Below are 56136 nucleotides of genomic sequence, written 5' to 3' on the forward strand. Positions count from 1 at the left end.
CTCTGGGTATGCGACGCACCTGGATGAGGTGGCGAAGATGACCAAGTACCTGAAGTACGGCGGGCATGTGGCGGTGGGGGTGGGGGCGACTTCGTCGTACATGAAGATCTACGAGGCGTGCCGGGCGGGGGAGACCGAAGAGTGCAAACGGATTCGGTTCACTGAGACAGGTAGCTTTGCTGGAGGGTTGGCCGGAGGAACAGCTGGCGCTTTGGCCGGGCAGTCGGCAATCAAGTACGTTTGCTACTTCGGCCCGTGGGGGCGAGCAGTCTGCGGAATAGCAACAGTTGGGGCAGGTTCTTTTGCAGGCAGTTCGTTCTTGGGGCAAGCCGCTGAGTATGTTGGAGAGACAATTTACGAGACATTCTATGATTGATCTGAGTGATTGGCCGGCAGGTGTGAAAATCGCAGTATTGATTACACCCTTTTTAACTGGGCTCACAGGCATAGGAATCAGTGCGCATATCGCTTCCTCGAGGCACTTTGATTTGATGTGTGAAGCGCTTCAGAGAAGTAAATGTTTGCATGATGAGTTGAGGCGAGGAGGGGGGGTTACATTAAAGCTCCGATTGATGACGGTGGGCGCTATTGCGGGAGTGCTAATCTGGCCAGAGTTATCGATTAGGCGGGGTGATCTGGATTCGGAGGACTATCAAAACTTTCCTTCCTATCTCAAGAGGCGTATAAGAGCCGCTATTGTCTGTGTCTATGTTTCTTTGGCTTGGGCAGCCGTCATTGAACTATTTGTTGAGCTGAAACGGACATAATAGTTGCGGGGTCAATCATCTCGGCTATTAATGGAGGTTGTGGTGATGCGGTCACCGTCGAGGACTTGGCCTTTGCGGTAGATCACGATGCGATAGACCATAGCGATCACCTGCGGCAATGACCTTGAAGCGGTTGCTGGTCATGCGGGCTTTCCTTGTGCGCAGAAAACGCCGAACGCTAGCAGCTCGATGGGGGTTATTTATAATGCTGAATATGATTGATGTCAGTGGGGCTCTGTTGTTGTAAAGTTGCTGTTGCTGGTGACTCCATTTCTTTTGTTGATTGTCGGGCTCATCGTTAATTCATATATTGCGGGCTCACGCCACTTTTACGTCATGTGTCGCGGCTTTGGGCGCAGCAGTGGTCTGCAGGATGAGCTTGTTCTTTGGGGGCGACGAGGTTGCGGTCTCGGATGTTGATCGTTAGTGCTATGAGCCTTGCTGCGGTTTGGCCATCACACGGGTTCCGCCGTGGATGGTTGGACGCTAACGACTGGCAAAATTTCCCTGAGTATTTGAAATGCTGCATGAAAGTGAGTAGCTATTGTTTATTTATAGGGCTGGGAATGCTTTTTCTCTTGGTGTCATTTGTGAGGGTTGTACCTTGAGAAAGTGATAATTCAGGTAAGGCTTTGATGCCTTGCAGTAGTCTGTGGTTTGAGCTTGGGGTAGCACGAGGACCTGCGTCGGGGGATCTCTTGGCCGAGTAGCCAGTCGAGGTAGCAGGCATGTTCGAAGTCGCGTTCCTGGCCATGCAGGCTCTGGCCAAGGTGCCAGTCGGAGGTGTGAAACAGACGCATGGAAGATCCGTTGGATGAGCGGCAGGGGGGCATTTGGGTGAGGGCGGTATGGTAACCCATCGGGGGGGGGGGATTGGAGCCAGGGGTGTGGTGCTGAGGTTGGATCGGGGTTTTGGCCGTGATGTGGTCGGCGAAAGAGTTGTGGCGCCTACAAGATCGAGCGCCGCCCGCGCGGCGCTTCGCGGCACAAGGCCGCTCCTACATCTGTTTCGGGCCAATTATGCCTGTGAGGGTACCGCTGTCCGCCTTGGCGCATGCCTTGAGTCATGCGGCGCGGCAGCAATGCACACGCTGAAACCGTGTCGTGCCAACAAGGCGGACCAGGTAATGGCACAGGAGAGACTGGCCCGAAACAGATGTAGGAGCGGCCTTGTGCCGCGAAGCGCCGCGCGGGCGGCGCTCGATCTCAAGGGCGCTGCAAGGCTGTCGCCAGGCACTTGGCCGCCCTCACGCGATAGACCCACGGCTACTTCGGATACAACGGCGGCAAGCTCCCCGCCTCACCCGCCGGCGCCAGCACCTGCTCGGCCCGGGGAATATCGCCGATCGCCCGCCACAGCTCATCCCCATGCCAATACTGGCCACTCTCGCTGTAAAGCGCCCCATTCAAACCATCCAGCGCATCGGACAACGGCACGAACCGCGCCGCCATCTCGGCCAGGGTCTCCGGCTGTTGCCGCGCCCAGGCGTCGAGCGCCTGGCGGGTGGCCTGGGGGTCGTTGGCCTGGCAGGCGCGCTTGAGGTCGTCGAGCAGCGTGCGCGGGCTCGGGCCGGTCTGCGCGGCGCGCAGCACCGCCGGCTGCGAGCGGGCGCGCCACCACAGGGTGAAACCGAGCAGGGTGGTCAGGGCCAGGATCAGCGTGGCCAGCTGCCAGGGCCACAACAGGTGGCTGGTGTTGCTGTCGCCGACCGGGGTGTCGGCGCTTAGCGCCGGGTTGTCCTGCACGCTGAGGGTGCGCGCCGGCAGGCTGGTCTGTTGCAGATGGTCCTCGAGGGTGTTCCACCAGGTCACCTCCAGCGCCGGCAGGGCCAGCTCGCCACTGTGGGTGGGCACCAGCGCCTCGCGCTCTTCGCGGTTGGCGACCATGCCGCGTTCGCTGATCTCGTTGCGCAGCAGCGGTTGGTCCGGGTAGCGGCGCAGGCCGACTGCCTCGGTGGCCGGCAGCGGCGGCAACTGGGTGCTCGACAGCCCGTCGGCGCGCAGGGTGACATTGCGCGTCAGCGAGTCGCCTATCTGGGTTGGTTGGTTGGCCGGGTCGGGGTACCAGTGCTCTTCCAGGGTCAGGTTGCGTGCCGGCAGCCAAGGGCGGTCTTTCGGATAATTGGCGGGGATTGGCTTGACGATCAGGCGCAACGGCAGCGAGCTGACCTGTACCTGGCGGCCGACCCGAGGGCTGCCGGCCGCTTGCGTGCCGTTGTCGGCAGCGGTGGCGGTGAACTGCAGCGGTGGGATTTCGAGCTCGCCACTTTGCTGTGGGTAGAGCGCGTAGCGGGTTTCGATCACCCCGTGGCGCACGCCGTTGATGTCTTTCTCATAGGTACGCGACTCACCCAGCGGGTCGACCTTGGCGTTGTCCAGTTGCAGTGGGCTGAGGCTGCTGTCGTCGTACAGCGCCACCGAATGATAGATGCGCAGGGTGAGCACGGCCTGGGCCTGCACATACACCTCGTTGCTGTCCAGGGTGGTCTCGACGAACACCTGGGAGGCGACGTCCGGGCGCTGGCTGTCGGCCTGCTGCACTTGCAGGTCGATGGCCTGGCTGTGGGACTGCCCCAGTTGCAGTTCGGGGATGCGCAGGCTGCCGCTGCGCCGCGGCAGCAGGGTGATGATCCAGCGGGTGCTGGCGCGGGTTTCGCCGTCGAGGCTGTGCAGGCTGTTGAGCTGGCGCGTGCCGCGCACCTCGAAGTCGGCGTCGAGGGCATGCAGGTCGGGTTTGCCGAACTGGGTCACGTCCTGGCTCTCGAGGGTGAGCTCCAGGGTTTCGCCGGCTTCAAGGCGCGTGCGGTCGACGCTGGCCTTAAGGGTGAGCTCTGCCTGGGCCGCCAAGGTCCACAGCAGGGTAAAAATCAAGACGCCGAGGCGACTCATCGTGAGGTTTCCTGATGCAATTGCTGTTCATACCAGAATTTGCGCCGCAACAGCTCCGCCGGGTTGTCGGGGATCTCGCGCAGCCATTGTTCCAGGGCCTGGCGCTGTTCGGCGTCGAGGCTGGTGGAGACCGGCCGCTGCGGCGGCTGGGTGACACTGTCATCATCACCCCCGGCAGTGCCGGGCGCTGCCTGGCTGGTGTTGCCGTTGGCGTTTTCGGCGGACTGCTCTGGCTGGGCCTGCTCATCGGCACCAGGGGTTCCCTGGGCACTGGATGAACTGCTGTTGCCTTCGTTGTCGGTGCCGGGTGTGTCCTGGGCATCGGCATTGGCCGGCGGTTCCTCGGCCTTGGCCTCGCGCTGTTGCAGCAGTTGCTGGACCAGTGCCTGGTTGTCCAGCGCCGGTTTCAGGTCGGGCTGGCGCTCCAGCGCCTGTTCGTAGGCGTCCAGCGCCGCTTCCAATTCGCCGGCGCGGGCCAGGGCATTGCCTCGATTGTAGTGGGCGGCGGCGTCGCTGCCTTGGGCAAAGGCGGCGGCGGCGCCCGCGAAGTCGCCGGCCTGGTACAGCGCCATGCCGCGCCATTGCGGGTCTTGGAAGTGGCGTGCGGCCGCCGCCGGTTGCTGACGCTCGAGCAACTGCTGGCCCTGTTGGTCTGGCCTCAACCACAGGTCGTTGAACTCCAAGGCCTGGCTCGGTTGCGGCAGCGCCAGCAGCAGCGGCAGGCAGAACAGCCAGCCGCGTCGCCCGGCGCAGGCGGCCAGCAGCAGCAGGGGCAGCAACAGCCAGTAACCCTGGTCGGCCCAGCTGTCCAGTTGCACGGTCTGGCCGTCGTTGCGCAGCAGGCGCGGGTTGTCGAACAGGCCCAGGCCGCGCAGGTCGAGGTCGTCGATACGGGCGTGGCGGTAGCGCCCGCCGGTGCCATTGATGAAACTCTTGAGCGCGGCGCTGTCCAGGCGCGGCAGCAGGATGCCGCCCTGGTCGTCCTTGAGGTACTCGCCGTTGGCCTGGCGCACGGGCGCGCCTTCGTTGCTGCCGATGCCCAGCATCAACAGGCTTGGGCCCTGGCGGCCCAGGGCCTGGGTGATGCCGTCGCGCTCCTGTTCGCTCAGGGCCGAGCCGATCAGCAGCAGGCGGCCCTGGCCAAGGCCGCTCTGGGCCAGCAGCGAGAGGCCTTTTTGCACGGCCAGGTCGGCGCGCTGGCCGGGCTGCGGCATGATCGACGGGTCGATCGATTCGAGCAGGTTGCGCGTGGTGCCCAGGTCGTCGGACAGCGGCACCAGGGTGTGCGCGGAGCCGGCGTAGACCACCAGCGCGGTCTGGCTGTCGCGACGGTGTTCGAGCAGGTCGAGGATCTTGCGCCGGGCCTGCTCCAGGCGGTTGGGCGGGGTGTCTTCGGCGAGCATCTGCGGGGTGAGCTCGAGCAGGATCACCAGCGGGTCGGCGGGGCGCTGGCGGGTTTCCTCAAGGCGCTGCCAGCTTGGCCCGAGCAGGGCCAGCACCACCAGCAGCCAGGCCAGGCCCAGGGCGACCCAGGGCAGTTTGCTGGTGCTGCCGCTGCCGCCGCCGAGCAGCACGGCGTGGAACTGCTGGGGCAGGATCAGCTGCCAGCGCCCGGCACGCTTGCGCCGGTGCCAGAGCTTGAACAGCAGCCAGCCGAGCAGGGGCACTACCAGCAGCCAGAGTGGGCGCAGCCATTGCGGCCAGAGTTCGATCATCGCCGCCTCCTCAGGCGCAGGCGTTTGAGGCGCTGGCGCCATTCGGGGTGCGGCTGCAGAAAGCGTGGTTTGCGCAGCAGGCGTTGCAACAGGTTGTCCGGCCACTGCACGGCCACCACCAGCAGCACGCTGAGCAGCAGCGCCAGGGCCAGCGGCCAGGCGTAAAGCTCGCTGACGGTGCGGGCCTGGGTGGGTTGCTGGGCCACCGGCTCCAGCTGGTCGAGGGTGTCGCCGATGGCGTTGAGTTCTGCGCCGTCATGGGCACGGAAGTAGCTGCCGTGGGTGATGTCGGCAATCTCCTTGAGCGAGGCTTCGTCCAGGTCCAGGCTCGGGTTCAGCCCGAGCAGGCCGGGGGTGCCGCTGGCCTCGGGGTTGGCGCCGATGCCGATGGTATAGATGCGCACGCCTTCCTGGGCCGCCAGGCGGGCGGCGGTCAGCGGGTGGATCTGCCCGCCGTTGTTGGCGCCGTCGGTGATCAGCACCAGCACCCGGCTTTGTGCCGGGCGCTGGCGCAGGCGCTTGACCGCCAGGCCGATGGCGTCGCCGACGGCGGTGTTCTTGCCGGCGATGCCGATCTGCGCTTCGTCGAGGAAGGTGCGCACGGTACGCCGGTCGAAGGTCAGCGGGGCCTGCAGGTAGGCCTGGCTGCCGAACAGGATCAGCCCGACCCGGTCGCCCTGGCGGTCCTGGAGGAAGTCGCCCATCAAGGCCTTGACCAGGTCCAGCCGGCTGATTTCCTCGCCTTGCCACTGCATGTCGGGGAAGTCCATGGAGCCGGACACATCCACCGCCACCAGCAGGTCGCGGCCGCTGGCCGACACCGGCACCGGGTCGCCCAGCCATTGCGGGCGGGCGGCGGCCAGCAGCAACAGCAACCAGATCAGGATGAACGGCGCCTGTTGGCGCCAGGTCGGCAGGTTAAGCCGTGCGCGGCGCCCGGCCAGGCCTTCGAGCTCGTCGAGGAAGCCGACCTTGAGCACCGGCTCGCCACTGTCGGCGGCGGGCAGCAGCAGGCGCGCCAGCCAGGGCAGCGGGAACAGCGCCAGGAGCCACGGCCAGGCCAGTTCAAACATGCTTGCGAATCCAGGTTTCGACCGCCTGGGCGAGCCCGGCGATGGCTTTGTCGTCGAGCTTGCACTCGGGCTTGTAGGCGCCTTCGACCAGCACCATCCAGCGCGTCAGGCCGGCGGCCGGGCAGCGGTTGTCGAGGAAGGCCAGCCATTGCCGGCCGTTGAGGGTATGGCTGTTGGCGCCGGGGTAGTGGTTGCGGCACAGGCGTTTGAGCAGGGCGTTGATCTGTTGCAGCCAGGCACCGGCCGGCACGCCGTCGTAGGGGCGCGGCAGGCGCGCCAGCTCCGCCAGCGCTTCGACGCGCACCGGGTCCAGTGGCAGTTCGGCACGCACCACCTTGCGCTTGCCCGGGCGCCAGCGGCGCAGGCGCCAGGCACCCCAGCCCAGCAACGGCAGCAGGGCCAGCAGCAGCCACCAGCCCGGCGCCGGCGGCCAGAGGCCGATCGGCGCCGGGGCGATCAGTGGCTGCAGCTGATCCAGCGGGCTCATTGGCGGCTCCCGGAGCGCTGGGCATTCAGGTATTCGCGCAGTTGCTCGATCATTTCGCTCTGGGTGCTTAGAGGCATCAGCACCACCCGCAGTTTTTGCGCCAGCAACTCCCAGCGCTCGATGCGTGCTTCGGCCTGCTGGCGATAAGCCTGGCGCAGGTTGGCGTCGAGGGTGTCGAGTTCCAGTTGCGCACCGCGCTGGGCGAAGCGCAACAGGCCGGCGGCGGGCAGGGCGTGGTCCAGCGGGTCGCTGACCGGCAACAGCAGCACATCGCAATGGCGCGAGAGCATCGCCAGGTGTTGCTCGACGCTGGCGCTGAGGGCGCGTTCGTCGCAGATGACGATGGCCAGGCTGCCCGGGCGCAGTACCTCGCGCGCCCGGCGCAGGGCCAGGCCCAGGCTGTCGGCCTGGGGCAGGGCTTCGGTATGCAGGGCCTGGTTGACCTTGGCCAGGCGGTTGAGCAACTGCAGCAGGCTTTGTTTGCTGCGCCGTGGCTTGATCTCCAGGTGCTCGTTGTCACCGAACACCAGCCCGCCGATTCGGTCGTTGTGGCCCAGGGCGGCCCAGCCGAACAGGGCCGCGGCCTGGGCCGCCAGCACCGACTTGAACATCAGCCCCGAGCCGAAAAACAGGCGCTGGCTCTGTTCGACCATGATGAAGATCGGCCGCTCGCGCTCCTCATGGAACAGCTTGGTGTGCGGCTCCTGGGTGCGCGCGGTGACGCGCCAGTCGATGTTGCGCACATCGTCGCCGGCCTGGTAGACCCGCACCTGGTCGAAGTCCACCCCGCGTCCGCGCAGCTTGGAGTGGTGCAGGCCCACCAGCGGGCTGCGTTGCCCGGGCCGCGAGAACAGCTGGATCTCGCGCACGCGGTGGCGCATGTCGATCAGGTCGGCGAGGCCGATGCGGATGCCGGAGTCGGCCAGCGAGCGGGTGGGCATGGGTTCAGGCGACGGCGACGACGTCGAGGATGCGCTGCACCACGCGGTCCTGGTCGACCCCCGCGGCCTCAGCCTCGAACGACAGGATGATGCGGTGGCGCAGCACGTCGAACAGCACCGCCTGGATGTCCTCGGGGCTGACGAAGTCGCGCCCGGCCAGCCAGGCGTGGGCGCGTGCGCAGCGGTCCAGGGCGATCGAGCCGCGCGGGCTCGCGCCATAGGCGATCCAGTCGGCCAGTTCGCTGTCGAACTTGGCCGGGGTGCGCGTGGCCATCACCAGTTGCACCAGGTATTCCTCCACGGCGTCGGCCATGTACAGGCCGAGGATTTCCTTGCGTGCGGCGAAGATGGCCTGCTGGCTGACCCGCCGTTCGGGCTTCACCTCGCCGCCCAGCGCTTCGCCGCGGGCCTGCTGAAGGATGCGCCGTTCGACCGCGGCATCGGGGAAGCCGATCTTCACGTGCATCAGGAAACGGTCGAGCTGGGCTTCGGGTAGCGGGTAGGTGCCTTCCTGCTCGATCGGGTTCTGCGTGGCCATCACCAGGAACAGCGGCGACAGTTCGTAGGTGCTGCGCCCGACGCTGACCTGGCGCTCGGCCATGGCTTCGAGCAGCGCCGACTGGACCTTGGCCGGGGCCCGGTTGATTTCGTCGGCCAGCACCAGGTTGTGGAAGATCGGCCCCTGCTGGAACACGAAGCTGCCGGTTTCCGGGCGGTAGATTTCGGTGCCGGTGATGTCGGCGGGGAGCAGGTCGGGGGTGAACTGGATGCGATGGAACTCGGCTTCGATGCCTTCGGCGAGCTCTTTGATGGCCTTGGTCTTGGCCAGGCCCGGGGCCCCTTCCACCAGCATGTGGCCGTCGGCCAGCAGCACGATCAGCAGGCGCTCGACCAGTTTTTCCTGGCCGAGGATCTGGGAGGAGAGAAAGGTGCGCAGCGCGTTCAGCGCCTCACGGTGTTCCATCGTCGACGGTTCCTGGGAATGGGCCTGGGGTGCGCTGGGGCGCGGTTGCCGGGCGGGGGGATACTTTAATCTATCCGGGGGTGCGGGGCCTAATGGGCGGGGGTAAAAATCTTGAAAAGATGGGGGCTGTGAGGCCTGTCGGGGATTGCGTCGGGGGCAGCGGGTGTTCGCCTTGGTTTTTGGGTTGGGGCACAAATCGAGCGCCGCCCGCGCGGCGCATCGCGGGACAAGCCCGCTCCCACATCTGTTTCGGGCCAATTATTCCTGTGGAAGTACCAGCGCCTGCCTTGGTGCATGCCTTGAGTCATGTGGGGCGGCGGTAACGCCCACCGTAGTGCCGCGTCATACCAACAAGGCGGACCAGGTAATGGCACAGGAGAGACTGGCCCGAAACAGATGTGGGAGCGGGCTTGTCCCGCAATGCGCCGCGCGGGCGGCGCTCGATTTCACAGGCGCAGAACTTGTTAAGGCGAACACCTCGCAGGTTCGCCGGTACCAACTCTGGGAACGACCCTGAAGAGCCTGTGCCATCAAACACTTCTCCATCCTTCCCCCAAAGTTGGAAAGCTTCTTGCAAAGGCAGCGCCAGGCGCCACCCAGGCGTCAAAGTTTTGCTTCAAGAGGACTCGCGGTGGATCGCACTCAGTTAATCAGCAACGCGCGCAACAATCTGGCCGGTCTCGGCCGGGGCAACCTCGGCGTGCCGCTGTTACTGCTGGTGATGTTGGCAATGATGATGTTGCCGATACCGCCGTTCCTGCTCGACGTGTTCTTCACCTTCAACATCGCCCTGTCGATCGTGGTCCTGCTGGTGTGCGTCTATGCCCTGCGCCCGCTCGACTTCGCCGCCTTCCCGACCATCCTGCTGGTGGCCACGCTGTTGCGCCTGGCGCTGAACGTCGCGTCCACCCGGGTGGTCATGCTGCATGGCCAGGAAGGGCATGGTGCCGCGGGCAAGGTGATCCAGGCGTTCGGTGAAGTGGTGATCGGCGGCAACTACGTCGTCGGTGCGGTGGTGTTCGCCATCCTCATGATCATCAACTTCGTGGTGGTGACCAAGGGCGCCGGGCGTATCTCCGAGGTGAGCGCGCGTTTCACCCTTGACGCCATGCCGGGCAAGCAGATGGCCATCGACGCCGACCTCAATGCCGGCCTGATCGACCAGGCCCAGGCCAAGGCGCGCCGTAGCGAAGTGGCCCAGGAGGCCGAGTTCTACGGTTCGATGGACGGTGCCAGCAAGTTCGTCCGTGGCGACGCCATCGCCGGCCTGCTGATCCTGTTCATCAACCTCATCGGCGGCATGCTGATCGGCATGCTGCAGCACGGCATGACCTTCAGCGATGCCGGCAAGGTCTACGCGCTGCTGACCATCGGTGACGGTTTGGTGGCGCAATTGCCATCACTGCTGCTGTCGACCGCTGCTGCGATCATGGTGACCCGTGCTTCGGGCTCCGAGGACATGGGCAAGCTGATCAATCGGCAGATGTTCGACTCGCCCAAGGCCCTGGCGGTTTCCGGCGCGCTGATGATCGTCATGGGCCTGGTGCCGGGCATGCCGCACATGGCCTTCCTCAGCCTGGGCGGGGTGGCCGCTGGCGCTGCCTACCTGGTGTGGAAGAAGCAGCAGAAGGCCAAGGCCCTGGCCCTGGAAGAGATTCAGCGCCAGCAGGACCTGCTGCCATCGCCGCAGCGTGCCATGGACACCAAGGAACTGGGCTGGGATGACGTGACCCCCATCGACATGATCGGCCTGGAGGTGGGTTACCGCCTGATTCCGCTGGTCGATCGCAACCAGGGTGGCCAATTGCTGGCGCGGATCAAGGGCGTGCGCAAGAAGCTGTCCCAGGACCTGGGCTTCCTCATGCCCACCGTGCACATTCGCGACAACCTCGACCTGCAGCCCAGTGCCTATCGCCTGACGCTGATGGGGGTGATCCTGGCGGAGGCCGAGATCTACCCGGACCGTGAACTGGCGATCAACCCCGGCCAGGTGTTCGGCACGCTCAACGGTATCGCCTCGCGCGACCCGGCGTTCGGCCTGGAGGCGGTGTGGATCGATGTGGGCCAGCGCGCTCAGGCGCAGTCGCTGGGTTACACGGTGGTGGATGCCAGTACCGTGGTTGCCACCCACCTCAACCAGATCCTGCAGAAGCACTGCCATGAGCTGATCGGCCATGAAGAAGTCCAGCAGTTGCTGCAGGTGCTGGCCAAAGCGTCGCCGAAACTGGCCGAGGAGCTGGTGCCGGGTGTCATTTCCTTGTCGGGCCTGCTCAAGGTTTTGCAGGCGTTGCTTTCCGAGCAGGTGCCGGTACGCGACATCCGCAGCATTGCCGAGGCCATCGCAAACAACGCAGTGAAGAGTCAAGATACCGCCGCGCTGGTGGCGGTGGTGCGGGTCGGGTTGTCCCGCGCTATCGTTCAAAGCATTGTCGGCGTTGAGTCCGAGCTGCCTGTGATCACCCTGGAGCCAAGATTGGAACAGATCTTGCTCAATAGTTTGCAAAGGGCCGGGCAAGGTCAGGAAGACGGTGTTCTTCTTGAGCCGAGCATGGCCGAAAAGCTTCAGCGCTCGTTGATCGAGGCGGCCCAGCGTCAGGAAATGCAGGGCCAGCCGGCCATCCTCCTGGTGGCGGGCCCGATCCGCGCCATGCTGTCGCGTTTTGGCCGCCTGGCTGTACCGAATTTGCATGTTTTGGCGTATCAGGAAATACCTGACAACAAGCAAGTCACCATTGTTGCCACCGTGGGCCCCAACGGCTGAGGTAGTGGGTTATGCAAGTTAAGCGTTTTTTCGCCGCCGATATGCGTCAGGCCATGAAGCTGGTTCGTGATGAGCTTGGCTCCGATGCCGCCATCATCGGCAACCGGCGCATCGCTGGCGGTGTCGAGTTGACGGCCGCGCTGGACTACAAGCTGTCCGCCCTGGCCCCACGGGTGCCGAATGCCGAACTCGAGGACGAGTTGCGCAAGACCCAGTCGCGCATCGTCACCGCCCAGGCTGAAATCAGCGGGCGCAGCGAAATCGGCGAGGGCAACCGGCAGTTGTTCGCCGGCCAGTCGCTGACCGCCTCCGAACCACTGGTCGAACCGCATGTCGACGCGCCGGCGGCGCCTGCCGCACCGGCTGCCGCGCCGGTCGACCCGCGCCTGTTCGACGCCATGCGCTCGGAACTCACCGGCCTGCGCGAGCTGCTCGAAGTGCAGCTCGGTTCGCTGGCCTGGAGCCAGCTGCAGGGCAACAAGCCACAACAGGCCAACCTCTGGCGCCGTCTGCAGCGCCTGGGCTTGTCGGGTGGGCTGGCCCGGGAACTGCTGGAGTTGACCGCCGAAATCGAAGAGCCGCGCCACGCCTGGCGCATGGTCCTGGCGCACCTGGCGCGGATGATCGACGTGCCCGAGGTCGAGCCGATCGAGGAGGGTGGGGTGATCGCCATGGTCGGCCCGGCCGGCATGGGCAAGACCACTACCCTGGCAAAGCTGGCCGCACGCTATGTGCTCAAGTACGGCGCGAACAATATCGCCCTGGTGAGCATGGACAGCTTCCGCATCGGCGCCCAGGAACAGCTGAAAACCCTGGGGCGCATCCTCAATGTGCCGGTTACCTACGTCGACCCGGGCGAGTCCCTGGCCCAGGCGCTCGAGCCGCTGCTGCGCAAGCGCGTGGTGCTGATCGATACCGCCGGCCTGCAGGCCAGCGACCCGGCGCTGCGCATGCAACTGGAGACGTTGGCCGGGCGCGGCATCGCCTCGAAGAACTATCTGGTCCTGGCCACCACCAGCCAGAAACAGGTGCTCACCGCCGCCTACCACAGCTACAAGCGCTGCGGCCTGGCCGGTTGCATCCTGACCAAGCTCGATGAAACGGCTTGCCTCGGTGAAGTGCTGAGCCTGGCCATCGGTCACGAATTGCCGATTGCCTACCTGACCGACGGGCCACGCATTCCGGATGACCTGCAATTGCCGCGCAAACACCAGTTGGTGAGCCGCGCGGTGAGCGTACAGATGCAGGACGAGCCCAGCGAGGAGGCCATGGCCGACATGTTCGCTGATCTCTACCACAACCCCGGCAAGCGGGCGGGGTGAGGGTGAACACTGTGCAAAGTACCTACATCATGGGGTTGCCCGGCCTGGCCGTGGCGCTGAGCATCAAGCCCCTCATGTGGCCTGGGTCCAAGCAAGACAAGGTAAACAACAGACATGGGTAGCATGCATCCCGTACAGGTGATCGCCGTCACCGGTGGCAAAGGTGGCGTCGGCAAGACCAACGTTTCAGTGAACCTGTCCCTGGCGCTGGCCGAGCTCGGCCGCCGGGTCATGCTGCTCGACGCCGACCTGGGCCTGGCCAATGTCGACGTGCTGCTGGGCCTGACGCCCAAGCGCACCCTGGCCGACGTCATCGAAGGCCGTTGCGAGCTGCGCGACGTGCTGCTGCAGGGCCCGGGTGGGGTACGCATCGTGCCGGCCGCCTCGGGCACCCAGAGCATGGTGCACCTGGCGCCGGCCCAGCACGCCGGCCTGATCCAGGCGTTCAGCGAAATCGGCGACAACCTCGATGTGCTGGTGATCGACACCGCCGCCGGTATCGGCGAGTCGGTGGTCAGCTTCGTGCGCGCGGCGCAAGAGGTGCTGCTGGTGGTCTGCGACGAACCTACCTCGATCACCGATGCCTACGCCTTGATCAAGCTGCTCAATCGCGACTACGGCATGAACCGTTTCCGCGTGCTGGCCAACATGGCGCAGAGCCCGCAGGAAGGGCGCAACCTGTTCGCCAAGTTGACCAAGGTCACGGATCGCTTCCTCGACGTCGCCCTACAATACGTCGGCGCGGTGCCTTACGACGAATGTGTGCGCAAGGCGGTGCAGAAGCAGCGGGCGGTCTATGAGGCCTTCCCACGGTCCAAGTGTGCGCTGGCCTTCAAGGCCATCGCGCAGAAGGTCGACAGCTGGCCGCTGCCAGCCAACCCGCGCGGGCACCTGGAGTTTTTCGTCGAGCGTCTGGTGCAGCCCACCAGCGCGGGGCCAGTGCTATGAGTGCGAGCGGCTTCAAGATGTACAGCAAGGCGTCGAAGGACGCCCAGTACGAACTGGTCGAGCGCTACGCGCCGCTGGTCAAGCGCATCGCCTACCACCTGCTGGCGCGCCTGCCGGCCAACGTGCAGGTCGAGGACCTGATCCAGGCCGGCATGATCGGCCTGCTGGAAGTCGCCAACAAGTACGACGCCAGCAAGGGCGCCAGCTTCGAGACCTACGCCGGCATCCGCATCCGCGGCGCCATGCTCGACGAGGTGCGCAAGGGGGATTGGGCGCCACGTTCGGTGCACCGCAATACGCGCATGGTCAGTGATGCAATGCGCTCGGTTGAAGCAAGAACCGGTCGCGACGCTAAAGATCACGAGGTTGCTGCCGAACTCCAATTGAGTCTCGATGATTACTACGGGATTCTGAACGACACCTTGGGCAGCCGCCTGTTCAGTTTTGACGACCTGTTGCAGGACGGTGAACACGAAGGTTTGCACGAGGACGGGGCCAGCGGCCAGCTGGAGCCATCGCGTGACCTGGAAGACGAGCGCTTCCAGCGCGCCCTGGCCGAGGCGATCGCCAACCTGCCGGAGCGTGAGCGCCTGGTGCTCGCGCTGTACTACGACGAAGAGCTGAACCTCAAGGAAATCGGTGAGGTGCTGGGGGTCAGCGAATCGCGTGTCAGCCAGTTGCATAGCCAGTGCGCGGCGCGTTTGCGCGGCCGCCTGGGGGAATGGCGGGCACGTTGAGCCCGGGTTCGATGCAGTCGTTTTTTGCACTACCGAATTGATTGACTGCGCGCTCGGCGCCGAGCGCGTTTAAGACTGCTTGGAGGTCTACTTGAACAAAGACATGAAAATCCTCATCGTTGACGACTTTTCGACGATGCGGCGGATCATCAAGAACCTGTTGCGTGATCTGGGGTTCACCAATACCTCGGAAGCTGACGACGGCAACACCGCGTTGCCGATGCTGGAAAGCGGCCACTTCGATTTCCTGGTGACCGACTGGAACATGCCGGGCATGTCCGGTATCGAACTGCTGCGCAAAGTCCGCGCTGACGAGCGTCTGAAGCACCTGCCGGTGCTGATGGTGACCGCCGAAGCCAAGCGTGAGCAGATCATCGAAGCGGCCCAGGCCGGGGTAAACGGCTATGTGGTCAAGCCTTTCACCGCCCAGGTGCTCAAAGAAAAGATCGAGAAGATCTTCGAACGCGTCAACGGCTGAGTCACCTCAGGGGGCGCCATGGAATCAACCAACAACTCGCTGGGTGAGTTCGAATCAACCCTGAAAAAACATGCCCAGGAACTGGTCGAGAGCCTCGAGCGCGGCCGGTTCGGCGATGCGGTGCAGCTGATTCATCAGTTGAACCAGACCCGCGACCGGGGCTTGTATCAGGAAGTCGGCAAACTCACCCGTGAACTGCACAGTGCGATCGTCAGTTTCCAGATCGATCCGGCGATGCCGCAGGCCGAGGAGGTCTCGCAGATCACCGATGCCACCGAGCGCCTTTCCTACGTGGTGCGCCTCACCGAAGGCGCGGCCAACCGCACCATGGACCTGGTGGAGGAGAGCACGCCGGTGCTCAACAGCCTGGCCAGCGAAGCCCAGGACCTGTCCGCCGATTGGCAGCGCTTCATGCGCCGCGAAGTGGCGGCGCCGGAATTCCGTGAGCTGGTCAAGCGCGTCGACAGTTTCCTGACGCACAGTGCCGAAGGCAACCGCAAGGTCGCCGGGCACCTCAACGATATCTTGCTGGCTCAGGACTATCAGGACCTGACCGGCCAGGTGATCAAGCGGGTTACCGCGCTGGTCACCGAAGTAGAAAGCAATCTGCTCAAGCTCGTGCTGATGGCCAGCCAGGTCGACCGCTTCGCCGGTATCGAACATGACCACCAGCAGCTGCGCGCTGAAAAAGATGAAGAAAAACATCCGACTCGGGGTGAAGGTCCGCAGATTCATGCCGATAAGCGTGAAGACGTCGTGTCCGGTCAGGACGATGTCGATGATCTGCTGTCCAGCCTGGGTTTTTAAGGAGCACGTTTAATGAGCTTCGGCGCCGATGAAGAAATCCTCCAGGATTTCCTGGTAGAGGCCGGCGAAATCCTCGAGTTGTTGTCCGAGCAACTGGTCGAGCTGGAAAGCCGGCCCGATGACGCGGACCTGCTCAATGCGATTTTCCGCGGTTTCCACACTGTAAAAGGGGGCGCCGGCTTCCTTCAGCTCAACGAACTGGTGGAGTGCTGCCACATCGCCGAAAACGTGTTCGACATCCTGCGCAAAGGTGAGCGCCGGGTCGACGCGGAACTGATGGACGTGGTGCTCGAAGCGCTCGACACGGTCAACAGCATGTTCGGCCAGGTGCGTGAGCGCACCGATGTCACCCCGGCCACCCCGGAGCTGCTGGCGGCGCTGTCGCGCCTGGCCGAACCGGGTACCGCCCAGGCGCCCGCCGCCGTGGTCGAGGCCGAGCCTGTGGTCGAGGCCAGCGCCGAGCCGGACATCACCGACACCGAGTTCGAACAACTGCTCAACTCCCTCGATGCGGTCAAGGCCGAAGCCGAGCTGCATGAGCAGATGCAAGGCGAGGCGCCGGTCACCGGCGGTGACGAGATCACCGACGCCGAGTTCGAAAACCTGCTCGACCAGTTGCACGGCAAAGGCCAGTTCTCGACCGAAGTGGCGGCCAACGAACCGGCCAGCGCCGCTCCCGCTGCAGCCAGCGACGAGATTACCGACGACGAATTCGAGTCGTTGCTTGACCAGTTGCACGGCAAGGGTACCTTCGCCGTCGATGCACTGCAGGGCGCTGCCGCGCCGGCTGCAAGTGCCGCGCCTGCAGCTGCGGGCGATGACATCAGCGAGCATGAATTCGAAGCGCTGCTGGACCAGCTGCATGGCAAGGGCAAGTTCTCCGGCGATGCGGTGGTTGCCGAAGCACCCGCTGCCGCCGTGGCGGCAGCGCCCAAGGCAGAAGCAAAGCCTGTGGCCAAGCCTGCACCTGCGCCAGCTGCCGCGCCGGCTCCGGCTGCGGCCGCCAAGCCGGCCGCTGCGGCTCCCGCCCGTGCCCCGGCCCCGGCCGCCGAGAAGCACGGCGCCAGCGAAGCGGAAACCACGGTGCGGGTCGACACTGCGCGCCTGGACGAGATCATGAACATGGTCGGCGAACTGGTGCTGGTGCGTAACCGCCTGGTGCGCCTGGGTCTGAACAGCGGCGACGAGGCCATGTCCAAGGCCGTGTCCAACCTCGACGTGGTCACAGCCGACCTGCAGACCGCGGTCATGAAGACCCGCATGCAGCCGATCAAGAAGGTCTTCGGCCGCTTCCCGCGCCTGGTCCGTGACCTGGCGCGTCAGCTCAAGAAAGAGATCAACCTGGAACTGGTCGGTGAAGAGACCGACCTCGACAAGAACCTCGTCGAGGCCCTGGCCGACCCGCTGGTGCACTTGGTGCGCAACGCCGTCGACCATGGCGTCGAGATGCCCGACGAGCGCGAAGCTTCGGGCAAGGCCCGTACCGGCCGCGTGGTGCTGTCGGCGGAACAGGAAGGCGACCACATCCTGTTGTCGATCTCCGACGACGGCAAGGGCATGGACCCGAGCGTGCTGCGTGCCAAGGCCGTCGAGAAGGGCCTGATGGACAAGGACGCCGCCGACCGCCTGAGCGAATCGGACTGCTACAACCTGATCTTCGCCCCGGGCTTCTCGACCAAGACCGAGATCTCCGACGTGTCCGGCCGCGGTGTCGGCATGGACGTGGTGAAGACCAAGATTTCCCAGCTCAACGGCTCGATCAACATCTTCTCGGCCAAGGGCCAGGGCTCGAAGATCGTCATCAAGGTGCCGCTGACCCTGGCGATCATGCCGACCTTGATGGTGATGCTGGCCAACCAGGCGTTCGCCTTCCCACTGGTCAACGTCAACGAGATCTTCCACCTCGACCTGTCGCGCACCAACGTGGTCGACGGCCAGGAAGTGGTGATCGTTCGCGACAAGGCGCTGCCGCTGTTCTACCTCAAGCGCTGGCTGGTCCAGGACCAGGCACACGAGGAGCAGCACGAAGGCCACGTGGTGATTCTGTCGGTGGGTACCCAACGCATCGGCTTCGTGGTCGACCAGTTGGTGGGGCAGGAAGAAGTGGTGATCAAGCCGCTGGGCAAGATGCTGCAGGGCACCCCGGGCATGTCCGGCGCCACCATCACCGGTGACGGCCGTATCGCGTTGATCCTCGACGTTCCGAGCATGCTCAAGCGTTACGCCGCCCGGCGTATTTGATTTCGGCGGCGCGCCCTGGTGGGTGCGCCACCTAATGGAGTGTTTATGGCAGTCAAGGTCCTGGTGGTGGATGATTCCGGTTTCTTCCGCCGCCGTGTCTCGGAAATTCTCTCGGCCGACCCGACGATCCAGGTCGTGGGTACCGCGACCAATGGCAAGGAAGCTATCGACCAGGCGCTGTCGCTCAAGCCCGATGTCATCACCATGGACTACGAAATGCCCATGATGGACGGCATCACCGCGGTGCGGCACATCATGCAGCGCTGCCCGACGCCGGTGTTGATGTTCTCCTCGCTGACCCATGAAGGCGCCCGCGTCACGCTGGATGCACTGGATGCCGGTGCAGTGGACTACCTGCCGAAGAATTTCGAGGACATCTCGCGCAACCCGCAGAAGGTCCAGCAAATGCTGTGCGAGAAGGTGCACACCCTTGCGCGCAGCAATCGCCGTTTCGGCGCGTATTCCAGCCCGGCGCCGGCCGCAGCGCCTGCACCGGCCAGCAGCCACGCCCCGGCCACCAGCTTTGCCGGCAGCGCGCCTGCCCGCCCGGCCGCACCGGTGCGCACCGCTGCGCCTGCTGCCCATTCGCCGGCACCCAAGCGCAAGCCTTACAAACTGGTGGCCATCGGCACCTCCACCGGCGGCCCGGTCGCGCTGCAGCGTGTGCTCACCCAGCTGCCCGCCGGCTTCCCGGCGCCGATCGTGCTGATCCAGCACATGCCGGCGGCCTTTACCAAGGCCTTCGCCGAACGCCTGGACAAGCTGTGCAAGATCAGCGTCAAGGAAGCCGAGGACGGCGACGTGCTGCGCCCGGGCCTGGCCCTGTTGGCGCCTGGCGGCAAGCAGATGATGGTCGACGGCCGTGGCACGGTGAAAATCCTGCCGGGCGACGAGCGCCTGAACTACAAGCCGTGTGTCGACATCACCTTTGGCTCCGCCGCCAAGTCCTATGGCGACAAGGTGCTGTCGGTGGTGCTCACCGGCATGGGCGCCGATGGCCGCGAAGGTGCGCGCCTGCTCAAGCAGGGCGGCAGCACCGTGTGGGCGCAGGATGAGGCCAGTTGCGTGATCTATGGCATGCCCATGGCGATCGTCAAGGCCAACCTCGCCGACGCGGTGTACAGCCTGGACGAGATCGGCAAGCACCTGGTCGAGGCGTGCGTCTGATGGATGTCTTGAGCCTGATCGGCCTGATCCTCGCATTCGTCGCCATCGTTGGCGGTAACTTCCTCGAGGGTGGGCATGTCGGTGCGCTGCTCAACGGCCCGGCGGCGCTGATCGTGCTGGGCGGCACCCTGGCGGCGGCGCTGCTGCAGTCGCCGCTGTCGTCATTCAAGCGGGCGCTGCAGATCGTCCGCTGGATCTTCTTCCCGCCACGGGTGGACCTGGCCGGCGGTATCGACCGTGTCGTCAACTGGAGCCTGACCGCCCGCAAGGAAGGCCTGCTGGGCCTGGAAGGCGTGGCGGATGCCGAGCCCGACCCCTATGCGCGCAAGGGCTTGCAACTGCTGGTCGACGGCGCCGAGCCGGAAGCCATACGCAGCGTCCTCGAGGTGGATTTCCTGACCCAGGAGTCCCGCGACATCCAAGCGGCCAAGGTGTTCGAGAGCATGGGCGGCTATGCGCCGACCATCGGTATCATCGGTGCGGTGATGGGCTTGATCCACGTGATGGGCAACCTCGCCGACCCTTCGCAGTTGGGTAACGGCATTGCCGTGGCATTCGTCGCCACCATTTATGGCGTCGCCAGTGCCAACCTGATCCTGCTGCCGATCGCCAACAAGCTCAAGGCCGTCACTCTGCGCCAGTCGCGTTACCGCGAGATGCTGCTCGAAGGCCTGCTGTCGATCGCCGAAGGGGAGAACCCGCGTTCGATCGAGCTCAAACTGCAAGGCTTCATGGAGTAACCCATGGCCCGTCGTCGTCATACCGAGGAACATGAAAACCACGAGCGCTGGCTGGTGTCGTACGCCGACTTCATCACCTTGCTGTTCGCCTTTTTCGTGGTCATGTACTCGATTTCCTCGATCAACGAGGGCAAGTACAAGCAGATCTCGCAGGCACTGATCGGGGTGTTCAACGACCCTGAGCGCAGCATGAAGCCGATCCCCATCGGTGATGAGCGCCCGCTCACGGTCAAGCCCGCCGAACCGCTGGTCAAGGACAGCGAGCAGACCGACGCCGGCCTGGCCCAGGCCAGTGTCGATCCGCTCAAGAGCATTGCCGACGATGTACGCGATGCGTTCGGCGATCTGATCAAGTCCGACCAGATGACCGTGCGGGGCAACGAGCTGTGGATCGAGATCGAGCTCAACTCCTCGCTGCTGTTCGGCAGCGGTGACGCCATGCCCAGCGATGTTGCGTTCTCGATCGTCGAAAAGGTGGCGAAGATCCTCAAGCCGTTCGCCAACCCGGTGCACGTCGAAGGCTTTACCGACAACCTGCCGATCCGCACGGCGCAGTACCCGACCAACTGGGAGCTGTCTTCGGCGCGCGCGGCGAGCATCGTTCGCCTGCTGGCGATGGAAGGCGTCAACCCGGCGCGCATGGCCTCGGTGGGCTATGGCGAGTACCAGCCGGTGGCCGGCAACGACACTGCCGAAGGGCGCGCGCGCAACCGCCGCGTGGTGCTGGTGATTTCACGCAACCTCGAGGTGCGTCGCAGCCTGACCGGTAGCGGCAGTGCCAACGCCACGCCGGATGCGGCCTTGCGCCGGGCTGGCACACAAAGTGCACCAGCCTCGCCAGCATCGGTGGCGGGGCAATAACTCGTCAATTCTCTGTCACCGCAAGCCGGTGATCGCCGGCATCAACGAGTCAAGAGTTGTCCTATGAGAGTCTGGGCAGTAGCCAATCAAAAGGGTGGCGTTGGCAAGACCACCACCACCATCGCCCTGGCCGGCCTGCTGGCCGAGGCGGGTAAGCGCGTGGTCGTTGTCGACCTCGACCCGCACGGCTCGATGACCAGCTATTTCGGGCACAACCCCGACGCGCTCGAGCACAGCTGCTACGACCTGTTCCTGCATAAAGGCACGGTGCCCGAGGGGCTGCCGGGCCAGTTGCTGCTGCCCACCAGTGACGAACGTATCTCGCTGCTGCCGTCGAGCACCGCGCTGGCGGTGCTGGAGCGCCAGTCGCCGGGGCAGAGTGGCCTGGGCCTGGTGATCGCCAAGAGTCTGGCGCAGCTGTGGCAGGACTTCGACTTTGCCCTGATCGACAGCCCGCCGTTGCTCGGCGTGCTGATGGTCAATGCCCTGGCCGCCTGCCAGCAACTGGTGATCCCGGTGCAGACCGAGTTCCTCGCAGTCAAGGGCCTGGAGCGCATGGTCGGGACCCTGGCCATGGTCAACCGTTCGCGCAAGCAGGCACTTCCCTACCAGATCGTCCCAACCCTGTTCGACCGCCGCACCCAGGCATCGCTGGGCACCTTGAAAGTGCTGCGCGACACCTATGGCGAGCAGGTCTGGCAGGGCTACATCCCGGTTGACACGCGCCTGCGCGATGCCAGCCGCAATGGTGTCACGCCCTCGCAGTTCGACGGCAAGAGCCGTGGCGTCATTGCCTACCGGGCGCTGCTCAAGCACCTGCTTACTTACCGCTCCGCGCTGCAGGTGGCCTGATGAACCAAGCCCGGCATATCGCCAGCAAACCGCAAATGGCCCTGCAGTCGTACCTGGATGGCCTGCTGCAGGAAGCCACCGAGTCGTTCGAGCTGCCGGAGCCTGCGCCTGCCGCGCAGCCGGCCAGCCAGGCGCCCAGCGACGAATTCGAAGCGGCTGTTCGCGAAGAACAGGCCGCTGACGCCCGTCGCCAGGCCGAGCCGGCACCGGCAGTGGCGCGGCCTTTTGCCGAGCCGCAGGCCAAGGTGCTGCCGACCGTTCTGCCGCTGGCCCAGCCAGTGGTCAGCGTGGTCGAGCAGCAAGTGCTGGCCGAAGCCAGCATCCCGCTGTTGACCGAAGTCCAGGCCGCCGAGCCGGTCGCACCACTGGTCGAGGTGCACCTGCCAGCACCCGCCGCGCCTGTGCCGCCGGCCACCGCCGATGGCCGCCCGGCCTGGGCGGCCGAGCCGTTCGAATGCCTGCTGTTCGACGTCGCCGGCCTTACCCTGGCGGTGCCGCTGGTATGCCTGGGCTCGATCTACTCGCTGGCCGGTCAGGAGCTGACGCCGCTGTTCGGCCAGCCAGACTGGTTCCTCGGCATCCTCAGCTGCCAGGCGGGCAACCTGAAAGTCCTCGATACCGCACGTTGGGTCATGCCCGACCGCTACCGCGAGGACTTTCGCCAGGGCCTGCAGTACGTGATTTCGGTGCAGGGCTACGAATGGGGGCTGGCGGTGCACCAGGTCAGCCGTTCGCTGCGCCTGGACCCGAGCGAGATCAAGTGGCGCAGCCAGCGCGGCCAACGCCCGTGGCTGGCCGGCACGGTGATCGAACACATGTGCGCGCTGCTCGACGTCGCCGAACTGGCCGAGCTGATCGCCAGTGGCGCGGTCAAGCAGATGAACACCAAACACAAATGAATCAACGCCGCAACTGCCGCGGCTATACAGAGCACACCGCCGAGGGCGGATTGAGAGGGCTAGGGGAATGAAGAAGTCGTCTGCACAAGGTTCCGAAGATCCGATTCTGCAGTGGGTTACTTTCCGTCTGGACAATGAGTCCTACGGCATCAACGTCATGCAGGTTCAGGAAGTGCTGCGCTACACCGAGATCGCTCCGGTGCCGGGCGCACCCAGCTACGTGCTGGGCATCATCAACCTGCGCGGCAACGTGGTGACGGTGATCGACACCCGCCAGCGCTTCGGCCTGATGCCTTCGGACATCACCGACAATACCCGCATCGTCATCATCGAGGCGGACAAGCAGGTAGTCGGCATCCTCGTCGACAGCGTCGCTGAAGTGGTGTACCTGCGTCAGTCGGAAATCGAGACCGCGCCGAACGTCGGTAACGAAGAGTCGGCCAAGTTCATCCAGGGCGTCTGCAACAAAAACGGCGAGCTGCTGATCCTGGTCGAGCTGGACAAGATGATGACCGAGGAAGAGTGGTCCGAGCTGGAGAGCATCTGAGTTGATTTTCGAGGCTGCTGTCATCCTCCTGGCGCTGCTGTGGGCGCTGAGCCTGTGGTTCTTCCTCAATTACAGCAAGCGCCAGCGCGAGCTGGCGGCACAGCAGGCCCAGGGCGATGCGCTGCGTGACCAGCGCATCAAGGATCTGGGCAAGCGCCTGGACGACTACCAGAACGGCACCGTGCGCATGGGCGAGGCCATTCACGAACTGCGCGCGGTGGTCGCGCCGTTGCCGGAGAAGCTCCAGCAACTGGAACAGCGCGACCCCAACAGTGTCACCTTCACACAGGCCGCCAAACTGGTGGGCATGGGGGCCAGTGTCGAGGAGCTCACGCAAACCTGCGGCCTGACCCAGGCCGAGGCCGAGCTGATGCGCAAGTTGCACCACGGCGAGTGATCCGCCCAGGGTCGCTATCGGGGCTGCCTTGCAGCCCATCGCGCGCAGCGTGGCCCCGATTGCCGTGAGCCCTATCAAGTGGTGGCCCAGGAGTGGCTGCCGCCAATCCTGACGATTCTGCCCAGTGGCAGCCATTGCTGCTGCAACTGGCTGAAGCGCAGCGTATCGATGAAATGGCCGGCATTGACCCGGGGCATGCCATACAGGTTGGTAACCTGGCGCAATGTGGCCTGCAGCGGCAGGTGCCGGTCGATCACGCTGGTGAGCATGGCCGGGCCTGTCAGCCTGTTCAGTTTCGCCGCGTACTCATAGGCTGCCTGAGGGTTGAGCCGGGGATCAGGTCGACTGTCATAGAAGCCTGGCTCGGCGGCAAACCGTGCATGCATTTCTTCCGAGATGGCCTTGAGCAGTGGGTTGCCAGGGTGGCTACCGAGCGGTGTGGTGTTGAACTGCAGGTGCATGCCAAGCTTTTCGTTGGACACCGGCGGGTGCAGCACCAGGCCGTCGCCGGGGGCGAGCAGCTCGACCGTATCGATGGCCTCGCCCGGCTCGCCCCTTGGCTGGCCATTGATCATCAGCGGCCTGCCGGGTTCGCGCAGGGTGTCGTCCACGTCCATGTACAGACCACCCTCGTGGTCGAGCAACGGGTAGCGCAGCACATCGCAGGCCGACGAGAAGTTGGTGGCCACGCCGCCATTGCCGTCGATGGCGGCCTGATATTGGGCGAAGTAGGGGCTGCGCTGGAAGCTGGCGTAGAACGGGTGCTCTTCCAGGGGCACGATCCGCAGGGTCGGCGCATGCTCGGCGAGCAGGCGCAGGTTCTCGCGATATGCCTCGGGGGTCGCGTTCGACAGGAACAGCCGGTAGGCATACTGGCTTTCACTCAGTCGTCGGGCGTTGCTGCCCAGGTTCTCCAACAGTGCCCGGCTGATGACCTTGTCACCGACCCAGATGCTCGAAACCTGCCTGGGAATCGGCTGCAGGGCCGTGGAGTCGATGGTGGGGTACTCGACCGGCAGGCGCAGGTCGATACCCAGCGCACGCAGCGAGCCCATGCGCATGGCGTGAGTGACCGGGCGAGTGCGCACATCGACTTCCATCAGGCTATCGGCCTGCGGATCCGGTACATGGAAGGTAGGGACCACATGGTTGAGTTCGTCCTCTCGGATGAACGCATCGAATTCCACGTCGTAGATCATTTCGGTGACATAGCCGTCGATCGTCGCGTACAGGCTGTCGGGCGTGCCGTCGTAGCGCGGCATGCGGCTGACCCTGCTGCTGACCAGCGGATCGGCGTCTGCCAGTGGTGCGATGGGCTCGGGGCTGTGAAAGTACTCGGCTATCGCTTCCGGAAAGTGCGGCGGCGTGACCGGCCCCATGGGATAGCCCAATTGGCCATTGACCTGGCTGGGCATGACGAAGTGTTCGTCCTTGAAGCGCAGTAGCAAGGGCGCCTCCTGGGCGAGCCGATGCAGCAGCGGTACGGCATTGAGCAAGCCGAACATGGCGCCCTGCACGCCTGTGGCCTGCTCTTGCTGGCTCTTGCCATGGATGGCCTGGTCCAGGCCGAGGCCGAATTGCGTGACACCCCCCACGGCAAACAGGGGGGCCAGCTCCGGTACCACCAACGCCAGGGGCGCCAGGTAGTCGAGCGCCGACTTCAGGTAACCGCGCCAGCGCGCCTTGAGCACCTCGCTGCGGTCGGTGGCGATGAAGTCCGCGTCCTGGTAGCTGCGGCGTTTTTGACGCTTGGCCAGGGCGAGGAACAGATCGCCTTCGATGGGAGGGCTGAAGGTCTCGGTCTTGTAGTTCACATAATCGCGCGGTGTCCAATGCCCTTCGGTGGTGAAACCTGGGCGTTGAGGGGGCAGGTCGTTGCTGTGCGGGTAGACCGCCAGGCCATCGAGGGCCGTCGCCAGGCCGCTGTAGCTCAGGCCGTCCGGCGTATCGGCCTGGGCGAAGTGTTCCATCAGCGCCTGGCGTTTTTGCAGGTCCTTGCACTGCTGCGCGAACCAGTCCTTGAGCAGGGGCTCGTTGGAGAACTCATGCAGGGGCGAGGCATTGCCTGGAATGTACAGCAGCGTCAAACCGGTGGCCTTGTCCTCGATGCACAGCAGGTCGGTTGCGCTGTAGCCGTAAACGTTGAGTGGGAAGACCTGGACGCTGGGCGGGCGGGTGGCCACTCCAGCGGCCTGCCAGGCGAGGCGTACGCCAGCACGGCTGAGGCTGCCTTCCTCTGCCTGCTTGTTGCAGGCAGCGAGGAAGTTGATCTGCGCGCTGACGCGGTAGCTGTCCAGATGCGCGAACCAGTAGTTGTTCAGCAAGGCCTTGTAGCGGGTATGGAAATCCAGGTTCCAGATGAATTGCTGCAGGTCCTCGGCCGGCACATCGATATGGGTCTTGTGACTGTATTCCTGGGGCTGCGAGCGTCGGAACAGGCCGTTGTACACCTCGTAGGCGGCGCCGTTGCCGTACCACTCGCGCTCACGCAAGTTTTCGACCAGGCGGATCTTGCCGGGAAAATGCCCGGCCCAGGGTTCGCCGAACAGTCCGCCAACCAGGTTGTTGTTGGATTCGCCTTGCCAGTTCGACAGCATGGCCTGGGTCAGGCTCTGCTTCTGCACGACGATACCGTCCCAGCCAGCATCGCTGCCTGACTGGTAGTGCAGGGTCACCACATCGACCTGGTCGGGGTTCAGCATCAGGTGGCGCTGGGCCGCCCAGGCCTTGAGGGCGTCGGCAACGATGCGGTCGGGGCGAGGAAAGTGGCGCAGATGGTCGCGGACGTACTGCACGCCCGCGTTGTTGACGATGGGAGTATTCAAGGTAGATCACCTTAGCCGTTGATGGGCTGGCGAAGGTGGCAGGCGCCGGGCGTGGGCGGGCCCTACATAGTTATCGTCGCGGTTCGGGCAGGGCGAGTACCGACGGGGTGATGTCCCGTTCACCCGCCGGTGTGTCGTCGAAGCCGGCCGGCACCCTGCCGCGCAGTTGCCAGGCAAAGGCGATGATCTCGGCGATGGTCAGGTACAGCGCTTCGGGGATCTGCTCGCCCAGTTCCAGGCGCGCCAGCAGGCGTACCAGCTCGGCATTCTCGTAGATCGGCACTTCATGCTCGCGGGCAAGGGCAAGGATGGCTTCGGCCAGTTCGTCGTCGCCCTTGGCACTCAAGGTGGGGGCCTGCTGGCCGTCGTAGCTCAGGGCAATGGCCTGGCGCGGTGGTTGCTGTTTCATGCGTTCTCATCCACCCAACGTTGTTCCAGGCGTGTGCGTGGGCCTTGCGGTGGCGTGCCGGGATGGCATTCCAGGTCGCCGACATCCAGGCCGCGGGCCAGCAGGCGTTCGCGCAGGGCGCCGAGCTGGCTGTCGATCAGCCGTGCCGTGCGCTCCTGCTCGGCCCAGAGCTGGCCGGACAGGCGCCCCTGGGACAGTTGCGCCTGGACCTGCAAGGGGCCAAGGGGGGCCAGGTCGAAGGCCAGCTCGATGCGCCACAGTGCGGCCAGCGGATCACGCTGTTCGTGCTGTTCGCGTTCACGGTCGGCTTGCTGCTGCGGGGTTTCCTCGCGTTGCAGCTTGACCTGCAGGGGGATGAATTCCTGGCCGTGGCGGATGGGAATTTCCGTCTGCCAGGTGGTCTGCAGGTTGCCGTTTTCCAGTTGGCCGGATTGCTGCAGGCTGGACAGCGCATGGCTTTGCAGGCGCGATACGGCGCCGGCGGCCAGGCGCAGCAGTTGCTGCAGATCGCCTTCTTGCTCCAGCTTCTGCAGCAGCCGTGCGGGCAGCGGGAAGGGCCCGGACTGTGGACGTGGGCTGACCTGGCCGAGCATGCCCAGTGCGCTGCGGGCAAAACCCGGCAGCGCCTGGGCCAGAGAGGCGCCGGTCAGCATCGGGCTGAGTGTCGAGCTGGCCGCTGGCGGCGGCAACTGGGCGATCAGGCGCACCAGCTGTGCCTTGAGGTCGGGTGCCACGCCGCTGGCGAGCCCGCCGAGCAGCTTGGTTTCCAGGAACGCGCCGCTGTTGTTCAGTGCCTGGGCGAGCTGCTTTGGGTCGCCCAGTTGCCGCGCGTCCGGCAGGCTGGCCAGCAGGCGCTCGGCGCTGGCACGCAGTTCCACACCGGCGTCTGGCGAGCGGGCGATCTGCTGCAGGCCGCTGAGCAGCCCCGGCAGTGACGCCTGCTGCCCTTGCTGGGTAACCAGGTGCTGGGCGATCGCCAGTTGATCCTGGCGGCCGCTAAGGGGCACGAAACGCAGCGACTGGTCGCCTTGCACCAGGGCGCTGAGCAGGCTGCCGACCGGTAGCGGGCGCGGGCTGTCGATGGTCAGGGTGGCCCCGGCCTGGCTGCTGTTGAGCAGGCTCACCAGCGAACGGAAGCTGGCTGCTTCGCCTGGGGGCTGCGGCAGTGCCTGGCTGGTCAGCACTTTGCCTTGCAGCAAGGTGCCGACCGGCATCTGGCGGGTGTCGAGGCGGGTGAGGGTGGCGATGTTGCTGGCGTTGGCCTGCTGCACCAGCACCGCGAGGCGGTTGCTGTCGGTCTGGGTGACATTGATCAGGCTGCCCTGGGGCAGCGGCTGGCTGGTGCTGGCCTGCAGCTGGGTCTGGTTGCCGTTGGTCTGGGTCAGCCGCAGCAGGAGCTGGAACTCCTGGCCGACCTGGCGCAGCGACATGACTTCGGCGCGCGCAGTCTCGCCCGGTGCCAGCAGCCCGGGCTGCGATTGCAGCAGGCGCAGCAGTTCACCGGTCAGGGCGGCCCTGGTCGCCTGGGGGCTTGGCACAGTTTGTGCGCCGAGACTATTGATTTCAGTCATGATTGTATACAACCTGTCGAACCCGCCCTCTTGGCAGCGGGGCAGCGCGTGTAATAATGCCGGCCGCCCGCCTGCCAGTATAACGGCAGGGCAGGGGGCGACTTGAGACACAGGGTTTAAGACCGGTGTCGCCTGCTTCGCGGGTGAACCCGCTCCCACAAGGATTGCGTTGGTCCTTGTGGGAGCGGGTTTACCCGCGAAGAGGCGGCGCAGATCATGTGCCCAATCTGAATAAGGCGAAACCGTGACCCTTCACCTCCAAGCCGCAGGCCTGGCCTGCGAGCGCGACTGGCGACTGCTGTTCGAGCACCTGGACTTCGAACTGCGCCCTGGCGACATGCTGCAGATCGCCGGCCCCAACGGCAGCGGCAAGACCAGCCTGTTGCGCCTGCTGGCCGGGCTGATGCAGCCCACCGCCGGGCAGATCCTGCTCGGCGGCCAGCCATTGGCCGAGCAGCGCCACGCCCTGGCCAGCATCCTCATCTGGATCGGGCACGCCGCCGGCATCAAGGACTTGCTCACCGCCGAAGAGAACCTCGCCTGGCTCTGCGCGCTGCACCAGCCGGCGGGCCGCGAAGCCATCTGGCGCGCGCTGGAGGCCGTCGGCCTGCGCGGTTTCGAGGATGTGCCGTGCCATACCCTGTCAGCCGGCCAGCAACGGCGCGTGGCACTGGCGCGGTTATACCTGGACAGCCCGCCGCTGTGGATTCTCGACGAGCCGTTCACCGCCCTCGACAAGCAGGGCGTCGCCCAGCTCGAGGCGCACCTGGCGGCGCACTGCGAGCAGGGCGGCACGGTGGTACTGACCACCCACCACACCCTGGCGCACACGCCGGCCGGTTACCGTGAACTGAACCTGGGGCAATGGGCGGCATGAGCGTATTCCTTCTGCTGTTGCGCCGCGAAGCGCGCCTGTTGTTCCGCCGCCCGGCGGAGCTGGCCAACCCACTGGTGTTCTTCGCCATAGTGGTCGCGTTGTTCCCCCTGGCGGTGGGCCCCGAGACGCAATTGTTGCAAACCTTGTCGCCGGGGCTGGTCTGGGTCGCGGCATTGTTGGCGGTGTTGCTGTCGCTGGACGGGCTGTTTCGCAGCGACTTCGAGGACGGCTCGCTGGAGCAGTGGGTGCTGTCGCCGCACCCTCTGGCGCTGCTGGTGCTGGCCAAGGTCCTGGCGCACTGGATCTTTTCCGGCCTGGCGCTGGTATTGTTGGCGCCACTGCTGGCGCTGATGCTCGGCTTGCCGGCCAGTTGCCTGCCGGTGCTGCTCGCTTCGCTGTTGCTGGGCACGCCGGTGCTGAGCCTGCTGGGCGCGGTGGGGGCGGCGCTGACAGTCGGTCTCAAGCGCGGCGGTTTGCTGCTGGCGTTGCTGATTCTGCCGTTGTATATCCCTGTATTGATCCTGGGCAGTGGTGCGTTGCAGGCGGCGTTGCAGAATATGCCGGCTACCGGCCACCTGCTCTGGCTTGCCAGCCTGACGGCCCTGGCGGTGACACTGGCACCCTTTGCGATCGCCGCCGGCCTGAAGATCAGCGTCGGCGAATAACGAGTTCCGGGCATTGCAGCCTGGCCAACACCCTGGATGTACCCTGATGAAAATAAGCTGGACGTGGTTCCACAAGCTGGGTTCCCCCAAATGGTTCTATGCCATCAGCGGCCGCATGCTGCCGTGGCTGACCGTTTCCGCCATCCTGCTGCTGCTGGTGGGCATCACCTGGGGCCTGGCCTTCGCCCCCCAGGACTACCAGCAGGGCAACAGTTTCCGCATCATCTATATCCACGTGCCGGCAGCGATGCTGGCGCAGTCCTGCTACGTGCTGCTGGCGGTTGCCGGGGTGGTGGGGCTGGTGTGGAAGATGAAACTGGCCGACGTCGCCCTGCAATGCGCAGCGCCCATCGGCGCCTGGATGACCGCCGTGGCGCTGGTGACCGGCGCCATCTGGGGCAAGCCGACCTGGGGCAGTTGGTGGGTGTGGGACGCGCGCCTGACCTCGATGCTGATTCTGCTGTTCCTGTATTTCGGCATCATCGCCCTGGGCCAGGCCATCAGTAACCGCGACAGCGCGGCCAAGGCCTGCGCGGTGCTGGCCATCGTCGGCGTGATCAACATCCCGATCATCAAGTACTCGGTGGAGTGGTGGAACACCCTGCACCAGGGCGCCACCTTCACCCTCACCGAAAAACCGGCGATGCCGGTGGAGATGTGGCTGCCGTTGCTGCTCACGGCGCTGGGTTTCTACTGCTTCTTCGGCGTGGTGCTGTTGCTGCGCATGCGCCTTGAAGTGCTCAAGCGCGAAGCCCGCGCCAGCTGGGTCAAGGATGAGGTAATGAATAGCCTGGGCCGGGGGGCAGCACGATGAGCTTCGCCTCGTTCAATGATTTCCTCGCCATGGGCCACCATGGCCTGTACGTCTGGTCGGCCTACGGCATCTGCCTGGCGGTGCTGGCGCTGAATGTCGCCGCGCCCCTGCTGGCCCGCCGTCGCTACCTGCAAGAAGAGGCGCGCCGTCTGCGCCGGGAGAGCAAACCGTGAATCCGCAGCGCAAGAAACGCCTGTTCATCATCCTCGGCCTGCTGGCCGGTGTCGGCGTGGCCGTGGGCTTTGCCCTCAGTGCCCTGCAGCAGAACATCAACCTGTTCTATACCCCCACGCAGATCGCCAACGGCGAAGCGCCGCTGGACACCCGCATCCGCGCCGGCGGCATGGTCGAGAAGGGCTCGGTGCAGCGCTCGGCGGACTCGCTGGACGTGCGCTTCGTGGTCACCGACTACGCCAAGTCCGTGCCGATCACCTACCGCGGCATCCTCCCCGACCTGTTCCGCGAAGGGCAGGGCATCGTCGCGCTGGGCAAGCTCAACGCCGACGGCGTGGTGGTGGCTGACGAAGTGCTGGCCAAGCACGACGAGAAATACATGCCGCCGGAAGTCAGCAAGGCCCTGAAAGAAAGCGGCCAGGCGGAGGCCAAGCCATGAACGCGGCCCTGGTGATCCCCGAACTCGGCCAGTTGGCGATGATCCTGGCGATCTGCTTCGCTGTCGTGCAGGCCACGGTGCCCTTGCTTGGCGCCTGGCGCGGCGACAGCCTGTGGATGAGCCTGGCGCGCCCGGCGGCCTGGGGGCAGTTTGCCTTCCTCGCCTTTGCCTTCGCCTGCCTGACCCACGCCTTCATGACCGACAACTTCTCGGTCGCCTATGTGGCCAGCAACTCCAACAGCGCCTTGCCCTGGTACTACAAGTTCAGCGCCGTATGGGGCGCCCACGAGGGCTCGCTGTTGCTGTGGGCGCTGATCCTCGGTGGCTGGACCTTCGCCGTGTCGATCTTCTCGCGCCAACTGCCGCAGGTGATGCTGGCCCGGGTGCTGGCGGTGATGGGCATGATCAGCGTCGGCTTCCTGAGCTTTTTGATCATCACGTCCAACCCGTTCTCGCGCCTGTTGCCGCAGGTGCCAGGCGACGGTCGCGACCTCAACCCGCTGCTGCAGGACTTCGGCCTGATCGTCCACCCGCCGATGCTGTACATGGGCTACGTGGGCTTCTCGGTAGCCTTCGCCTTCGCCATTGCCGCGCTGCTCGGCGGGCGCCTGGACGCTGCCTGGGCGCGCTGGTCGCGGCCCTGGACCATCGTGGCCTGGGCCTTCCTCGGGGTGGGCATCACCCTCGGCTCGTGGTGGGCCTACTACGAACTGGGCTGGGGCGGCTGGTGGTTCTGGGACCCGGTGGAAAACGCCTCGTTCATGCCCTGGTTGGTGGGCACGGCGCTGATCCATTCGCTGGCGGTCACCGAAAAGCGCGGCGTGTTCAAGAGCTGGACCGTGCTGCTGGCCATCGCGGCGTTCTCGCTGAGCCTGCTGGGCACCTTCCTGGTCCGTTCCGGCGTGCTGACGTCGGTGCACGCGTTCGCCTCCGACCCGGCGCGCGGTGTCTTCATCCTGATCTTCCTGCTGTTCGTGGTCGGAGGCTCGCTCACCCTGTTCGCCCTGCGCGCACCGGTGGTCAAGAGCCAGGTCGGCTTCGCCCTGTGGTCGCGGGAAACCCTGCTGCTGGCCAACAACCTGGTACTGGTGGTGGCGGCCTCGATGATCCTGCTCGGCACCCTCTACCCGCTGGTGCTCGATGCCCTGACCGGGGCCAAGCTGTCGGTCGGCCCGCCTTACTTCGACGCCTTGTTCCTGCCGCTGATGGCGCTGCTGATGCTGGTGCTGGGCGTGGGTGTGGTGGTGCGCTGGAAGGACACCCCCGGCAAATGGCTGGCGAGCATGATGACCCCGGTGCTGATCGGCAGCGCCGTGCTGGCGCCGCTCGCAGGGTGGCTCGTCGATGACTTCGACTGGCCGGCCCTGAGCGTATTCGCCTTGGCGGCCTGGGTGGTCCTGAGCGGCGTACGCGACATTCTCGACAAGACCCGCCACAAGGGCCTGTTCAAAGGCCTGGGCGGCCTTGGCCGCAGCTACTGGGGCATGCAGCTGGCCCACCTCGGCCTGGTGGTGTGCGCCCTGGGCGTGGTGCTGTCGAGCAACAACAGCGCCGAGCGCGACCTGCGCATGGCGCCGGGCGAGACGGTCGAGCTGGGCGGCTACCACTTCCTGTTCGAAGGCGCCAAGCACTTCGAGGGCCCGAACTTCATCTCCGACAAAGGCACCGTGCGGGTTTCCCGCGAGGGCCGGGAAGTCTCGGTACTGCACCCGGAAAAACGCCTGTACACCGTGCAGCAGTCGATGATGACCGAGGCCGGCATCGATGCCGGCTTTACCCGCGACCTGTATGTCGCCCTGGGCGAGCCGCTGGAAAACGGTGCCTGGGCGGTGCGGGTGCATATCAAACCCTATGTCCGCTGGATCTGGCTGGGCGGTCTGCTGACCGGCCTGGGCGGCTTGCTGGCGGCCTTCGACCGACGCTACCGCGTCAAGGTCAAGACCCGGGTGCGTGAGGCCCTGGGCGTGTCTGGAGCGACTGCATGAAGCGTTGGATCATGGTGGTGCCACTGGCGGTGTTCCTGCTGGTGGCGGTCTTTCTTTACAAAGGGCTGTTCCTCAAGCCCGACGAGCTGCCCTCGGCGATGATCGGCAAGCCGTTCCCGGCCTTCTCGCTGGGCACTGTGCAGGGCGACCGCACGCTGACCCAGGCCGACCTGCTCGGCCGCCCGGCGCTGGTCAACGTATGGGGCACCTGGTGCCCATCGTGCAAGGTCGAGCACCCGTACCTCAACCAGCTGGCCGAGCAGGGTGTGGTGATCCACGGGGTCAACTACAAGGACGACAATGCCGCCGCGTTGAAATGGCTGGCCGAGTTCCACAACCCCTACCAGCTCAATATCGCCGACCCGCAAGGCTCGCTGGGCCTGGACCTGGGCGTGTACGGCGCGCCGGAAACCTTCCTGGTCGATGCCAAGGGCATCATCCGCTACAAGCACGTCGGTGTGGTCGATGCCACGGTGTGGCGCGAGCAGCTGGCGCCGCTGTACCAGGGCCTGGTCGATGAGGCCAGGCCATGAAGCGCTGGTTAGCCGCCGCCGTGCTGGGCTTGAGCCTGGCCGGCGCCGCCCGGGCGGCCATCGACACCTATCAGTTTCGCGACGAAGCCGAGCGTGAGCGCTATCAGCAGCTGACCAAGGAACTGCGCTGCCCCAAGTGCCAGAACCAGGACATCGCCGACTCCAACGCACCGATCGCCGCCGACCTGCGCCGCGAGATCTTCCGCATGCTTGGCGAGAACAAGAGCAATCAGCAGATCGTCGACTTCATGGTCGATCGCTATGGCGACTTCGTGCGCTACAAACCGGCGCTCAGTGGGCGCACCTTCCTGCTCTGGTTCGGCCCGGGCATCCTGCTGGCCGGTGGTTTCGTGGTGCTGGCGCTGATCGTGCGCCGCCGCCGTGGCCAAGCCGCAGCTGGCCCCGCCGAATTGTCTGCCGACGAACGCGAGCGTCTCGCCAAACTGCTGGAAAAAGACCGTACCCATGACTGAATTCTGGCTTAGCGCGGGCCTGCTGCTGCTCGCCGCCCTGGCATTTCTGCTGCTCCCGATCCTGCGTGGCCGCCGCCGCCAGCAGGCCGAGCAGGACCGTACCGCACTCAACGTGGCGCTGTTCGAAGAACGTGTCGCCGAGCTGGCTGCCCAGCAGCAGGCTGGGGTGCTCGACGCCGAACAACTGGCCAAGGGCCGCGACGAAGCGGCCCGCGAGCTGCTGGCCGACACCGAACGCGACGGCGCCGCCCGCCAGGGCCACCTGGGCAAGGCCATCCCGCTGCTGGCGGCGGTGCTGGTGCCTGCCATGGCGCTGGGGCTGTACCTGCACTTCGGCGCCGCCGACAAGGTCGAGCTGACCCAGGAGTTCGCCAAGGCGCCGCAATCCATGCAGGAAATGACCTCACGCCTGGAGCGGGCGGTGCAGGCCCAGCCGGACTCGGCCGAAGCCCTGTACATCCTGGGCCGCACCTATATGGCCGATCAGCGCCCGGCGGATGCCGCCAAGGCCTTCGAGCGCGCAGTGTCCCTGGCCGGGCGCCAGCCGGAGCTGCTCGGGCAATGGGCCCAGGCGCTGTACTTCGCCGCCGACAAGCAGTGGAGCCCGCAGCTGCAAGCGCTGACCGAGGAGGCCTTGAAGGCCGACCCGCAGGAAGTCACCAGCCTTGGTCTGCGCGGTATTGCCGCGTTCGAAGGGCAGCGTTACCAGGAAGCCATCGGCTTCTGGCAGCGCCTGCTGGCGCAGCTGCCCGAGGGCGATGCCTCGCGTGCCGCGCTGCAGGGCGGCATCGACCGCGCCGCAGACAAGCTCAAGGCTGGCGGCGGCAAGGTCGAGCAAAGCGCACGTCTGAAAGTGCGGGTAGAGCTGGCCGCCGCGCTCAAGGACAAGGTGCGCCCGGACGACACCGTGTTCATCTTCGCCCGCGCCAGCAATGGCCCGCCCATGCCGCTGGCGGCCAAGCGGGTGACCGTGGCGCAGTTGCCGATCGAGGTGGAGCTGTCGGACGCCGACGCGATGATGCCGCAGATGAAACTGTCGGACTACGCTGAAGTCCAACTGGTTGCCCGTGTCTCCCGTGCCGGCCAGCCGACCCAGGGTGAATGGAAGGGCCAGAGTGCCCCGCTGGCCACCGGCACCCAGGCCACCCAGCACCTGACCATCGACAGCCCCGATTCATAAGAGAGCAGCGCCATGAACAGCACCGTCCGCCTGACCCTGATCACCCTGGCACTGGGTCTTTCCGCGTGTACGGTGCATCAGCCGGGCGAACGCGAGCCGCTGCCGCCGATCCAGGGCACGCCACCGCCGCACCAGGGGCCGGCGGTCAAGCCGCTGCCGGGCAGCAAGCCCACACCCGGCAGCCCGGCAGTGTCGCCCAAGCCGATGCCGCGCACCTCCGCCAGTTTTGCCCCGCCACCCGGCGGCGCCAGCCACTGGGACCCGAAGCTGGGTGTCTATGTGCTGGAAAAGCAGCCCAACACCTTCTACCGCCAACGCACCTATTACCGCTGGAACAACGGCTGGAGCTGGTCGCTGAGCCCCAACGGCCCGTGGCAGGACACCGACAGCAGTGGTGTGCCGGGTGGCCTGGGTCGGGCTTTTGCTCAGTGAGTTGCCAACCCGCATCGTGCTGATATGAGTCTGGCCAGTTTCGGTGTGGTGTCACAATTTCCTTCGAAGCACTCGAGAGAACCTGAGCTTTTCACCGTTGCCGCGGTAGATCGAGTAATTGATCAAGACATCACGCCCTGCATTCTGATTGACCCATGCCGCAGGAATGTCGAAGTCTTCTCTGCGGCCAGGTTCTAGCTGCTGGTTTTGCGAATCATGGACTGTCGAGCCTGAACAGCGCACGCGCCCGGTGTGCCCCACCTGCTGATCAGGCGAAAGTAGCGAAACCGAGTAACGTCCACCGCCCAGCGTGTTGAACTGCGGTGGCGGCATGTTCATTCCTTGTCCATCGATGATCAACTGGAACATCGGTGACAGGAAGGTGTTGTTGACGGTGTAGCGCACACTCATGGAACTACCGATGGCATCGACTACCTCAAGCCTGGGGATGTTGAACTGGTAACGCCGCACACTGTCGACCCACTGAACGGGACTTGTCCAAGTGAAATACGGGCCAATCCACTCAACCGTGATGGACTGGCCCTGCGCCATGCCCGAATAGGGCGGAACTTCGACGACAAGAAAGTCATCTTCGTACATGTCGTTATGAACATTCAGTCGCTTGTTCGGCGCTTTTGGGATGAGCAGCTCACCGGGAACGATCGTCGCAGGTTGCACGTGGAACACAACGGGGGGCTCGGAGGTGCCTCTTCCGGAGACTGAGTAGGTAACCGAAACGTTCTTGTTCAGGTTGCCGGCAATGAATGTGCCATCGATTTTCAACGTTTGCGGCCCAGTGACCTGTACCGTGACCGTCCCTTGGGTCGGCAGAGGCGCGGACCAGATTACCGTGATGATGTCACCCACGCTCATGCCTGGGTATTGGGGGATACGGACCGTGGTGAACGTAAGGGCGCCGTCGATGAGCCCGTTGGACACCCCATCCACCGAGGGGGCGGGCAGCGGTTTCGAACTGTTCGACTGCACTTTGAAATTCAGGGGCAAGGAGATGGCGCTGTTGGTTTGCGACTTGCCGAGCATATGCAGTCTCCTGTGGCAGCGGATAACGTGCTATGGCTTGCGATCGTTCAATCAAGCGCAAGGCGCAAGGCCGGATGGGCATCGCCCGGATTCCGGAACCTGGGTTCGCGGCGCAGGGCGCACGGGTGTTGATGTGACCTGCTCGCGCCTGTTGTCAGCGGCGACATAATCGAAGTGCGCATCTGCGGAAGCTGTTTGCGGCAGTGTGACCCGGATCAATGGAAGGTCGATGCCTGTCTTGGCCAGGAATCGCCGTTTGATGTCCTTGGCCTCTGCCAGGCCGGTAGCACTGTTGTTCAAGTAGAAGAAGGCCTGGATCGGCAAACGGCCATCGGTATCGTCCGTCCAGGACTTGATGATTATTTCGTTCTGCTGGACGAACAGTGTGCTTGCCAGGCTGCCGGTACTTTTGGCGAGGAGGCTCTGGTAGAACGAGGGGCCCGCGTGGTCGTTGGCACTGTCACGCACGTTGAAACCGCACAGGCTCTGACTCACTCCACCAACTGCACGATAGTGATTTTGCCAGTCGGCCGCGGTGAGGATATTGCTCAAATGACACAGCTGGCTCACCGGATGTCCAGGGTAGGTACCGCACCCATGATCGGGTCTGCTATTAGTCCAACCATCGATGACGAACGAGCAGAAAACTTCCAGTTTTACCTTGTCGGGCGGCATGTCGAACACGGGATAGAAGATAAAACCATTGGTTTGGTTGAACACCAGTTGGCCAAACTTTGAATCTTGGCGTAGATATGAAAACGACACGCCGTCCCTGGCCTGTGCAGTCGGGCTGGCATCCCAGGGGTCGTAAGCGGTCGAGTATGCGGTGGCGCGAATAACCACGCCGCTGCATAAAAATGCTGGAACGCTCGGGGTGCCGCAGTTTTGCCGAGTATCAGCATATCGCGCATTCAAGGCTTGAGCGGTTGTCGGCCCATCCACAGTAATGTGTGCAGGTGGTACAGGCTGCAACTGGGTGCATGCAACCAACAGAAGCGCAAGGCCAAGTATCGTGAAGATTTTCATGGCAAGTGATCTTCCAGAGAAATTATTGTGTGCTGGCCGGCGCTGCGTGCCTTTTCTTGTCTAGCCAAGTTGGGGTGTTTATAAAACTAAGTTCACGTGGCCCAATCGACAACTGGCAAAATTGCTAGGTGGCCAGGTGACGTGGAGGCTAGGGGCCTGCAGCTGCGCCAGCGGAACTGGCGACCCAGGGCAAGCATTTTCGAGTTGTTATTTGACCGCCTTCCCCGGCAGTTCTGCATAATGGCTGCCGAATTGAACTGGAGGTGGCATGCGAAAGACAGTCCTGGTTCTGGTGGAAACCGTCGATGATTATCTTCCCCTGCTGGAGCGGGCAGGGTACCGGTTGATCCGTGCGCCATCGCAGCAGTTGCGAGCCGAAGCCGTTGCCCGTCATGCGGCAGAGATTGACGTGGTGCTTACCCGTGGCCCGCTTGGTCTGACGGCTGTCGAAATCGATCGACTGGTTAACTTGCGGATCATCTGCGTGATCGGTGCCGGCTACGAGCAGGTCGACCTGGCCGCGGCCGCGGCCCGTGGCATCACTGTCACCAATGGCGCCGGCGCCAATGCCGGGGCGGTGGCCGACCATGCCATGGCCCTGCTGCTGGCTCTGCTGCGGGACATCCCAAGAGCCGATGCCAGCACTCGCAGGGGTAAATGGAACCGGGTGATCAGCCCGTCGGTGAGTGGCAAGCGCCTGGGCATCATCGGCCTTGGCGCAGTCGGCCAGGCCATCGCCCGGCGCGCTGCCCTGGGCTTCGACATGAACGTCAGCTACCACAGCCGCACCCCGCGCACCGATGTGCCCTACACCTGGTACGACAGCCCGCTGCACCTGGCCGACGCGGTGGACATCCTCGTGGTGGCCACTCCGGGCGGCAACGGCACTCGCCACCTGGTGGATGCCCAGGTGCTCGAGGCCTTGGGCGCCGAGGGCTATCTGGTCAACATTGCCCGGGCCAGTGTGGTGGATACCCAGGCATTGGTCGCTGCCCTGCAGCAGGGCGCTATCGCCGGCGCCGCGCTGGATGTGTTCGATGACGAGCCTGCCGTGCCCGATGAGCTCAAGGCGCTGGGCAACACCGTACTTACCCCGCATGTCGCCGGCCAGTCACCGGAAGCTGCCCGTGACACCGTGACCCTGGTGCTGCGCAACCTGGAAGCGTTCTTCGCTGGCCAGCCGGTGCTCACGCCTGTTCGCGGCTGAACCTTTTTCGATGTCTGCCCGGCACCTCGCCGGGCTTCAGGAGTTTTTCCATGCAACTCGAGATCTTCCAGGTCGATGCCTTTTCATCCGCGCCTTTCGGCGGCAATCCTGCTGCGGTAATCCCGCTGGAGCAGTGGTTGCCGGACGACCTGCTGCAACGCATCGCCGAAGAGAACAATCTGTCGGAAACCGCCTATTTTGTTCGCAATGGCGAAGCCTTCGACCTGCGCTGGTTCACTCCGGCAGTGGAGGTCGACCTGTGTGGCCATGCGACGCTGGCGGCGGCCTGGGTGCTGTTCGAGCAACTGGGCGAGCGAGCCGAGGTGCTGCGGTTCAATACCCGTAGCGGCGAGTTGAGGGTCAGCCGTGCTGCCGATGGGCTGCTGGCCATGGATTTCCCGGCCAAGCAGCCGGTCGAGGTGGCGATGCCTGCGGGATTGCTGGAGTCCCTTGGGTTGGCCGAGGCCACTGCGCTGTATCGCACGGACGATTATGTGGTGGTAATCGAGGATGCCGCGCTGATCGACGGGCTTGAGCCTGACTATGCCGCGCTGTCGTCCTTCGACGTGCGAGGGATTGCCGTTACGGCGCCGGGGCGGGGGTTCGATTTCGTCACGCGGTGGTTTGGGCCACGGGTTGGGGTTAATGAAGACCCAGTCACCGGGTCGGCGCATACTTCGCTGGCCCCTTACTGGGCAGATCGGTTGGGCAAGAAGGTCTTGTTGTGCGAGCAGGGTGGCAGGCGGCGAGGGCAATTGCGCTGTGAGGTAGTGGGGAATGGGCGGGTCATCATCAGTGGGCGAGGGGCGCTTTATCTGCGTGGGTTTGTATTTGTTTGAGTCCTGCTGAGTTGTACGGGGTGTTGGTTGCGAAAATGGTGGGTCTATCCGTTCTGGAAGCCAAAGCTATACTCCAGTGCCCCAAAACAACAGCAAGGAGCCCTCTCATGCCCCTGGAAAAACACGGCACCTGTCTGTGCGGTGCGACCCGCTTGAAGGTCACCGTCGACAACACCCATGTCAGCGCCTGCCACTGCAGCATGTGCCGCAAATGGACCGGCGGCCCGCTGCTGGCGGTGCAGTGCGCCGCGCCGCCGCAGATCGAGGGCCCGGCGCCCAGCGTCTACGACTCCTCGCCATGGGCCCAGCGCGGTTTCTGCGGCCAATGCGGCACGCACCTGTTCTACCGCTTGAAAGAAAGCGAGCTGTACGTTGTGCCAGTCGGACTGCTCGATGGTGAAGAAAGCTGGACCTTCACCGAGCAGATCTTCATCGATGAAAAGCCCACCTGGTACTGCTTCAAGAACGAAACCAAGGACCTCACCGGCCAGCAGGTCTTCGAGCAGTTCGCCCCGACCTGAGGCAACCTGCCTTGCCAAACAGGCGCATTCCTGCGAAAAGGGCGGCCACGAAAAACCGCTTCGAGGAACCTGCCATGAGCAGTGAGCTGCAAGTCATCGATCTTGAGGAAGGCAACGGCAAGGCCGTGGTCAAGGGTGCGCTGATCACCACCCAGTATCGCGGCACCTTGGCCGACGGCAGCGAGTTCGATTCGTCCTGGACGCGCGGCAAGCCGTTCCAGTGCGTGATCGGCACCGGCCGGGTGATCAAGGGCTGGGACCAGGGCCTGATGGGCATGCGCGTGGGCGGCAAACGCAAGCTGCTGGTACCGGCACACCTGGGTTATGGCGAGCGCAGCGTGGGCTCGATCCCGCCTAATTCCGACCTGACTTTCGAGATCGAACTGCTCGAAGTGCTGACCCGGGACGATTGAGGCACGGGACATCATTTGGCAACAGTCCTCTACTAACGTGGTCACTGGCCACGGAACGGCAGTTGCACCCAGGGAGGAACCAAACGGGGCGAGGGCACTCTGACCCTCACGCGCGGCCAGGGATGGCATCCACTGCAAGGGCGCCTGCGGCATCGGCGGCAGGCCATGTGGCGAGCCTCGATACCTTCTGCCACAAGAGCCTGCCGTAGATGAAACTGCCCCCCTTCGTTCGCCGTCGTCGTCACCTGCTGTTGAGCCTGATGCTCACCGCTGCGGCCGTGCCCCTGGCAATGGATGTGGTCGAAAGCCGGGCGCAACCGGTGGATGGCACCCTGACTCTGGTGTTCCTGCGCCACGCCGAGAAGCCTGGCGAAGGCTTGGGCCAGTTGAACTGCCAGGGGCTCAACCGTGCCATCGACCTGGCCACCTTGCTGCCGGAGCGTTTCGGCAAGGCCGACTACGTGTTCGCCGCCAACCCCTCGCGGCATGTCGAGGAGGGTAGCCAGGACCAGAGCTACAGCTATATCCGCCCACTGATGACCATCACCCCCAGTGCCATTCGCCTGGGCCTGCCGGTGAACATCGACTACGGCGCCAACGACACCGATGGCCTGGCCAGGGAACTGCTGCGCGACAAGTATCGCAATGCCACGGTCTATACCGCCTGGTCCCATGGTTACCTGCCGGAACTGATCAATGCCGTGGCCGGAAAGGCCCTGGGTGAGGATCGGGTGATCACCCAGGACTGGAGCGGTGACGACTTCGACACCTTGTATGTGCTCACCCTGACCTGGCATGACGGCAAGGCCAGCCTGCTCAGCCGTAATGTGCGCCAGGGCCTCGACAACGGTGCGTCTGGCTGCCCGACCTGAGCTGCTGTTACTGTCTTGCGCTGAACCCATGCACAGGGATGTACGGATGAGCCAGCGGGTAACTGTGATCGGAGGAGGGGTGGTCGGCCTGGCGACCGCCTATGCACTGGTGCGCGAGGGGTACTCGGTCGACCTGGTCGAAGCCCGTGACAGCCTGGCCAGTGCCACCAGTTTTGCCAATGGCGGGCAGCTGTCGTACCGCTATGTGGCGCCGCTGGCCGATGCCGGGGTGCCCTGGCAGGCGCTTGGCTGGCTGTTGCGGGGCGATTCGCCCTTACGCTTGCGCCTGCGCCTGGACCCGGCCCAGTGGCGCTGGCTGGCGGCCTTCGTCATGGCCTGCCGCACAGGGGTCAATCGGCGCAATGCGGCCCAGTTGCTGAGCTTGGCCCTTGAGAGCCAGGCGGCGCTGGCGCGTTGGCGCGAGGAGGACGGCCTGACGGATTTTGCCTGGCGGCGCAACGGCAAACTGGTGGCCTTTCGCACCCGGCAGGCTTTCGCCCTTGGGCGCGAACAGTTGCTCGACCCACTCAATCAGCAGGTACTGGATGCCGGGCAATTGCGTCTGCTCGACCCGGCGTTGGCCGAGGCGCCTTTTATCGGCGGTGTGTTCACCCCGGACGAGGAAGTCGCCGATTGTCACCGCTTCTGCCTGCGTCTGGCCGAGCGGCTGCAAGCGTCGGGGCATTGCCGGCTGCACCTGGGCCAGGCGGTGACTCGGCTGATACGGCGCAAGGACGAAGTGGTGGCGCTGGCGCTTGCTGATCGTCAGTTGGACGTACAGCGCCTGGTGCTGTGCGCCGGGCACCGCAGCGTCAGCCTGGCATTGCCCGGCCTGAACCTGCCGGTTTATCCACTCAAGGGTTACAGCCTGACCGCACCTGTCACCGAGGCGCATCGGGCGCCTGACGTGAGCCTGACCGACTACGAGCGCAAGATCGTCTATGCGCGGCTGGGCCAGCAGCTTCGGGTGGCGGCGATGGTGGACATCGTCGGCTACGACGAAACGGTGGACGCTGGCAGGCTGCGCAGCATGCGCCGTCTGGCGGGGGAGACGCTGCCCGGGGCGGCCGATTATGGCCAGGCGGTGGAGTGGGCGGGGATGCGGCCGGCGACGCCGACCGGGGTGCCGATCATCGGGGCGACGGCGTACCGCAACCTGTGGTTGAACCTGGGGCATGGGGCGTTGGGGTTCACCTTGGCCTGTGGCAGTGCAGAGCGGTTGGTCAGGAAGATGGGGTGACCAACCGCACCGTCGTTGGACGCGCTCCAATAGGGGCGGTTTAGCACTTGGAGAGCAAGCGGGGCAGGCCTATTGATCAGCCTCCAGATAAGCGAACGTGGCGGTTTCCGAGGGCGTTGTTGGCAATCGGAGTTGAATCAGAGGGACGATGATTCCGGTCTTGGTCCGGTATTTCTCTTTGTCCTTTTTGGCAAGGGTCAAGCTTACGCTGTCCATGTAGAAGAACGCCTGGATAGGTACTTGGGCATCGGCATCGTCTGACCAGGCTTGCACCACCAACTCATTCCATACAGTGAAGTAACCTGTATCGAGTCGTTTCGAGCGCATCCCTTCATTGAAATTCTGCACAGCGTACTGGTTCAGTTCGTCGCGTACGTCCCATCCGCATGTCCTTCCCCAGCCGGTAGTCGGTGGATATTTGGCAACGTATTGTTCCGCAGTGTAGATACCCAGGCGATCGCACTTGTCTGACTCGGGAATGCCTGGGTAGGCGCCGCAGCGGTGTTCTGCGCGATTGTCGCTTCCGCCATCGATGGGAAAGAAGCACAGGATTGGCAGTTTAAGCTTCCCGGCTGGGGTTTCGAAGATCGGATAGAAAACCAAGCCATTTTTTGCACTCCAGAATCGATCGAAATTGTTGTCCCTGCGCAGATAGGAAAACGAGACGCTCCCTTGCCTGTGCGACCCGGGGCTGGGGTCCCATGAGTCGTAGGCATCTGAATACACCGTTGAACGCAGGATGACGCCGGAGCAGAGAAATGCGGGTGCGCTGCCACTGCCACAATTGCTGACCGTACTCAGGTAGCGCGCATTGAGTGCTGCGGCGACTTCTGGGCCGCTTTGGGTTTTGGTGGATATCGTGGGGTGTTCTGCACATCCCCACATCGTCAATGCGAAGAACATCAGCAAGGTAATGAGCCGTTTCATGGTTCAAGCCTCTAACAGGCACATGAGTGCATCATGGTCGAGCGCTAGCAGCACGCACTTGGCCCAGGGACATGGCACAAACTTCCCTGATGCAGTCTCATTAAACGGGCGGCTCGTTCAACGGCACAACTGACAGAATTGACAGGTGGGACTTGCGATTGCGAGTAGTGATAATGCTGAAGTTGCGTTTTGCAGGCAGTTCAGCGTAATGCCAAGGTTGCAGATTCATGCCACAACGAGTCTGGGCAGAGCGTTGCGTTGACGGATGCCAGAATCTGGTGCGTCATCTGGCGCCCTGGCAGGAGCCGCAGTAAGCGGCTCGCCAGACTGCTGTCTGTAAGTTGGGGCCGAGTCAACGCCCGAAGCGCATCGGCCAGCCCACCACTTTCTTCGCCCGCGGCGTGGCATAGGTGCGCACCTTGGAGGTGCTCAGGCCCAGGCGCACCAGTGACTCGGCAATGGTCACCGCCGCACTCACGCCATCCACAACCGGCACCCCGGTGCGCTGGCGAATTTCTTCGTCAAGCCCGGCCATGCCGCCACAACCCAGGCAGATCACCTCGGCCTTGTCCTCCTGTACGGCGCGTTCGGCCTGCTCGACGATGGCTTCAACGGCCCGCCTTGGGTCGGCCTCCAGCTCCAGTACCGCCAGCCCGCTGGCACGCACCGAGGCGCAGCGGTCGTACAGGCCCGACAGTTTCAGACGGTCCTCGATCAGCGGCACGGTGCGGTCCAGGGTCGTCACCACGGAGTAGGCGTGGCCCAGGTACATCGCTGTGCTGGCGGCGGCGTCGGTGATGTCCACCACCGGTACGTTGAGCAACTCCTGCAGGCCTTCGCGGCCATGTTCGCCGTAGCCGGCCTGGATGACGGCGTCGTAGGGCTGGTCATAGGCCAGCACCCGGTCCATCACGGCGATGGCGGCCAGGTAACTCTCGAAATTGCCTTCCACCGATTCGGCACCGAACCAGGGCGTCAGGCCGACGATCTCGGTGCCCGGCGCGGCGACGCTGCGCGCCTGCTCGGCGATGGCCTCGGTGATGGCGGCGGTGGTGTTGACGTTGGCGATCAGAATACGCATGACGGATCTCCCTGAATTCAGTGGCTGCTGTGGTCGACGGCGATGCACTCGCCGCTGACGTCGTGGTACTGGACGTGGCGCGGAGCGATCAGCAGGTACAGGGCGGCGGCGATGCCGGCCCCGATCAGCCAGGAGAACGGCGCGACACTGTGGAAGTTAGGCACCAGGGCCAGGACGATGGCCAAGAGCGCGGCGGGGATGAACGCGGCGAGGGCGCGCAGGTTGATGCCCTTGGTGTAGTGGTAGGCGCCGGCGGGGTTCTCGCTGTACAGCTCGGGCACGTTGATGCGGCCCTTACGCAGCAGCCAGTAGTCGGCCATGATCACGCCGTACAGCGGGCCGAGCAGGGCGCCCAGCCCCGACAGGAAGTACACGATCACCAGTGGGCTGTTGTACAGGTTCCACGGCAGGATCAGCACCGCCAGGGTGGCGCTGATCAGGCCGGCACGGCGGAAGTTCAGGTGGCGTGGCGCCAGGTTGCTGAGCACGAAGGCCGGGGCGACGAAGTTGGCCATGATGTTCACTGCCACGGTGACGATCAGGAAGGCCATGCAGCCCAGCACCAGGAACAGGGTGTTGGGGATGCTGGCGACGATCTGCGTCGGGCTGTCGATGATCTGGCCGTTGATCTGGAACTGCGCGCCGCACAACACCACGGTGATGGCGGCGAACACCAGGATGTTCACCGGCAAGCCCCAGAAGTTGCCGACGCGGATGGTCTTGCGGCACGGCGAGCTGCGGGCGAAGTCGCAGAAGTTCAGCACCAGGGTGCCGTAGATCGCCAGCCACAGAGCGCCGCCGGCAAAGATGTTGCGCCACATCTCGTAACCGCTCAGCGGTTCGGCAACCGACCAGGCGATGCGCGCGTCGGCCTTGAAGTACATGAACACCGCCAGGCAGGCCACGGTGAGCAGGATCACCGGGCCGGCGAAGGCTTCGTAGCGGCGCACCATTTCCATGCCGTAGGCGAGGATCACCAGCTGCACCAGCCAGATCGACACGAAGCACACCCAGCCCAGGCTCGACAGGCCGAGGATGCTGTCGTGGTCATAGGCGGCCACTTGCGGCCAGACGGCCGTGAGCAGCACCCGCAGCACCACCGAAGCGAGATAGGTCTGGATACCGAACCAGGCGATGGCGATCACCGCGCGGATCAGCGCCGGGATCTGCGCGCCATGGATGCCGAAGGCGATGCGGCTGATCACCGGGAACGGCACACCGGTTTTCTGCCCCATGTAGCCGGACAGGTTCATGAAGAAGTACACCAGCGCCGCGCCGATCGCCAGCGACAGGAGGATCTGCCAGCCGCCCAGGCCAAGGGCGAACAGCCCCATGGCGAAGGAGTAGTTGGCGATGTTGTGCACGTCGTTGGTCCACAGCGCGAAGATGCTGTAGCCGCCCCAGCGCCGGCCTTCGGCTTTGGTCGGGGCGAGATCGCGGTTATGCAGGCGCGGGCTCAGTTCGAGGTCGGCCGGGTGGCCTTCGAGGGTGGTTGAGGCGGGGCTGGTGCTGGCAACGGAAAGTTCAGGGGCAAGGGGGAGGCTGCTACTCATTCCGGCGGCTCCTGATGCGTGTGACTGCGATGAGCGGGCGCTGGCGCACGGGCTCGCCATCTCGTCGGTGCAGGCGTTGGCATCACTGGGTTCTGGGCGCGGCGGTCGCGGTTCGGGGCGACGCTGCGGGTTCTTGTGTATTTATGTTTTGTTTAACTTGTATACAAAACACGAACACACAAAAGCCAGTTCTATGCCAGGGTGAATCCAAGTTTCAGGTGGCCATCATTTTGAATTTGGCTAGTCGAAGTATAAGTAGCTGAAAGTAAGGATTTATAAGTTGACCGAATGAACAGTTTAAATTTTTCGAGATGCGAATTAGTTGATCAATTGGTCAAAATTAGTTGGCCCTAGTGTGTAACCTAATGGGGCGCTGCTTCGCAAAAGTGCACACAAAAATGGCACTTAAGGTGACATTTGTGTGTACAAAAAATCGCCAGGGCGTGTGTGCAGGACTTTCGCCGGCAAGCTAGCTCATTCGGCGCGCACAGCGATGCCGCGTCGTACCAACAAGGCAGACCAGGTGATGGCACAGGAAAGACTGGCCCGAAACAAATGTGGGAGCGGGTTTACCCGCGAAGCGCCGCGCGGGCGGCGCTCGATCTCATAGGCGCTGCAGAAACTTCGGCGAGCACCTAGTGGCCCATATGCGATTTCAAGACAGGCCCCTGGGCGTCACACCGCCGGCCTTGGGTATTCAGGATCGGGTAACGGCCACCAGGCGCATGGCGGGAGATTGGGTGAAGGCCAGCAGGTGCCTGGCGATGCTTTTGTAGCGCCTATGAGATCGAGCGCCGCCCGCGCGGCGCTTCGCGGGTAAACCCGCTCCCACATCTGTTTCGGGCCAGTCATTCCTGTGAGGTCACCGCTGTCCGCCTTGTTGGCATGACGCGATATTGCGGTGCGCGCTGATACCGATGCGCCTGTCTCACGGGCAATCCACCCCTCAGTGCTTCATCCCCAGCTCCGCATCATCCATCAGTGCCTTGGCCAGCGCGCTCAGGTAATACGACGCCCAGAGCAGTTGCGGTTTTTCCTCCATGATCCCGGTGATGGTCAGGTCGCGCACGCAGCCCATCAGTTCCGAGGCCTGGTCGCGCGCGTGCTGGCAGGGGATGCCGGGTTCGATACAGAACAGCGGGGCGGTCATGCCTTCGCCTTGGTAGAACTTGGTCTTGCCCGCAGTGGTGCGGGGCGTGGTGTCGTCTGTGTTCATTGCTCACTCTCCCTGAAATGATCGATGCCTGGGCGGGCCCCATCGCGGGTCAAGCCCGCTCCCACGGATGCAGGCATAACCCTGCGGGCTGGGGGTGGCGTGGGAGCGGCGGTGCGCCGATGCGACTTGCCCCGCGATAGCGCCAGCCCAGGCGACACATGACCAACGGCCTAGTGGAACGCCCGGCGCTCCATCTGCGGCATCTGCACCTGAATCAATGCCGACTCGAGCAGCACCCGTAGCGCCTCGATCTCATGCATCAACGCCATGATCAGAATCGACGCGGGGGACTTGGGCTGCTGGACCGAAATGGCCTGATGCGCCACGGCCTGAGCGCACAGGGCGTACTCCGTGGCCTGGATCAGGGTGTCTTCGAGGGAGTGATGGTTGTGGGGTGGATCGGGGACGATCTTTAACATTTGAGCTCCTATATCTCTAAAGGAGCCACCACCTGCCCGCTGTCAAACAGAAGGGTGGCAGCTGTACGTGGGTTGACAGACCGGCGGACATAGGAAGTTCCGGCGCACGCAAGCGTGCCCGCACGTACAGCTGCCATTGAGGCGCTGCATACCTAAGTACCGTCGCGGCCTGTCAAAGCCGATCGCCGAATTCAGCGACTCGCCGAGACTAGGGTGATGCCAAAGCGACCGCAACGGAAAAAAGGCGGCAACAGTATGTTTGGGAAATGGACTACAAGTAAGGGCTTTAATCTGATTTTTCGTGAAAGTTGGCGAAGTCAGGAGTTGCACACGTTGCATGGATATTGGCCGGTCTTCGTAGGCGCATTTCAGCGCGCACAGAGATATAGCGCCATGCCAACAAGGCGGACAGCGGTGACCTCACAGGAATGACTGGCCCGAAACAGATGTAGGAGCGGCCTTGCGCCGCGATGCGCCGCGCGGGCGGCGCTCGATCTTGTAGGCGCTACAAAATCATCGCCAGGCACCTGGTGGCCTTCACCCAATCTCCCGGCAGGCATCTGGTGGCCGTTACCCGATCCTGACTACCCAGGGCCAACGGTGTGACGCCTAAGGGCCTGTCTTGAAATCGCATGTGGGCCACCAGGTGCCCGCCGATGTTCCTTCAGCGCCTATCAGATCGAGCGCCGCCCGCGCGGCGCATCGCGGCGCAAGGCCGCTCCTACATCTGTTTCGGGCCGTTAAGCCTGGGCCATCACCGCTGTCCGCCTTGGTGCATGTCTCAAGCCCTGCGCAGCGGCTGCGGCGCCAGCCGTCACGCCATCGGCGGCAGCCTGCGCTTCACCGGGGTCTTCTTGATGATCGCGGTATTGGTCTCGGCCAGCACATTGAGCCGGTCGAGCAGGGTATCCAGCTGCTCCATCGAGCGCACATGCAGCCGGGCGATGAAGCAGTCCTCCCCCGTAACCTTGTCGCATTCGGTGAACTCGGGGATGGCGACAATCTGCCGTTCCACTTCCTGCAACTGCCCAGGCAGTGGGCGCACGCGCACGATGGCCTGCAACTGGTAACCAAAGCAGCGTGGGTCCACCTCCACCGTATAGCCACGCAGCACGCCACGTTCCTCCAGGCGGCGCAGGCGCTCGCTGACGCTGGGCGCCGACAGCCCGCTGATCTGCGCCAGGGCCTTGAGCGAGCGGCGAGAGTCCTCCATCAAGGCATTGATCAATAGCTGGTCGATGTCGTCAGTCATGGCTACCTCGTTAGGCAATACGGGTGATTGGCCTTGATAGTAAAGGCGAACTGGTGAATTTGCCTTCGCTATCCGCTGGAAGGCCCAGCAGCACCCCGCGCATACTGTGGCCATCGTGTACAGGAGGTGTGAGATGGACAATTCGCTGCGTCGCGGCTCCCTGGAAATGGTCGCCGCCATGCTGATCTCCGGGACCATCGGCTGGTTCGTGCTGGTGTCCGGGCAACCGGTGCTGGAAGTGGTGTTCTGGCGCTGCGTGTTCGGCGCCGGCACCTTGCTGCTGATCTGCGCGGCCATGGGCTTTCTCAAGCCCGGCGTGCTGACCCGCGCCACCTTCCTGCTGGCGGTGGCCAGCGGGGTGGCGATCGTCGGCAACTGGGTGCTGCTGTTCGCCTCTTACTCGCGGGCATCGATCGCCATCGGCACGGCGGTGTACAACGTTCAGCCGTTCATGCTGGTGGGGCTGGCGGCGCTGTTTCTCGGCGAGAAGATCACCCTGGCCAAGCTGACCTGGCTGGGCGTGGCCTTTGTCGGCATGCTGGCCATCGTCAGCGCCCATGGCGCCGGGCAAGCCAGCGGCAGCGAGTACTTGCTGGGCATCGGCCTGGCGCTGGGGGCCGCGTTCCTTTATGCGCTGGCGGCTCTGATCATCAAGCGCCTGACCGGCACGCCGCCGCACCTGATCGCGCTGATCCAGGTGAGCACCGGGGTGTTGCTGCTGGCGCCGTGGGTGAAGCTCGGCGGCCTGCCGGGTGAGTGGCCGGCATTGGGCAGCCTGGTGACCCTGGGCATCGTCCATACCGGGCTGATGTACGTGCTGCTGTACAGCGCCATCCAGCGCCTGCCCACCGCGCTGACCGGCGCACTGTCGTTCATCTACCCGATCGCGGCGATCCTGGTGGACTGGGTGGCCTTCGGGCATCGACTGGTGCCGTTGCAATGGCTGGGGGTGGGCCTGATCCTGTTGGCGGCGGCGGGCATGCAGCAGGGCTGGTGGTTGCGCCCGGCGCGCGCCAAGGGCGTGGCCAGGCCTTAGCAGCGGGCCGCTTCAGAACTTCCTGGCGACGCTGGCTACCAGCGTCGCCGAACAGACATCGTCGAAGCCATAGCTGCTGGCGCATTCGGCTTGCGACAGGTCGGTGTCGACATAGGCCAGGCTCCAGTCGACCCCGGCGAAGGCGCGGGTCAGCTTCACTTCCCATTCGCGGTAGCTGTCGGCCGTGCGCTCGCTGGCCGAGATGAACATCGGGTCCTTGAAGTCCATGCGCCCGTAGCGCAGCTGCAAGCCTACCTCCAGTGGCAGTTGAGCTTCGTAGCCGACATAGGTGTAGAGGGTGTCCTGGTCCTCGCCGAACAGGTTGCCGGCGTTGTCGGAATAATTGGCGGCCAGCTTGAAGCCGTAGGCCGTCAGCGCGGCGTAGTACTCGCTCTGGTTGTACAGGCTCGACTTGGGGTAGGTGTACTTCAGGTAGCCCAGGTCCAGGCTCACCTCATCGCTGGCCTGCCAGTACCAGCCGGCGTAGTAGTCCACCTCCTGGCGCGTCTTGGAGCCGAAGCCGAAGTCGACATTGGAGGTCCAGGCGCCGAGGTACAGGCCGCTGGCGTGCTGCAAGGTGGCGCCGAACTGGGCGGCGGGGTCGTTCTGGGTCTGCGAGATGCCGCGGTTGCGGTAGTCGCTGTGCAGGGCGAGGTCGAACTCCAGGCTGAAGTCGTCGTTCAGTGGCACGGCCTGGCAGGCGAGGGGGGCCAGGGTGAGGGCGAGCAGGGTGAGGCGGCGCATGGCGATACCTGTTGTTGTGATTGTCGGTAGATGCGGGGCACGGCTGGGCCAGGCCCCCGCCGGGAGCCGGGCAGGGGGCGACGGGGTCAGAGGTCGGCTTTGTACACTTCGCGGCCGCCGAACCAGGTCTGCAGCACGCGGGTGTCGGCCAGGTCCTGATCGGCGACGCTGAGCACGTCGCGGTCGAGGATGATGAAGTCGGCCTGTTTGCCGGGGGTCAGCGAGCCGATCTGCCGGTCCAGGCCGATGGCCTTGGCCGCGTTGAGGGTGTAGGCCTGCAACAGGGTCTGGCGGTCGATGCGCTCGGCGGCGTTGAGCACGCCCTTGGGGCCTTCGCGGGTGATGGCCTGGTGGATCGCCAGCCACGGGTTGGGCGAAGACACCGACCAGTCGCTGGCGCCGGCGATGGTGGCACCATGGCTGAGCAGCGAATGGGCCGGGTACTGGTAGGGGTAGATCGCGCTGCTGACATAGGGTTTGACCATGTCCACGGTGTACTCGTCGGCCGAGGCCCACAGCAGTTGCATCGAGGCGATCACGTCCAGCGGTTTGAGGCGGGCGAACTCGGCGGGGTTGACCAGTTGCAGGTGGGTCAGCGAATGGGTGACGCCGCTGTGGCGGTCCTTGCGCGCCTGTGCGATGCCGTTGAGCGACTCGCGCACCGCGCGGTCGCCGATGGCGTGGATGTGCACCAGCCAGCCGCGGGCGTCGGCGGCGCTGACCAGTTCGCCGAAGTGCGCCGGGTCGATCAGCAGCTCGCCGTTGCCGTGGGTGTTGCGGTAGGGCTCGAGCATGGCTGCGCTCTGCGCCGGGTACTCGACCACGCCGTCGGCGAAGATCTTGATCCCCGGCAGGGTGAGGTTGGGGATGCCCTGGAACTGCTGGCGCACCTTGTCCAGGGTATCGAGGTCGGCCGGGGTGCTTTTCGGGTTGGCCACCAGCAGGGCGGCGACGTGGGCGTTCAGACCGCCCTGGGCGGCCAGCGCCTTGTAGGCCGGCAATACGCCAACCGATTTCTCCGTGGGTTTGAGGCTGAACAGCGACTCGCCCGGGGCGGCGTTGGCGGCCGGGTCCATCCAGGCGGTGATGCCGAAGCTGTTGTTGTACTTCACCGCGGCGTCGGCGGCGTGCAGCAGCGCCTCGGCGCTGTGCGCGGGCATGGCGGCGGCGATGCGGTCCCAGCCGGCGTCCACGGCGAAACCGTTGGGGCTGCCGTCCTTGCGCTTGCCCAAGGTGCCGCGTTCGGCCGCCGGCAGGCTGGCCAGCAGGCGGGCGTCGATCCCCGCGCGTTCGAGCATGGCCTGGTTGGCCCAGGCGGTGTGGTGGTCGCTGCCGATGAACACCACCGGCACGTTCTGCCACTCGCCATGGTTGAAGGTGCGGCCCAGTTCTTCGGCTTTGGCCCAGTAGGTCGAGCTCACTCCGACCACCACCAGTACGTCGCCCAGGCGCGCCCGACCATCGTCGCGCCAGCCGCGCAGGCGTTGTTCGAAGTCTTGGGTGCTGACCCCTTCTTCGCTGTCGAGGTTGGCCGCCGACAGTTCCAGGCCGCCGAAGATGGCGTGGTTGTGGCTGTCGATCATGCCGGGCAGCAGGCGCTTGCCGGCCAGGTCGACGACCTGGGTCGAGGCGTCGGCCAGGGCCTTGATCTCGCTATCGCTGCCCACCTTGAGCACCTTGCCGTCCGCCACGGCCATGGCCTGGGCCGATGGCTGGGCGGGGTCGGCGGTGTACAGCTTGCCGTTGAGCAACACCAGGTCGGCGGCGGCCATGACGTCCAACGAGGCAAAAGCCAGCGCCGCCGCCAGCAGGGTGGGTTTGAAAGCTTTCATCGACGAACCTCTTGTTTTTTTGGGCTTGCCGGCGAGACTAGCCACTGGCTCGGGCCGGCAGAATGCCCGAAACGCGAAAAACGCTTTTGCCTGCCAGGAAAAACCATGGACAAGTTCGCCGCTGTCAGCATGTTCGTCGCCACTGCCGAGCACGGCAGTTTCAGCCGCGCCGCGGAGCAGTTGGGCAAGACCCCGTCGGCGTTGACCAAGGCCGTCAGCCACCTGGAGGCGGAGCTGGGGGTGCGCCTGTTCGAGCGCAGCACCCGGCGCACGGTGCTCACCGAAGCGGGCAGGGTGTACCTGGAGACCGCGCGCCAGGTGTTGATGCGCCTGCACGAGGTGGGTGAGGTGGTGGGGCAGATCCAGCATGGCCTGCACGGCATCCTGCGCCTGACCGCGCCACTGGCCTATGGCCGGGCGTTTCTCGATGAGGTGTGCGCGGGCTTTCTGCGCGAGTACCCGCAGATCCGCCTGCGCGTGGACCTGAGCGACGCCTTCGTCGACCTGGTCGAAAGCGGCTACGACCTGGCCCTGCGCGAGGGCCGGGGCGATTTGCCGGGGTTGATCGGCAAGGCGGTCGGGCGCAACTGCCTGACACTGTGCGCCAGCCCCACGTACCTGGCGCGCAATCCGCTGCCCGTCACCCCGCAGACCCTCGACCGGCACGACTGGCTGTTGTACCGGCATGCCGCCTTGAGCCGGACTTACTGGTGGGTGGAAAAGGACGGCGAACGGCTCAGCCTGCTCCAGCCTGCCAACGCGCGACTGGAAAGCGACAACTACGACCTGCTGCTGGCCAGCGCGCTGGCCGGGGGCGGCTTGTTCCACGTGCCCATGTGGAGCGGCGCGCCGTACCTGGCCGATGGGCGGCTGGTGCAGGTGATGGCGGATTACACAATCGACCCGGACGCCTTCGGCCCGCAGATCCTGGCCGTGTACCCGAGCCACCGTCGGGCCACGGGCAAGGTGCTGGCGTTCATCGACTACCTGGCCGGGTATCTGGACGCGCGCGGCTTGGGCTGAACGTTCGGCATTCGATGGCGGCGCGGGCCCCAGCAGGTAGAATGGCGCTTTTGCCCGACCCATGACCGATATGAGCCCAGCCATCGCCACCCTTGAGCAACACCTGCTCGCCGCCCTCGATCCTGCCCCGACTGAGACCCGCCGTCTGTTCCATGGCCGTGGCCGTTGCTGGCCGGGGCTGGAGCAGATCACCGTCGACTGGCTCGACGGTGTGCTGTCGGTCGCACTGTTCCGTGAGCCACCCGAGGGCCAGCTGGCTGAGCTCGAGGCGATGCTGCGCAGCCTGGCCGAACGCCCGCAGTGGACTGGCCAGGCCATGCTGTTGCAGCACCGCTACCTGCCCGACAGCCCAGGCCAGTGGCTGCTCGGTGAACCCTGCCAGCAGCGCGAAGTCACCGAGGATGGCCTGAAGTACCTGCTCGACCTGGGCGTGCGCCAGAACAACGGCCTGTTCCTCGACATGCGCTACGGCCGGCGCTGGGTGCGCGAGCAGGCGGCGGGCAAGCGGGTGCTCAACCTGTTCGCCTATACCTGCGGGTTTTCGGTGGCGGCGATCGCCGGTGGCGCCGAGCAGGTGGTCAACCTGGACATGGCCAAGTCGGCGTTGTCCCGTGGCCGTGACAACCACCGCCTCAACGGCCATGACGCCTCGCGCGTGGCGTACCTGGGGCACGAGCTGTTCAAGTCGTGGGGCAAGGTGCGCAAGTACGGGCCGTACGATCTGATCATCATCGACCCGCCAACCTTTCAGCGCGGCAGCTTCGTGCTGACCCAGGACTACGGGAAGATCCTGCGACGCTTGCCAGAGTTGCTGAGCGAGGGTGGGACGGTGTTGGCCTGTGTCAACGACCCGGGGATCGAGTCGCAGTTTCTGATTGACGGCATGGCCGAGCATGCGCCGGGGCTGGCGTTTGTCGAGCGGCTGGAGAACCCGCCGGAGTTTCCCGATGCGGACCCGGAGGGTGGGTTGAAGGCCCTGGTATTCCGCCAGGGGTGATATTGCCTTTGCCGGCCTCTTCGCGGGTAAACCCGCTCCCACAGGATCACCGCAGGCCTGAGTGGTGTGGGGTCCCTGTGGGAGCGGGTTTACCCGCGAAGAGGCCAGCCCTGCTTACATCGATTACTGCTGGTTGGTGTAGATCTGGTCGAACACGCCACCGTCGTTGAAGTGGGTCTTCTGCACGGTGCGCCAGTCACCGAAGGTCTTCTCCACCGACAGGAAGTCCACTTTCGGGAAGCGGTCGGTGTACTTGGTCAGTACCGTGGCGTCACGCGGGCGCAGGTAGTTGTTGGCGGCGATTTCCTGGGCTTCAGGCGACCACAGGTACTTCAGGTATTCCTCGGCCACGGCCTGGGTGCCTTTCTTGGCCACCACCTTGTCGACCACGCTCACCGGCGGCTCGGCTTCGGCCGAGACGCTTGGGTAGACCACTTCGAACTGGTCGCGGCCGAACTCGCGGGCGATCATTTCGGCTTCGTTCTCGAAGGTCACCAGCACGTCGCCGATCTGGTTGGTCATGAAGGTGGTGGTGGCGGCACGGCCACCGGTATCGAGCACCGGCGCCTGCTTGAACAGCTTGCCGACGAAGTCGCGGGCCTTGCTTTCGTCGCCGCCCTGCTTGAGCACATAGCCCCAGGCCGAGAGGTAGGTGTAGCGGCCGTTACCCGAAGTCTTGGGGTTGGGCACGATCACCTGCACGCCGTCCTTGAGCAGGTCGGGCCAGTCTTTCAGCGCTTTCGGGTTGCCCTTGCGCACGATGAACACGGTGGCCGAGGTGAACGGCGCGCTGTTGTTCGGCAGGCGGGTCACCCAGTTGTCCGGCACCAGCTTGCCGTTGTCGGCCAGGGCATTGATGTCGGTGGCCATGTTCATGGTGATGACATCGGCCGGCAGGCCGTCGATCACTGCCCGCGCCTGCTTGCT

The 56136-nt window shown here is 64.6% G+C and carries 53 protein-coding genes and 2 pseudogenes (1 of these 55 only partly in view); 34 read left to right on the forward strand and 21 right to left on the reverse strand.

Annotated elements, in window-relative coordinates:
• Positions 1-376, forward strand: a pseudogene (locus DM373_RS29095) (PAAR domain-containing protein); the annotation flags it as partial.
• 1089 nt (positions 377-1465) lie between these two features.
• On the opposite strand, the pseudogene DM373_RS29275 reads toward DM373_RS29095, so the two are convergent.
• From DM373_RS29275 to DM373_RS20285, 7 genes and pseudogenes are all read right to left on the reverse strand, one after another.
• Positions 1466-1567 (reverse strand): annotated as a pseudogene (locus DM373_RS29275) (hypothetical protein); the annotation flags it as partial.
• Between the two features lie 466 nt (positions 1568-2033).
• Complete coding sequence (locus DM373_RS20260; RefSeq protein ID WP_110995259.1) at positions 2034-3656, reverse strand: BatD family protein; 1623 nt, start codon at positions 3654-3656, stop codon at positions 2034-2036.
• Complete coding sequence (locus tag DM373_RS20265) at positions 3653-5371, reverse strand: VWA domain-containing protein (protein ID WP_110995260.1); 1719 nt, start codon at positions 5369-5371, stop codon at positions 3653-3655. Before DM373_RS20265 ends, DM373_RS20260 begins: the two co-directional genes overlap by 4 nt.
• Complete coding sequence (locus tag DM373_RS20270) at positions 5368-6444, reverse strand: vWA domain-containing protein (RefSeq protein ID WP_110995261.1); 1077 nt, start codon at positions 6442-6444, stop codon at positions 5368-5370. The genes DM373_RS20265 and DM373_RS20270 overlap by 4 nt, the downstream gene beginning before the upstream one ends.
• Positions 6437-6931: a DUF4381 domain-containing protein gene (locus DM373_RS20275; RefSeq protein ID WP_110995262.1), complete on the reverse strand. Its 495-nt coding sequence runs from the start codon at positions 6929-6931 to the stop codon at positions 6437-6439. The genes DM373_RS20270 and DM373_RS20275 overlap by 8 nt, the downstream gene beginning before the upstream one ends.
• Positions 6928-7872 carry a DUF58 domain-containing protein gene (locus tag DM373_RS20280; RefSeq protein ID WP_110995263.1) on the reverse strand — a complete coding sequence of 315 codons (945 nt, stop codon included), beginning with the start codon at positions 7870-7872 and terminating at the stop codon, positions 6928-6930. Before DM373_RS20280 ends, DM373_RS20275 begins: the two co-directional genes overlap by 4 nt.
• Before the next feature lie 4 nt (positions 7873-7876).
• Positions 7877-8836 carry an AAA family ATPase gene (locus DM373_RS20285; protein ID WP_110995264.1) on the reverse strand — a complete coding sequence of 320 codons (960 nt, stop codon included), beginning with the start codon at positions 8834-8836 and terminating at the stop codon, positions 7877-7879.
• Between the two features lie 631 nt (positions 8837-9467).
• Between DM373_RS20285 and flhA the strand changes: the two genes are divergently transcribed.
• From flhA to DM373_RS20355, 14 genes are all read left to right on the forward strand, one after another.
• Positions 9468-11597 (forward strand): flagellar biosynthesis protein FlhA, encoded by a 2130-nt coding sequence (flhA, locus tag DM373_RS20290; RefSeq protein WP_110995265.1) that lies wholly within the window; start codon positions 9468-9470, stop codon positions 11595-11597.
• A gap of 11 nt (positions 11598-11608) precedes the next feature.
• Positions 11609-12919, forward strand: coding sequence for a flagellar biosynthesis GTPase FlhF (flhF, locus tag DM373_RS20295; RefSeq protein ID WP_110995266.1), 1311 nt, complete (start codon positions 11609-11611; stop codon positions 12917-12919).
• 114 nt (positions 12920-13033) lie between these two features.
• A complete protein-coding gene (fleN, locus tag DM373_RS20300; protein ID WP_008093270.1) occupies positions 13034-13867 on the forward strand; it encodes a flagellar synthesis regulator FleN in 834 nt (277 codons plus the stop codon).
• A complete protein-coding gene (gene fliA, locus DM373_RS20305; protein WP_110995267.1) occupies positions 13864-14604 on the forward strand; it encodes an RNA polymerase sigma factor FliA in 741 nt (246 codons plus the stop codon). Before fleN ends, fliA begins: the two co-directional genes overlap by 4 nt.
• A 103-nt stretch (positions 14605-14707) precedes the next feature.
• A complete protein-coding gene (locus DM373_RS20310; RefSeq protein WP_178125875.1) occupies positions 14708-15082 on the forward strand; it encodes a chemotaxis response regulator CheY in 375 nt (124 codons plus the stop codon).
• Positions 15083-15100: 18 nt separating this feature from the next.
• Entirely contained in the window at positions 15101-15889 is a 789-nt protein-coding gene (locus DM373_RS20315) for a protein phosphatase CheZ (RefSeq protein WP_110995269.1), read from the forward strand.
• 12 nt (positions 15890-15901) lie between these two features.
• On the forward strand, positions 15902-18130 hold the full coding sequence (locus DM373_RS20320) for a chemotaxis protein CheA (protein ID WP_110995270.1): 2229 nt from the start codon (positions 15902-15904) through the stop codon (positions 18128-18130).
• 45 nt (positions 18131-18175) lie between these two features.
• Entirely contained in the window at positions 18176-19297 is a 1122-nt protein-coding gene (locus tag DM373_RS20325; RefSeq protein WP_110995271.1) for a protein-glutamate methylesterase/protein-glutamine glutaminase, read from the forward strand.
• Entirely contained in the window at positions 19297-20037 is a 741-nt protein-coding gene (locus DM373_RS20330; protein ID WP_110995272.1) for a flagellar motor protein, read from the forward strand. The genes DM373_RS20325 and DM373_RS20330 overlap by 1 nt, the downstream gene beginning before the upstream one ends.
• A gap of 3 nt (positions 20038-20040) precedes the next feature.
• Positions 20041-20898, forward strand: coding sequence for a flagellar motor protein MotD (gene motD / locus DM373_RS20335; protein WP_110995273.1), 858 nt, complete (start codon positions 20041-20043; stop codon positions 20896-20898).
• A gap of 63 nt (positions 20899-20961) precedes the next feature.
• Positions 20962-21750, forward strand: coding sequence for a ParA family protein (locus tag DM373_RS20340; RefSeq protein ID WP_110995274.1), 789 nt, complete (start codon positions 20962-20964; stop codon positions 21748-21750).
• Positions 21750-22649 carry a CheW domain-containing protein gene (locus tag DM373_RS20345; protein ID WP_110995275.1) on the forward strand — a complete coding sequence of 300 codons (900 nt, stop codon included), beginning with the start codon at positions 21750-21752 and terminating at the stop codon, positions 22647-22649. The genes DM373_RS20340 and DM373_RS20345 overlap by 1 nt, the downstream gene beginning before the upstream one ends.
• Positions 22650-22716: 67 nt before the next feature.
• Complete coding sequence (locus tag DM373_RS20350) at positions 22717-23196, forward strand: chemotaxis protein CheW (RefSeq protein ID WP_110995276.1); 480 nt, start codon at positions 22717-22719, stop codon at positions 23194-23196.
• A 1-nt stretch (position 23197) separates the two neighbouring features.
• The gene (locus tag DM373_RS20355; protein WP_110995277.1) at positions 23198-23593 is read left to right on the forward strand and encodes a DUF2802 domain-containing protein; all 396 of its coding nucleotides are present in this window, start codon (positions 23198-23200) and stop codon (positions 23591-23593) included.
• A 74-nt stretch (positions 23594-23667) separates the two neighbouring features.
• Here DM373_RS20355 and DM373_RS20360 read toward each other — a convergent pair whose 3' ends face one another.
• From DM373_RS20360 to fliK, 3 genes are all read right to left on the reverse strand, one after another.
• Complete coding sequence (locus DM373_RS20360) at positions 23668-26418, reverse strand: dermonecrotic toxin domain-containing protein (RefSeq protein ID WP_110995278.1); 2751 nt, start codon at positions 26416-26418, stop codon at positions 23668-23670.
• 70 nt (positions 26419-26488) lie between these two features.
• Positions 26489-26827: an EscU/YscU/HrcU family type III secretion system export apparatus switch protein gene (locus tag DM373_RS20365; protein WP_110995279.1), complete on the reverse strand. Its 339-nt coding sequence runs from the start codon at positions 26825-26827 to the stop codon at positions 26489-26491.
• Positions 26824-28398 (reverse strand): flagellar hook-length control protein FliK, encoded by a 1575-nt coding sequence (gene fliK, locus DM373_RS20370; RefSeq protein WP_110995280.1) that lies wholly within the window; start codon positions 28396-28398, stop codon positions 26824-26826. The genes DM373_RS20365 and fliK overlap by 4 nt, the downstream gene beginning before the upstream one ends.
• Positions 28399-28642: 244 nt before the next feature.
• Here fliK and ccmA point away from each other — a divergent pair, with 244 nt between their 5' ends.
• From ccmA to DM373_RS20420, 10 genes are read left to right on the forward strand one after another with little or no spacing between them, the layout of a single operon-like run.
• Complete coding sequence (ccmA, locus tag DM373_RS20375; protein WP_110995281.1) at positions 28643-29275, forward strand: cytochrome c biogenesis heme-transporting ATPase CcmA; 633 nt, start codon at positions 28643-28645, stop codon at positions 29273-29275.
• Complete coding sequence (gene ccmB / locus DM373_RS20380) at positions 29272-29940, forward strand: heme exporter protein CcmB (RefSeq protein ID WP_110995309.1); 669 nt, start codon at positions 29272-29274, stop codon at positions 29938-29940. The genes ccmA and ccmB overlap by 4 nt, the downstream gene beginning before the upstream one ends.
• Positions 29941-29986: 46 nt before the next feature.
• Positions 29987-30754 (forward strand): heme ABC transporter permease, encoded by a 768-nt coding sequence (locus DM373_RS20385; protein ID WP_110995282.1) that lies wholly within the window; start codon positions 29987-29989, stop codon positions 30752-30754.
• The gene (ccmD, locus tag DM373_RS20390; protein WP_110995283.1) at positions 30751-30927 is read left to right on the forward strand and encodes a heme exporter protein CcmD; all 177 of its coding nucleotides are present in this window, start codon (positions 30751-30753) and stop codon (positions 30925-30927) included. The genes DM373_RS20385 and ccmD overlap by 4 nt, the downstream gene beginning before the upstream one ends.
• Positions 30924-31367 carry a cytochrome c maturation protein CcmE gene (ccmE, locus tag DM373_RS20395; RefSeq protein WP_110995284.1) on the forward strand — a complete coding sequence of 148 codons (444 nt, stop codon included), beginning with the start codon at positions 30924-30926 and terminating at the stop codon, positions 31365-31367. The genes ccmD and ccmE overlap by 4 nt, the downstream gene beginning before the upstream one ends.
• 11 nt (positions 31368-31378) lie before the next feature.
• Positions 31379-33352, forward strand: a complete 1974-nt coding sequence (locus DM373_RS20400) for a heme lyase CcmF/NrfE family subunit (protein WP_208642813.1) — start codon at positions 31379-31381, stop codon at positions 33350-33352.
• Complete coding sequence (locus tag DM373_RS20405) at positions 33349-33885, forward strand: DsbE family thiol:disulfide interchange protein (RefSeq protein WP_110995286.1); 537 nt, start codon at positions 33349-33351, stop codon at positions 33883-33885. The genes DM373_RS20400 and DM373_RS20405 overlap by 4 nt, the downstream gene beginning before the upstream one ends.
• Positions 33882-34358 carry a cytochrome c-type biogenesis protein gene (locus tag DM373_RS20410; protein WP_110995287.1) on the forward strand — a complete coding sequence of 159 codons (477 nt, stop codon included), beginning with the start codon at positions 33882-33884 and terminating at the stop codon, positions 34356-34358. The genes DM373_RS20405 and DM373_RS20410 overlap by 4 nt, the downstream gene beginning before the upstream one ends.
• Complete coding sequence (gene ccmI / locus DM373_RS20415) at positions 34351-35538, forward strand: c-type cytochrome biogenesis protein CcmI (protein WP_110995288.1); 1188 nt, start codon at positions 34351-34353, stop codon at positions 35536-35538. Before DM373_RS20410 ends, ccmI begins: the two co-directional genes overlap by 8 nt.
• Positions 35539-35550: 12 nt before the next feature.
• Positions 35551-35970: a hypothetical protein gene (locus DM373_RS20420; RefSeq protein WP_110995289.1), complete on the forward strand. Its 420-nt coding sequence runs from the start codon at positions 35551-35553 to the stop codon at positions 35968-35970.
• Positions 35971-36021: 51 nt separating this feature from the next.
• Here DM373_RS20420 and DM373_RS20425 read toward each other — a convergent pair whose 3' ends face one another.
• Together DM373_RS20425 and DM373_RS20430 are read right to left on the reverse strand one after the other, a co-directional pair.
• Complete coding sequence (locus tag DM373_RS20425) at positions 36022-37011, reverse strand: hypothetical protein (protein ID WP_110995290.1); 990 nt, start codon at positions 37009-37011, stop codon at positions 36022-36024.
• A gap of 51 nt (positions 37012-37062) precedes the next feature.
• On the reverse strand, positions 37063-38037 hold the full coding sequence (locus DM373_RS20430; RefSeq protein WP_110995291.1) for a halovibrin HvnA: 975 nt from the start codon (positions 38035-38037) through the stop codon (positions 37063-37065).
• Positions 38038-38305: 268 nt separating this feature from the next.
• On the opposite strand from DM373_RS20430, the gene DM373_RS20435 reads away from it, so the two are divergent.
• The 6 genes from DM373_RS20435 to DM373_RS20460 all read left to right on the forward strand — a co-directional run bounded on the left by DM373_RS20435 (position 38306) and on the right by DM373_RS20460 (position 43129).
• Complete coding sequence (locus DM373_RS20435; RefSeq protein ID WP_110995292.1) at positions 38306-39244, forward strand: 2-hydroxyacid dehydrogenase; 939 nt, start codon at positions 38306-38308, stop codon at positions 39242-39244.
• Positions 39245-39294: 50 nt separating this feature from the next.
• Positions 39295-40083 (forward strand): PhzF family phenazine biosynthesis protein, encoded by a 789-nt coding sequence (locus DM373_RS20440; protein ID WP_110995293.1) that lies wholly within the window; start codon positions 39295-39297, stop codon positions 40081-40083.
• A gap of 107 nt (positions 40084-40190) precedes the next feature.
• Positions 40191-40604 (forward strand): GFA family protein, encoded by a 414-nt coding sequence (locus DM373_RS20445; protein ID WP_110995294.1) that lies wholly within the window; start codon positions 40191-40193, stop codon positions 40602-40604.
• 74 nt (positions 40605-40678) lie between these two features.
• The gene (locus DM373_RS20450) at positions 40679-41017 is read left to right on the forward strand and encodes an FKBP-type peptidyl-prolyl cis-trans isomerase (protein ID WP_110995295.1); all 339 of its coding nucleotides are present in this window, start codon (positions 40679-40681) and stop codon (positions 41015-41017) included.
• A 209-nt stretch (positions 41018-41226) separates the two neighbouring features.
• Entirely contained in the window at positions 41227-41889 is a 663-nt protein-coding gene (locus DM373_RS20455; RefSeq protein WP_110995296.1) for a histidine phosphatase family protein, read from the forward strand.
• A gap of 46 nt (positions 41890-41935) precedes the next feature.
• A complete protein-coding gene (locus DM373_RS20460) occupies positions 41936-43129 on the forward strand; it encodes a D-amino acid dehydrogenase (protein WP_110995297.1) in 1194 nt (397 codons plus the stop codon).
• 69 nt (positions 43130-43198) lie between these two features.
• Here the strand turns inward: DM373_RS20460 and DM373_RS20465 are convergent, their stop codons facing one another.
• The 6 genes from DM373_RS20465 to DM373_RS20500 all read right to left on the reverse strand — a co-directional run bounded on the left by DM373_RS20465 (position 43199) and on the right by DM373_RS20500 (position 49577).
• Positions 43199-44056, reverse strand: a complete 858-nt coding sequence (locus DM373_RS20465; RefSeq protein WP_110995298.1) for a halovibrin HvnA — start codon at positions 44054-44056, stop codon at positions 43199-43201.
• Positions 44057-44408: 352 nt separating this feature from the next.
• The gene (locus DM373_RS20470; RefSeq protein WP_110995299.1) at positions 44409-45137 is read right to left on the reverse strand and encodes an aspartate/glutamate racemase family protein; all 729 of its coding nucleotides are present in this window, start codon (positions 45135-45137) and stop codon (positions 44409-44411) included.
• A gap of 17 nt (positions 45138-45154) precedes the next feature.
• On the reverse strand, positions 45155-46690 hold the full coding sequence (locus tag DM373_RS20475) for an NCS1 family nucleobase:cation symporter-1 (protein ID WP_110995300.1): 1536 nt from the start codon (positions 46688-46690) through the stop codon (positions 45155-45157).
• A 946-nt stretch (positions 46691-47636) separates the two neighbouring features.
• Positions 47637-47906 (reverse strand): DUF3077 domain-containing protein, encoded by a 270-nt coding sequence (locus DM373_RS20490; RefSeq protein WP_110995301.1) that lies wholly within the window; start codon positions 47904-47906, stop codon positions 47637-47639.
• A gap of 170 nt (positions 47907-48076) precedes the next feature.
• Positions 48077-48325, reverse strand: a complete 249-nt coding sequence (locus DM373_RS20495; protein WP_110995302.1) for a hypothetical protein — start codon at positions 48323-48325, stop codon at positions 48077-48079.
• A gap of 814 nt (positions 48326-49139) precedes the next feature.
• Positions 49140-49577, reverse strand: coding sequence for an Lrp/AsnC family transcriptional regulator (locus tag DM373_RS20500; RefSeq protein WP_110995303.1), 438 nt, complete (start codon positions 49575-49577; stop codon positions 49140-49142).
• A gap of 133 nt (positions 49578-49710) precedes the next feature.
• Here DM373_RS20500 and DM373_RS20505 point away from each other — a divergent pair, with 133 nt between their 5' ends.
• Entirely contained in the window at positions 49711-50613 is a 903-nt protein-coding gene (locus DM373_RS20505) for a DMT family transporter (protein ID WP_110995304.1), read from the forward strand.
• 12 nt (positions 50614-50625) lie between these two features.
• On the opposite strand, the gene DM373_RS20510 is transcribed toward DM373_RS20505, so the two are convergent.
• Positions 50626-51357, reverse strand: coding sequence for a TorF family putative porin (locus tag DM373_RS20510; RefSeq protein WP_110995305.1), 732 nt, complete (start codon positions 51355-51357; stop codon positions 50626-50628).
• A gap of 86 nt (positions 51358-51443) precedes the next feature.
• Positions 51444-53189, reverse strand: coding sequence for an amidohydrolase (locus DM373_RS20515; protein WP_110995306.1), 1746 nt, complete (start codon positions 53187-53189; stop codon positions 51444-51446).
• Between the two features lie 105 nt (positions 53190-53294).
• On the opposite strand from DM373_RS20515, the gene DM373_RS20520 reads away from it, so the two are divergent.
• Positions 53295-54212 carry a LysR family transcriptional regulator gene (locus tag DM373_RS20520; protein WP_110995307.1) on the forward strand — a complete coding sequence of 306 codons (918 nt, stop codon included), beginning with the start codon at positions 53295-53297 and terminating at the stop codon, positions 54210-54212.
• A gap of 70 nt (positions 54213-54282) precedes the next feature.
• Complete coding sequence (locus tag DM373_RS20525; RefSeq protein ID WP_110995310.1) at positions 54283-55209, forward strand: class I SAM-dependent methyltransferase; 927 nt, start codon at positions 54283-54285, stop codon at positions 55207-55209.
• Positions 55210-55332: 123 nt separating this feature from the next.
• On the opposite strand, the gene DM373_RS20530 is transcribed toward DM373_RS20525, so the two are convergent.
• Positions 55333-56136: the 3' portion of a sulfate ABC transporter substrate-binding protein gene (locus DM373_RS20530; protein WP_110995308.1), read on the reverse strand. Its footprint extends 198 nt past the window's final position; 804 of the gene's 1002 nt are visible here — the last part of the coding sequence; its start codon lies off the right edge, out of view; its stop codon occupies positions 55333-55335.

Source organism: Pseudomonas sichuanensis (genome assembly GCF_003231305.1).
Lineage (GTDB): Bacteria > Pseudomonadota > Gammaproteobacteria > Pseudomonadales > Pseudomonadaceae > Aquipseudomonas > Aquipseudomonas sichuanensis.

Coding starts and splice junctions, on each gene's coding strand:
- DM373_RS20505 (WP_110995304.1), top strand. CDS start 49,711: ATGGACAATTCGCTGCGTCGCGGCTCCCTGGAAATGGTCGCCGCCATG.
- DM373_RS20260 (WP_110995259.1), bottom strand. CDS start 3,656: ATGAGTCGCCTCGGCGTCTTGATTTTTACCCTGCTGTGGACCTTGGCG.
- DM373_RS20430 (WP_110995291.1), bottom strand. CDS start 38,037: ATGAAAATCTTCACGATACTTGGCCTTGCGCTTCTGTTGGTTGCATGC.
- DM373_RS20475 (WP_110995300.1), bottom strand. CDS start 46,690: ATGAGTAGCAGCCTCCCCCTTGCCCCTGAACTTTCCGTTGCCAGCACC.
- DM373_RS20435 (WP_110995292.1), top strand. CDS start 38,306: ATGCGAAAGACAGTCCTGGTTCTGGTGGAAACCGTCGATGATTATCTT.
- DM373_RS20520 (WP_110995307.1), top strand. CDS start 53,295: ATGGACAAGTTCGCCGCTGTCAGCATGTTCGTCGCCACTGCCGAGCAC.
- DM373_RS20310 (WP_178125875.1), top strand. CDS start 14,708: ATGAAAATCCTCATCGTTGACGACTTTTCGACGATGCGGCGGATCATC.
- DM373_RS20420 (WP_110995289.1), top strand. CDS start 35,551: ATGAACAGCACCGTCCGCCTGACCCTGATCACCCTGGCACTGGGTCTT.
- fliA (WP_110995267.1), top strand. CDS start 13,864: ATGAGTGCGAGCGGCTTCAAGATGTACAGCAAGGCGTCGAAGGACGCC.
- DM373_RS20320 (WP_110995270.1), top strand. CDS start 15,902: ATGAGCTTCGGCGCCGATGAAGAAATCCTCCAGGATTTCCTGGTAGAG.
- DM373_RS20405 (WP_110995286.1), top strand. CDS start 33,349: ATGAAGCGTTGGATCATGGTGGTGCCACTGGCGGTGTTCCTGCTGGTG.
- DM373_RS20385 (WP_110995282.1), top strand. CDS start 29,987: ATGAAAATAAGCTGGACGTGGTTCCACAAGCTGGGTTCCCCCAAATGG.
- ccmI (WP_110995288.1), top strand. CDS start 34,351: ATGACTGAATTCTGGCTTAGCGCGGGCCTGCTGCTGCTCGCCGCCCTG.
- DM373_RS20490 (WP_110995301.1), bottom strand. CDS start 47,906: ATGAACACAGACGACACCACGCCCCGCACCACTGCGGGCAAGACCAAG.
- DM373_RS20500 (WP_110995303.1), bottom strand. CDS start 49,577: ATGACTGACGACATCGACCAGCTATTGATCAATGCCTTGATGGAGGAC.
- DM373_RS20275 (WP_110995262.1), bottom strand. CDS start 6,931: ATGAGCCCGCTGGATCAGCTGCAGCCACTGATCGCCCCGGCGCCGATC.
- DM373_RS20495 (WP_110995302.1), bottom strand. CDS start 48,325: ATGTTAAAGATCGTCCCCGATCCACCCCACAACCATCACTCCCTCGAA.
- DM373_RS20350 (WP_110995276.1), top strand. CDS start 22,717: ATGAAGAAGTCGTCTGCACAAGGTTCCGAAGATCCGATTCTGCAGTGG.
- ccmB (WP_110995309.1), top strand. CDS start 29,272: ATGAGCGTATTCCTTCTGCTGTTGCGCCGCGAAGCGCGCCTGTTGTTC.
- DM373_RS20455 (WP_110995296.1), top strand. CDS start 41,227: ATGAAACTGCCCCCCTTCGTTCGCCGTCGTCGTCACCTGCTGTTGAGC.
- DM373_RS20325 (WP_110995271.1), top strand. CDS start 18,176: ATGGCAGTCAAGGTCCTGGTGGTGGATGATTCCGGTTTCTTCCGCCGC.
- flhF (WP_110995266.1), top strand. CDS start 11,609: ATGCAAGTTAAGCGTTTTTTCGCCGCCGATATGCGTCAGGCCATGAAG.
- DM373_RS20280 (WP_110995263.1), bottom strand. CDS start 7,872: ATGCCCACCCGCTCGCTGGCCGACTCCGGCATCCGCATCGGCCTCGCC.
- DM373_RS20470 (WP_110995299.1), bottom strand. CDS start 45,137: ATGCGTATTCTGATCGCCAACGTCAACACCACCGCCGCCATCACCGAG.
- DM373_RS20515 (WP_110995306.1), bottom strand. CDS start 53,189: ATGAAAGCTTTCAAACCCACCCTGCTGGCGGCGGCGCTGGCTTTTGCC.
- DM373_RS20330 (WP_110995272.1), top strand. CDS start 19,297: ATGGATGTCTTGAGCCTGATCGGCCTGATCCTCGCATTCGTCGCCATC.
- DM373_RS20460 (WP_110995297.1), top strand. CDS start 41,936: ATGAGCCAGCGGGTAACTGTGATCGGAGGAGGGGTGGTCGGCCTGGCG.
- DM373_RS20315 (WP_110995269.1), top strand. CDS start 15,101: ATGGAATCAACCAACAACTCGCTGGGTGAGTTCGAATCAACCCTGAAA.
- motD (WP_110995273.1), top strand. CDS start 20,041: ATGGCCCGTCGTCGTCATACCGAGGAACATGAAAACCACGAGCGCTGG.
- DM373_RS20285 (WP_110995264.1), bottom strand. CDS start 8,836: ATGGAACACCGTGAGGCGCTGAACGCGCTGCGCACCTTTCTCTCCTCC.
- DM373_RS20265 (WP_110995260.1), bottom strand. CDS start 5,371: ATGATCGAACTCTGGCCGCAATGGCTGCGCCCACTCTGGCTGCTGGTA.
- DM373_RS20345 (WP_110995275.1), top strand. CDS start 21,750: ATGAACCAAGCCCGGCATATCGCCAGCAAACCGCAAATGGCCCTGCAG.
- DM373_RS20450 (WP_110995295.1), top strand. CDS start 40,679: ATGAGCAGTGAGCTGCAAGTCATCGATCTTGAGGAAGGCAACGGCAAG.
- fleN (WP_008093270.1), top strand. CDS start 13,034: ATGGGTAGCATGCATCCCGTACAGGTGATCGCCGTCACCGGTGGCAAA.
- DM373_RS20410 (WP_110995287.1), top strand. CDS start 33,882: ATGAAGCGCTGGTTAGCCGCCGCCGTGCTGGGCTTGAGCCTGGCCGGC.
- DM373_RS20465 (WP_110995298.1), bottom strand. CDS start 44,056: ATGAAACGGCTCATTACCTTGCTGATGTTCTTCGCATTGACGATGTGG.
- ccmD (WP_110995283.1), top strand. CDS start 30,751: ATGAGCTTCGCCTCGTTCAATGATTTCCTCGCCATGGGCCACCATGGC.
- DM373_RS20365 (WP_110995279.1), bottom strand. CDS start 26,827: ATGAAACAGCAACCACCGCGCCAGGCCATTGCCCTGAGCTACGACGGC.
- DM373_RS20445 (WP_110995294.1), top strand. CDS start 40,191: ATGCCCCTGGAAAAACACGGCACCTGTCTGTGCGGTGCGACCCGCTTG.
- DM373_RS20270 (WP_110995261.1), bottom strand. CDS start 6,444: ATGTTTGAACTGGCCTGGCCGTGGCTCCTGGCGCTGTTCCCGCTGCCC.
- DM373_RS20425 (WP_110995290.1), bottom strand. CDS start 37,011: ATGCTCGGCAAGTCGCAAACCAACAGCGCCATCTCCTTGCCCCTGAAT.
- DM373_RS20510 (WP_110995305.1), bottom strand. CDS start 51,357: ATGCGCCGCCTCACCCTGCTCGCCCTCACCCTGGCCCCCCTCGCCTGC.
- fliK (WP_110995280.1), bottom strand. CDS start 28,398: ATGACTGAAATCAATAGTCTCGGCGCACAAACTGTGCCAAGCCCCCAG.
- DM373_RS20340 (WP_110995274.1), top strand. CDS start 20,962: ATGAGAGTCTGGGCAGTAGCCAATCAAAAGGGTGGCGTTGGCAAGACC.
- DM373_RS20440 (WP_110995293.1), top strand. CDS start 39,295: ATGCAACTCGAGATCTTCCAGGTCGATGCCTTTTCATCCGCGCCTTTC.
- DM373_RS20525 (WP_110995310.1), top strand. CDS start 54,283: ATGAGCCCAGCCATCGCCACCCTTGAGCAACACCTGCTCGCCGCCCTC.